Annotated in this window: 51 protein-coding genes, 2 tRNA genes and 1 riboswitch (2 of these 54 cut by a window edge); of the genes, 22 read left to right on the top strand and 31 right to left on the bottom strand. The window is 63.0% G+C overall.

The annotated features are described in order from the left end of the window. From ACE3TY_RS05265 to cbiE, 3 genes are all read right to left on the bottom strand, one after another. Positions 1-1454: the 5' portion of an amidohydrolase gene (locus ACE3TY_RS05265; protein ID WP_374651558.1), read on the bottom strand. 187 nt of this gene lie to the left of the window's left edge; the window shows 1454 of its 1641 coding nt (coding positions 1-1454); its start codon is at positions 1452-1454; its stop codon lies off the left edge, out of view. Positions 1455-1529: 75 nt separating this feature from the next. Then, complete coding sequence (gene metF, locus ACE3TY_RS05260; RefSeq protein ID WP_374651556.1) at positions 1530-2462, bottom strand: methylenetetrahydrofolate reductase [NAD(P)H]; 933 nt, start codon at positions 2460-2462, stop codon at positions 1530-1532. A gap of 136 nt (positions 2463-2598) precedes the next feature. Then, positions 2599-3810, bottom strand: coding sequence for a precorrin-6y C5,15-methyltransferase (decarboxylating) subunit CbiE (gene cbiE, locus ACE3TY_RS05255; protein WP_374651554.1), 1212 nt, complete (start codon positions 3808-3810; stop codon positions 2599-2601). A gap of 127 nt (positions 3811-3937) precedes the next feature. Further along, positions 3938-4143: riboswitch (cobalamin riboswitch) on the top strand. 90 nt (positions 4144-4233) lie between these two features. On the opposite strand from cbiE, the gene cobG reads away from it, so the two are divergent. From cobG to cobJ, 4 genes are read left to right on the top strand one after another with little or no spacing between them, the layout of a single operon-like run. Further along, entirely contained in the window at positions 4234-5568 is a 1335-nt protein-coding gene (gene cobG / locus ACE3TY_RS05250; protein ID WP_374651552.1) for a precorrin-3B synthase, read from the top strand. Next, the gene (locus tag ACE3TY_RS05245) at positions 5565-6191 is read left to right on the top strand and encodes a precorrin-8X methylmutase (protein ID WP_374651550.1); all 627 of its coding nucleotides are present in this window, start codon (positions 5565-5567) and stop codon (positions 6189-6191) included. The genes cobG and ACE3TY_RS05245 overlap by 4 nt, the downstream gene beginning before the upstream one ends. Further along, complete coding sequence (locus tag ACE3TY_RS05240) at positions 6188-6922, top strand: precorrin-2 C(20)-methyltransferase (protein ID WP_374651548.1); 735 nt, start codon at positions 6188-6190, stop codon at positions 6920-6922. The genes ACE3TY_RS05245 and ACE3TY_RS05240 overlap by 4 nt, the downstream gene beginning before the upstream one ends. Then, complete coding sequence (cobJ, locus tag ACE3TY_RS05235; protein ID WP_374651546.1) at positions 6919-8613, top strand: precorrin-3B C(17)-methyltransferase; 1695 nt, start codon at positions 6919-6921, stop codon at positions 8611-8613. Before ACE3TY_RS05240 ends, cobJ begins: the two co-directional genes overlap by 4 nt. On the opposite strand, the gene ACE3TY_RS05230 is transcribed toward cobJ, so the two are convergent. Beyond that, positions 8610-9356 (bottom strand): cobalt-precorrin-6A reductase, encoded by a 747-nt coding sequence (locus tag ACE3TY_RS05230; RefSeq protein ID WP_374651544.1) that lies wholly within the window; start codon positions 9354-9356, stop codon positions 8610-8612. The two genes, cobJ and ACE3TY_RS05230, sit on opposite strands and share 4 nt — an antisense overlap. A gap of 149 nt (positions 9357-9505) precedes the next feature. Continuing rightward, positions 9506-9856 (bottom strand): ATP-binding cassette domain-containing protein, encoded by a 351-nt coding sequence (locus ACE3TY_RS05225; RefSeq protein ID WP_374651543.1) that lies wholly within the window; start codon positions 9854-9856, stop codon positions 9506-9508. Positions 9857-9937: 81 nt separating this feature from the next. On the opposite strand from ACE3TY_RS05225, the gene ACE3TY_RS05220 reads away from it, so the two are divergent. Then, complete coding sequence (locus tag ACE3TY_RS05220; RefSeq protein WP_374651541.1) at positions 9938-10333, top strand: PRC-barrel domain-containing protein; 396 nt, start codon at positions 9938-9940, stop codon at positions 10331-10333. Positions 10334-10574: 241 nt separating this feature from the next. Then, the gene (locus ACE3TY_RS05215; protein WP_374651539.1) at positions 10575-10742 is read left to right on the top strand and encodes a hypothetical protein; all 168 of its coding nucleotides are present in this window, start codon (positions 10575-10577) and stop codon (positions 10740-10742) included. Here ACE3TY_RS05215 and ACE3TY_RS05210 read toward each other — a convergent pair. Continuing rightward, entirely contained in the window at positions 10711-12732 is a 2022-nt protein-coding gene (locus ACE3TY_RS05210) for a YgiQ family radical SAM protein (RefSeq protein ID WP_374651537.1), read from the bottom strand. The two genes, ACE3TY_RS05215 and ACE3TY_RS05210, sit on opposite strands and share 32 nt — an antisense overlap. Before the next feature lie 447 nt (positions 12733-13179). Between ACE3TY_RS05210 and ACE3TY_RS05205 the strand changes: the two genes are divergently transcribed. Next, positions 13180-14655, top strand: a complete 1476-nt coding sequence (locus ACE3TY_RS05205; RefSeq protein ID WP_374651535.1) for a PAS domain S-box protein — start codon at positions 13180-13182, stop codon at positions 14653-14655. 65 nt (positions 14656-14720) lie between these two features. Here ACE3TY_RS05205 and ACE3TY_RS05200 read toward each other — a convergent pair. Next, positions 14721-14797 (bottom strand) — tRNA-Arg (locus ACE3TY_RS05200). A gap of 437 nt (positions 14798-15234) precedes the next feature. Between ACE3TY_RS05200 and ACE3TY_RS05195 the strand changes: the two genes are divergently transcribed. From ACE3TY_RS05195 to ACE3TY_RS05185, 3 genes are all read left to right on the top strand, one after another. Then, positions 15235-16293, top strand: coding sequence for a hypothetical protein (locus ACE3TY_RS05195; protein WP_374651533.1), 1059 nt, complete (start codon positions 15235-15237; stop codon positions 16291-16293). A gap of 135 nt (positions 16294-16428) precedes the next feature. Next, positions 16429-16848, top strand: a complete 420-nt coding sequence (locus ACE3TY_RS05190; protein WP_374651531.1) for a DUF4864 domain-containing protein — start codon at positions 16429-16431, stop codon at positions 16846-16848. Next, positions 16849-17610, top strand: coding sequence for a DUF3750 domain-containing protein (locus tag ACE3TY_RS05185; RefSeq protein WP_374651529.1), 762 nt, complete (start codon positions 16849-16851; stop codon positions 17608-17610). Here ACE3TY_RS05185 and ACE3TY_RS05180 read toward each other — a convergent pair. Continuing rightward, on the bottom strand, positions 17607-17978 hold the full coding sequence (locus ACE3TY_RS05180; protein WP_374651528.1) for an MmcQ/YjbR family DNA-binding protein: 372 nt from the start codon (positions 17976-17978) through the stop codon (positions 17607-17609). The genes ACE3TY_RS05185 and ACE3TY_RS05180 overlap by 4 nt on opposite strands. Positions 17979-18006: 28 nt before the next feature. Continuing rightward, positions 18007-19920 carry a potassium transporter Kup gene (locus tag ACE3TY_RS05175; protein ID WP_374651526.1) on the bottom strand — a complete coding sequence of 638 codons (1914 nt, stop codon included), beginning with the start codon at positions 19918-19920 and terminating at the stop codon, positions 18007-18009. A 346-nt stretch (positions 19921-20266) separates the two neighbouring features. On the opposite strand from ACE3TY_RS05175, the gene gpt reads away from it, so the two are divergent. Next, positions 20267-20746: a xanthine phosphoribosyltransferase gene (gpt, locus tag ACE3TY_RS05170; protein ID WP_374651524.1), complete on the top strand. Its 480-nt coding sequence runs from the start codon at positions 20267-20269 to the stop codon at positions 20744-20746. Here gpt and panC read toward each other — a convergent pair. The 3 genes from panC to ACE3TY_RS05155 all read right to left on the bottom strand — a co-directional run bounded on the left by panC (position 20743) and on the right by ACE3TY_RS05155 (position 23082). Then, complete coding sequence (panC, locus tag ACE3TY_RS05165) at positions 20743-21591, bottom strand: pantoate--beta-alanine ligase (RefSeq protein WP_374651522.1); 849 nt, start codon at positions 21589-21591, stop codon at positions 20743-20745. The two genes, gpt and panC, sit on opposite strands and share 4 nt — an antisense overlap. Before the next feature lie 19 nt (positions 21592-21610). Next, on the bottom strand, positions 21611-22462 hold the full coding sequence (panB, locus tag ACE3TY_RS05160; protein WP_374651521.1) for a 3-methyl-2-oxobutanoate hydroxymethyltransferase: 852 nt from the start codon (positions 22460-22462) through the stop codon (positions 21611-21613). 173 nt (positions 22463-22635) lie between these two features. Then, positions 22636-23082, bottom strand: coding sequence for an ion channel (locus ACE3TY_RS05155; protein ID WP_374651519.1), 447 nt, complete (start codon positions 23080-23082; stop codon positions 22636-22638). Between the two features lie 132 nt (positions 23083-23214). On the opposite strand from ACE3TY_RS05155, the gene ACE3TY_RS05150 reads away from it, so the two are divergent. The 3 genes from ACE3TY_RS05150 to ACE3TY_RS05140 all read left to right on the top strand — a co-directional run bounded on the left by ACE3TY_RS05150 (position 23215) and on the right by ACE3TY_RS05140 (position 25414). After that, the gene (locus ACE3TY_RS05150) at positions 23215-23766 is read left to right on the top strand and encodes a hypothetical protein (protein WP_374651517.1); all 552 of its coding nucleotides are present in this window, start codon (positions 23215-23217) and stop codon (positions 23764-23766) included. An 83-nt stretch (positions 23767-23849) separates the two neighbouring features. Next, the gene (gene gluQRS, locus ACE3TY_RS05145; protein ID WP_374651515.1) at positions 23850-24680 is read left to right on the top strand and encodes a tRNA glutamyl-Q(34) synthetase GluQRS; all 831 of its coding nucleotides are present in this window, start codon (positions 23850-23852) and stop codon (positions 24678-24680) included. Between the two features lie 53 nt (positions 24681-24733). Then, positions 24734-25414: a TerC family protein gene (locus ACE3TY_RS05140; protein ID WP_374651513.1), complete on the top strand. Its 681-nt coding sequence runs from the start codon at positions 24734-24736 to the stop codon at positions 25412-25414. Here ACE3TY_RS05140 and ACE3TY_RS05135 read toward each other — a convergent pair. The 9 genes from ACE3TY_RS05135 to ACE3TY_RS05095 all read right to left on the bottom strand — a co-directional run bounded on the left by ACE3TY_RS05135 (position 25411) and on the right by ACE3TY_RS05095 (position 34319). Next, entirely contained in the window at positions 25411-26262 is an 852-nt protein-coding gene (locus tag ACE3TY_RS05135; RefSeq protein ID WP_374651511.1) for a DUF4743 domain-containing protein, read from the bottom strand. The two genes, ACE3TY_RS05140 and ACE3TY_RS05135, sit on opposite strands and share 4 nt — an antisense overlap. Continuing rightward, positions 26259-27134, bottom strand: coding sequence for a DUF4743 domain-containing protein (locus ACE3TY_RS05130; protein ID WP_374651509.1), 876 nt, complete (start codon positions 27132-27134; stop codon positions 26259-26261). Before ACE3TY_RS05130 ends, ACE3TY_RS05135 begins: the two co-directional genes overlap by 4 nt. A 7-nt stretch (positions 27135-27141) precedes the next feature. Beyond that, entirely contained in the window at positions 27142-28299 is a 1158-nt protein-coding gene (gene argE, locus ACE3TY_RS05125; protein ID WP_374651507.1) for an acetylornithine deacetylase, read from the bottom strand. A gap of 20 nt (positions 28300-28319) precedes the next feature. Further along, on the bottom strand, positions 28320-28952 hold the full coding sequence (gene folE, locus ACE3TY_RS05120; RefSeq protein ID WP_374651505.1) for a GTP cyclohydrolase I FolE: 633 nt from the start codon (positions 28950-28952) through the stop codon (positions 28320-28322). Between the two features lie 38 nt (positions 28953-28990). Beyond that, positions 28991-29383: a Co2+/Mg2+ efflux protein ApaG gene (apaG, locus tag ACE3TY_RS05115; protein WP_374651503.1), complete on the bottom strand. Its 393-nt coding sequence runs from the start codon at positions 29381-29383 to the stop codon at positions 28991-28993. A gap of 210 nt (positions 29384-29593) precedes the next feature. Beyond that, positions 29594-30430, bottom strand: coding sequence for an OmpA family protein (locus ACE3TY_RS05110; RefSeq protein ID WP_374651501.1), 837 nt, complete (start codon positions 30428-30430; stop codon positions 29594-29596). A 308-nt stretch (positions 30431-30738) separates the two neighbouring features. Beyond that, the gene (locus tag ACE3TY_RS05105; protein ID WP_374651499.1) at positions 30739-31371 is read right to left on the bottom strand and encodes an ATP-binding cassette domain-containing protein; all 633 of its coding nucleotides are present in this window, start codon (positions 31369-31371) and stop codon (positions 30739-30741) included. Continuing rightward, positions 31368-33077, bottom strand: a complete 1710-nt coding sequence (locus ACE3TY_RS05100; protein WP_374651497.1) for an ABC transporter permease — start codon at positions 33075-33077, stop codon at positions 31368-31370. The genes ACE3TY_RS05105 and ACE3TY_RS05100 overlap by 4 nt, the downstream gene beginning before the upstream one ends. A 6-nt stretch (positions 33078-33083) precedes the next feature. Beyond that, positions 33084-34319 carry an ABC transporter substrate-binding protein gene (locus tag ACE3TY_RS05095; RefSeq protein WP_374651496.1) on the bottom strand — a complete coding sequence of 412 codons (1236 nt, stop codon included), beginning with the start codon at positions 34317-34319 and terminating at the stop codon, positions 33084-33086. Positions 34320-34473: 154 nt separating this feature from the next. Between ACE3TY_RS05095 and ACE3TY_RS05090 the strand changes: the two genes are divergently transcribed. Beyond that, a tRNA-Gly gene (locus tag ACE3TY_RS05090) sits at positions 34474-34547 on the top strand. 44 nt (positions 34548-34591) lie between these two features. Here the strand turns inward: ACE3TY_RS05090 and ACE3TY_RS05085 are convergent. The 3 genes from ACE3TY_RS05085 to ACE3TY_RS05075 form a co-directional block, all read right to left on the bottom strand. Further along, positions 34592-35680, bottom strand: coding sequence for an ABC transporter ATP-binding protein (locus ACE3TY_RS05085; protein ID WP_374651494.1), 1089 nt, complete (start codon positions 35678-35680; stop codon positions 34592-34594). After that, positions 35668-37320, bottom strand: a complete 1653-nt coding sequence (locus tag ACE3TY_RS05080; RefSeq protein ID WP_374651492.1) for an ABC transporter permease — start codon at positions 37318-37320, stop codon at positions 35668-35670. Before ACE3TY_RS05080 ends, ACE3TY_RS05085 begins: the two co-directional genes overlap by 13 nt. Positions 37321-37393: 73 nt before the next feature. After that, the gene (locus ACE3TY_RS05075; RefSeq protein ID WP_374651490.1) at positions 37394-38632 is read right to left on the bottom strand and encodes an ABC transporter substrate-binding protein; all 1239 of its coding nucleotides are present in this window, start codon (positions 38630-38632) and stop codon (positions 37394-37396) included. On the opposite strand from ACE3TY_RS05075, the gene ACE3TY_RS05070 reads away from it, so the two are divergent. The 5 genes from ACE3TY_RS05070 (at position 38603) to ACE3TY_RS05050 (ending at position 42647) form a co-directional block, all read left to right on the top strand. Further along, positions 38603-39451 (top strand): MurR/RpiR family transcriptional regulator, encoded by an 849-nt coding sequence (locus ACE3TY_RS05070; protein WP_374651488.1) that lies wholly within the window; start codon positions 38603-38605, stop codon positions 39449-39451. The two genes, ACE3TY_RS05075 and ACE3TY_RS05070, sit on opposite strands and share 30 nt — an antisense overlap. Positions 39452-39455: 4 nt before the next feature. Beyond that, positions 39456-40568: an MBL fold metallo-hydrolase gene (locus tag ACE3TY_RS05065; RefSeq protein ID WP_374651486.1), complete on the top strand. Its 1113-nt coding sequence runs from the start codon at positions 39456-39458 to the stop codon at positions 40566-40568. Then, the gene (locus ACE3TY_RS05060; protein WP_374651483.1) at positions 40565-41119 is read left to right on the top strand and encodes a histidine phosphatase family protein; all 555 of its coding nucleotides are present in this window, start codon (positions 40565-40567) and stop codon (positions 41117-41119) included. Before ACE3TY_RS05065 ends, ACE3TY_RS05060 begins: the two co-directional genes overlap by 4 nt. 106 nt (positions 41120-41225) lie before the next feature. Next, the gene (locus ACE3TY_RS05055) at positions 41226-42131 is read left to right on the top strand and encodes a homocysteine S-methyltransferase family protein (protein ID WP_374651481.1); all 906 of its coding nucleotides are present in this window, start codon (positions 41226-41228) and stop codon (positions 42129-42131) included. Positions 42132-42326: 195 nt separating this feature from the next. Beyond that, positions 42327-42647 carry a hypothetical protein gene (locus ACE3TY_RS05050; protein ID WP_374651479.1) on the top strand — a complete coding sequence of 107 codons (321 nt, stop codon included), beginning with the start codon at positions 42327-42329 and terminating at the stop codon, positions 42645-42647. Positions 42648-42674: 27 nt separating this feature from the next. Here ACE3TY_RS05050 and ACE3TY_RS05045 read toward each other — a convergent pair whose 3' ends face one another. The 3 genes from ACE3TY_RS05045 to ACE3TY_RS05035 all read right to left on the bottom strand — a co-directional run bounded on the left by ACE3TY_RS05045 (position 42675) and on the right by ACE3TY_RS05035 (position 46889). Next, positions 42675-44267 (bottom strand): amidohydrolase, encoded by a 1593-nt coding sequence (locus ACE3TY_RS05045; RefSeq protein WP_374651477.1) that lies wholly within the window; start codon positions 44265-44267, stop codon positions 42675-42677. A gap of 61 nt (positions 44268-44328) precedes the next feature. Beyond that, positions 44329-45090, bottom strand: coding sequence for a hypothetical protein (locus ACE3TY_RS05040; protein WP_374651475.1), 762 nt, complete (start codon positions 45088-45090; stop codon positions 44329-44331). Further along, positions 45087-46889 carry a M3 family oligoendopeptidase gene (locus tag ACE3TY_RS05035; RefSeq protein ID WP_374651473.1) on the bottom strand — a complete coding sequence of 601 codons (1803 nt, stop codon included), beginning with the start codon at positions 46887-46889 and terminating at the stop codon, positions 45087-45089. Before ACE3TY_RS05035 ends, ACE3TY_RS05040 begins: the two co-directional genes overlap by 4 nt. A 102-nt stretch (positions 46890-46991) precedes the next feature. On the opposite strand from ACE3TY_RS05035, the gene ACE3TY_RS05030 reads away from it, so the two are divergent. Further along, positions 46992-48782, top strand: coding sequence for a long-chain fatty acid--CoA ligase (locus ACE3TY_RS05030; protein WP_374651472.1), 1791 nt, complete (start codon positions 46992-46994; stop codon positions 48780-48782). Between the two features lie 99 nt (positions 48783-48881). Here the strand turns inward: ACE3TY_RS05030 and ACE3TY_RS05025 are convergent, their stop codons facing one another. Continuing rightward, a complete protein-coding gene (locus tag ACE3TY_RS05025; protein WP_374651470.1) occupies positions 48882-50339 on the bottom strand; it encodes a phenylacetate--CoA ligase family protein in 1458 nt (485 codons plus the stop codon). Positions 50340-50352: 13 nt separating this feature from the next. Beyond that, positions 50353-51042, bottom strand: a complete 690-nt coding sequence (locus ACE3TY_RS05020; RefSeq protein WP_374651468.1) for a DUF1345 domain-containing protein — start codon at positions 51040-51042, stop codon at positions 50353-50355. Positions 51043-51253: 211 nt separating this feature from the next. Here ACE3TY_RS05020 and ACE3TY_RS05015 point away from each other — a divergent pair, with 211 nt between their 5' ends. Next, on the top strand, positions 51254-54742 hold the full coding sequence (locus ACE3TY_RS05015) for an indolepyruvate ferredoxin oxidoreductase family protein (RefSeq protein ID WP_374651466.1): 3489 nt from the start codon (positions 51254-51256) through the stop codon (positions 54740-54742). A 3-nt stretch (positions 54743-54745) separates the two neighbouring features. On the opposite strand, the gene ACE3TY_RS05010 is transcribed toward ACE3TY_RS05015, so the two are convergent. Together ACE3TY_RS05010 and ACE3TY_RS05005 are read right to left on the bottom strand one after the other, a co-directional pair. Beyond that, positions 54746-55882 carry a DUF1501 domain-containing protein gene (locus ACE3TY_RS05010; protein ID WP_374651464.1) on the bottom strand — a complete coding sequence of 379 codons (1137 nt, stop codon included), beginning with the start codon at positions 55880-55882 and terminating at the stop codon, positions 54746-54748. Positions 55883-55933: 51 nt separating this feature from the next. After that, positions 55934-55998 carry the final stretch of a DUF1800 family protein gene (locus ACE3TY_RS05005; RefSeq protein ID WP_374651462.1) on the bottom strand. It continues 1288 nt past the right edge of the window, so the window shows 65 of its 1353 coding nt (coding positions 1289-1353); its start codon lies beyond the right edge, outside the window; its stop codon occupies positions 55934-55936.

Below are 55998 nucleotides of genomic sequence, written 5' to 3'. Positions count from 1 at the left end.
GTCGTATAGCCGCGCACGACCTGTTCCACCTTCATGCGTTCCTGCGCTTCAAAGACCGGAAAATCCTTCGACACATGGGCCGGCTGGCGCGTCACCGCCGTCTGCATGATCGGGAACGGGTTCAAGGTCGAAACGCCCCAATCGCTGCTGACGGCGTAAAGCGCGCCGCTATCGACGATCGTCCGCCAGGGATACATCCAGCGGCCGCGCTCGGCACCGATGAAGGGCAGCGCCACGTCGCTCACCGAGGGCTCGCAGCGCGCCCAGAGCGGCTGCATGTTGGTGACGACGCCGAGCTGGCGCAGGCGCGGAATGTCGGCCGGATCGATGACCTGCACATGCGCCAGCTGGTGGAGGCTGGGCCAGGCACCGTTCGCCACGCGTGCGGCTTCGATGCGGTCGAGCGCCACGCGCGTGGCGCGGTCGCCGATGACATGCATATGAAGCTGGAAGCGCGCCGCATCGAAGGCTATGAACAGCTCGCGCAGATGATCCTCGTCGAACATGATCGGTGCATTGCCGCCGATGGCGTCCGAATAATCCTCGATCATCGCCGCCGTGCGGTTTTCGAGGACGCCATCGAGGAAGAATTTGGCCGAATGCACGGCGATGTTTTCTGAACGGTAGTCGCGACGCAGCGCTTCCAGCCGGCCCAGCGCATCCTTCACGGATTCTTCCGGATAGACCTTGGCCGTGGCACGCAGACGCACGCTGAGTTCGCCCGCTTCCTCGAGCCCGCGATAGACCTTCATGTGCCGCTCGGCCACCATGGCATCGAGCACGCCGGTGATGCCGTGCCTGTTGCAGAGCTCCTGGCCGTAGCGCACGCCCTTGGTGTAGGCGTCGAGTTCCTTCTTGGGCATGCGCGCGCGGGCCCAGTCGATGGCGTCTTCGTAGATGAGGCCGGTCGGCACGCCCTTTTCGTCGCGCACGAAGGAACCGCCATGGGGATCGGCCACGCTGGCATCGAGGCCGGTGAGTTCGCAGGCCTTGCTGTTCATCGCCGCATTGTGGCCGTCGGAGGCGTAGATATAGACCGGCCGGTCCGGCACGGCGGCATCGAGCGCATGGCGGTCGAGATTGTGCGCGCCGAAAATGCCGGAATACCAGCCAGTGCCGCGCACCCAGAGATCGTTGGTGGTCTTGGCATAGTCGCGGATGATCTGCTGCAGCTCCTGGATGGTACGCGCACGTTCCAGGTTGACACTGCTGGAGAAGCCGGTGCCGCTGTCCTGCAGATGGATATGCGTGTCCTGGAAGCCGGGCAGGACCAGCTTGCCGCCGGCATGGATTTTCTTCGTGCGGCCGTTGGCGAGGGCTGCAATCTCGTCATTGCCGCCGATTGCGACGATACGACCGTCGCGCACCGCCAGCGCCTCGGCGCGCGGCTGCAGGGCGTCCATCGTGCGGATATCGCCATGGGTGAGAATGAGGTCCGGCGCCGTCGCTGTCATCGCATCCCTGCCTGTTATACATGCGCATAAGAGGCAGGGATGAAATCAGGTTGAGCGCTCAAAGGCAATCCCGCTTCAGCGGTATCCCGCCAGGGGCGAAACGAGGCCGAGTTCGGCGCAGATATCGCGCACCATCTCGCCCTGGTTCAACGTGTAGAAATGGAAATGCCGCACACCGGCGCGCAACAGGGCCCGGCATTGGCCGAGTGCGATTTCCTGGGCGAATTGCAGGCGGCCATCGGCATCGTCGGCCAGCGCTTCGAAGCGCGATCCGATATGCGCGGGGATATGCGCGCCGCAGGCTTGCGCCATCGTCACCGTCCGGGCGAAATTGCGGATGGGCAGGATGCCCGGCACGATCGGCACATTGATGCCGGCACGCGTGGCGCGCTCGAGAAAACGCTTGTAGCAATCGACATCGAAGAAGAATTGCGTGATGGCGCGCGTGGCTCCGGCATCGACCTTGCGCTTCAGATGATCGAGATCGGCCTGGGCGCTCAAAGCCTGCGGATGCACTTCCGGGTAGGCAGCCACGCTGATGTCGAAAGGATGCAGGCGCGCAAGTCCCGCCACGAGGGAGTCGGCATAGGCATAGCCATCGGGATGCGGCCGATAGCCGGCGGCGATGCCTTCCCTGGGATCGCCGCGCAAGGCGACGAGACGATGGATGCCAGCCCGCCAGTAGGCATCGGCGATGGCATCGGTCTCGGCACGCGCACCGCCGACGCATGTAAGATGCGCCGCAGCCGGCACCTGGCAGCGCGCCTGAATTTCCGTCACCAGCTCGCGCGTCTGGTCGCGGGTCGAACCGCCGGCGCCATAGGTGACGGAAACGAAGCGCGGGGCCAGGGTCGCGAGATCGGCGGCGGCATCCCAGAAGGCGGGCAGAAGCTCCGCTTGACGGGGCGGGAAGAACTCGAAGCTCACCGCCAGATCGGACGCGCGGCCGGGACGGTCCGTCAGGTCGGTCCGGCGGGCGGGGTATTTAGGTCCCTGGCTCTCGATCATGTTCATCCTTGCGCCCTCATGGCTTGAGCTCGGGTGAGATCATTTGCCACAGAGGATAACAGAAACGAGATATAAGTATATCTTTATATTATTTGAACAAGCGTATCATTTCAGATTGTTCTTTTCGATCTTTCAATTAGTTAGGCTTCCTGACGGCAAGAATTGTCACCGGCAATGCGGCACGCCAGGCATCGAAGCCACCCAGCGGCCTGGCCTGCGACACGGAAATCCGGGTGAGTTCGCCGCCGATCTTCTCCTGCCAGGCGATGAGCAGAACTTCACTCTGGACGGTCACCGCGTTGGCGACCAGCCGGCCGCCGGGCTTCAGCGCCGCCCAGCAGGTTTCCAGCAGGCCGGGCTCGGTGACGCCGCCGCCGATGAAGATTGCATCCGGCTGCGCAAGCCCCGCGAGCGCCTGTGGCGCCGCGCCGGCCACCAGGTCGAGGCCGGGAACGCCCAGCGTATCGGCATTGGCGCGGATGAGCTGCCGGCGGCCATCATTCTCTTCGATGGCGATGGCGCGGCAGGTCGGATGCGCGCGCATCCATTCGATGCCTATCGATCCGCAGCCGGCGCCGACATCCCACAGCAATTCGCGCGGGAGCGGGGCGAGGCGCGCCAAGGTTACCGCGCGCACATCGCGCTTGGTGAGCTGGCCGTCATTCCGGAAAGCCTCGTCGGGCAGGCCGGCAAGAGTCGAGAGTGGCCTGGCGTCGGGCCCGGCGATGAGCTCGATAGCGAGGAGGTTGAGCGCCGCCGTTTCGCCGGCGCGCCAGCTTTCGGCGCTGCCGTCGATGCGATTTTCCCTGGAGCCGCCCAGATGCTCGAAAACCGCGATGCGGCTGGGACCGAAGCCACGCGCGCTCAGCAGCCGCGCGACGTTGGCGGCGGAGAAGCCGTCCTCGCTGAGAATGAGCAGGCGCGCCCGGTCGAAGAGCGCGCGGTTGATCAGCTCCAGCGGGCGGCCGTGGATGGTCAGTATCTCCACCTCCTGCAGCGCCCAGCCCATGCGGGCGGCGGCGAGCGAGACGGAGGATGGTGCGGGGATGACGCGCATTTCGTCCGGCCCGAGATGGCGGCTGAGGCTTGCCCCCATGCCGTAGAACATCGGGTCGCCGCTGGCGAGGATGCAGACGGGCTGGCCGCGCTGGCTGAGCACCTGCTCGAAGGCTTCCGAAAAGGGGCTTGGCCAGGCGCGCCGCTCGGCCCCGATCGCCGCGGGCATCAGGGCCAGATGGCGGGCGCCGCCGAAGACGATCCGGGCCTGGCCGAGGGCCGCCCGCGCCGGGGCGCCCAGCCCCTCGATCCCGTCTTCGCCGATGCCGATCACGGTGAGCCAGGCTGGCATATCAATCTATCCCGTTGGAATAAGGGCGTGTTCGCTGCCTCCATTAAGCCAAGCCGGCGCCTGCGGCAAGCTTGAGCGCGGCGGAAAGCCGCCCAGAATCCGCTTCCAGCCGGCGGCCCGCTCCTATAGAACGGGGCCATTCACCGGTGCCCCTTTGGGGCCTAAGAGGGAACATGGGAGGTTCGGGCGCGGAGCCCAGCCAGCCATGGCTGCCCCCGCAACTGTGCGCGGCGAGCCTTTCGCAGAGAGCCACTGGACCACCGGGTCCGGGAAGGCGGCGACCGGGCGGCGACCCGCGAAGCCAGGAGACCTGCCGGGGATAGGGGTTGCGGTTGGATGCATCGGTCGGGGCGTATCGATGCTGTGGCTTATGACCGGCAAGGTCGGGCCCATTCGCCGCAACGGTTTCGTGCCGGTGCCATCTTGATTGTCAGCGACCGCCGCTTTGCCTGTCCGGGCCTCTATCGCATCGTGCCCTCGCTCGATGGCGGCATCTGCCGCATCAAGCTGCCGCGCGGCCGGCTGAACGCCGCGCAGGCACGAGCGCTGGCCGGTCTTGCAGACCGCTTCGGCCATCCGGAAATCGAAGCCACCAACCGCGCCAACGTGCAGATCCGCGGTGTCCGCGCCGGCAGCGAGGATGCCGTGATCGAGGGACTGACCGCAGCGGGCCTCGCCCCCGGGAGCAGCAGCGCCGACGATGTTCGTAATGTGATGGTCAGCCCGCTTTGTGGCCTCGATCCGGACGCACCGCTTGATGTCGGCGATCTTGCCGACCGGGTGCTGACGCGGCTGGAGAACGAGCCGCGCTATCATGCGCTGTCGCCGAAATTCTCGGTCCAGATCGACGGCGGCGAAACCGTCGCCATGGCGGCTCATCCCAACGACATCTGGTTTTCCGCCATCGATGGTGAGACCTTCGCCTTCGGCTTTGCCGGCGTGCCGGGCGAGAAGCCGGCCGGTGCCGTCGCAGCGGGAGATGCGGAGCGCGCTTTGTTTGCACTGCTCGACCTGTTCGTGGCCGAGATCGGCAAGACCAATGCCAAGGGCGAGAAGGTCACGCGCATGCGGCACCTGCTGGTTGGCCGGCGTGCGGAAGCAATGGCAGCCGCCTTGCCCTGCCCGGTCCGCGCGGCTTCCGACTGGCGGCGCGAGGAACCGATGGCGCTGGGTCATATCGGTGCAAGACGGCAGGTGGATGGGCGTTTCGCCCTGGGGGCCGTGCCACCGCTGGGACGCATTCCCACGCGCATGCTGCTGGACCTTGCCGAACTCGCAACGGATGTCGCCGGCGGCGAGATCCGCATGACGCCCTGGCAGAGCGTATTGCTGCCCAACATCGACGAGGATGCGCTGGCCAATACAGCGGCGCGGCTGGAAGAATTGGGTTTCATCACGCGGCCCGACCGGACGCTGGCCGCAACCGTCACCTGCGCCGGCGGCGCGGGGTGCAGATCGGGCCTGACCGACACCAAGGCCGACGCCTTGGCGCTGGCCGCGGAGATCGACGGCTGGGGCACGCCCATATTCGGCATCCACGTGACCGGCTGCAGCAAATCCTGCGCCGCCCCCCGCCCTGCCCCCTTCACCCTGCTGGGCCTGAAACCGGGCCGCTACGACCTCTTTGCGGCCGCTGAGTCGACGGGGGGCGACGGGCCCATGGCGGGATTTGGCGAGCGGGTGGGCAGGGACCTCACTATCGAACAGGCAGCCAGGCTGCTGATGCCCAGGCTGCCGATGCAAAGAGAGAAGGCATGATCAATTACGAGCGCGATGGGCAGGAAATCTATCGCCAATCCTTTTCCATCATCCGCGCCGAGGCGGACCTTACCGGCATTCCGGCCGATCTTGAAAAGCTCGCCGTGCGGGTAGCGCATGCCTCCGGCATGGTCGATATCATTGCGGACCTGCGCTTTTCCGCCGGTGCCGGTGCCGCCGGCCGCAAGGCGCTGGCGGACGGGGCGCCGATCCTGGCCGATTGCCGGATGGTGGCGGACGGTGTGACGCGATCGCGCCTGCCGGCCGATAACGAGGTGATTTGTACCCTCTACGATCCGCGCGTCCCGGAACTGGCTCAATCGATGGGCAATACGCGCTCGGCGGCGGCGCTGGAATTGTGGCGCGAGAAGATGGGCGGCGCGGTGGTGGCGATCGGCAATGCGCCGACCGTCCTGTTCCGTCTCCTCGAAATGATCGACGAAGGCGCCCCGAAGCCCGCCCTGATCCTGGGCTTTCCCGTGGGCTTCGTAGGTGCGGCGGAATCGAAGGACATGCTCGCCGACAACAATCGCGGCGTGCCCTTCGTCATCGTGCGTGGCCGTCGCGGCGGCAGCGCCATGGCAGCAGCAGCCGTCAACGCGCTGGCCACGGAGAAGGAATGATGTCGAAACGGGGACGTCTTTTCGGCCTGGGCGTGGGGCCCGGCGATCCGGAACTGATGACGGTGAAGGCCGTGCGCCTGCTGGGCCAATCGCCGGTCGTCGCCTATCTGGCGGCCAAGGGCAAGAGGGGCAATGCGCTCACCATCGTCGAGGCCTATCTGAAACCGGAGCAGCAGACCTTGCCGCTGATCTATCCGGTGACGACGGAAAAGCTGCCGGACCATCTCGATTACGAGACGCTGGTGAGCGACTTCTACGACCAATCGGCCGCGGAAGTAGCGACACATCTCGATGCGGGCCGCGACGTGGCAGTGATCTGCGAAGGAGATCCCTTCTTCTACGGCTCGTTCATGTACATCCACGACCGGCTGGCCCAGCGCTATGAGACGCAGGTGGTGCCCGGTGTATGTTCAGTGCTGGGTGCCGCGTCGGTACTGGGCGCGCCGCTGGTCTATCGCAACCAGAGTCTCGGCATCCTCTCTGGCGTGCTGCCGGAAGACGAATTGAAACGGCGCCTTGTCGACATGGATGCCGCGGCGATCATGAAGCTCGGCACCAATTTCGCGAAGGTGCGCAGGGTGGTGACGGAACTGGGCCTTGCCGACCGCGCCCTTTATGTCGAGCGCGCCACGATGGGGAACCAGAAGATCGTGCCGCTGCTCGAAGTCGATCCGAAGAGCGCTCCTTATTTCTCAATCGTGCTCGTTCCCGGCAAGAAATGGCAATCGTGAGCGACGCTGCCGCCATCGTCATCCTGGGTGAAGGATCGCTGGTCACCGCGCGGCGTATCCAGGCCGCGTTGCCGGGTTCGGAAATCCATGGCCTGGCCGCGCGCGTGAACGGGGCCGATATCGCCTTCGACGCGTTCGGCGAGACGCTGCGCGGCCTTTACGAGGCCGATCGGCCGATCGTGGCGCTGTGCGCGGCGGGGATCGTCATCCGGTCGCTGGCCCCCTTGCTGCAGAACAAGCGCGCCGAGCCGCCGGTCCTCGCGGTCGCCGAGGATGGCAGCGCGGTCGTGCCGCTGCTTGGGGGATTGAGCGGCGTCAACCTGCTGGCGCGCCAGATCGGCGCGGCGCTCGGCACGACGCCCGCGATCACCACGACGGGCGAAATTCGCTTCGGCACCTGCCTCATCAATCCGCCGGCGGGCTATCTGCTGCGCAACCCGGCTGACGGAAAGACCTTCATCTCGAACCTGCTGGCCGGCGCCAAGATGCGGGTCGAGGGCGAGGCACCCTGGTTCGCGGCGGCGAAACTGCCGATCGATCCAGCCGGCAGCCTCGTCGCGCGCGTCACGCATCAGGATGTGATGCCGGGTGCCGATGAACTGCTGTTCCATCCACGCAATATCGTCATCGGCCTCGGCCGGGGCGAACCGGGTCTGGCTGACAGAATTCTGGCGGCGCTGGCGCAGGCGCAGCTGTCGATCCATTCGCTGGCCTTGCTGCTGGCCCGCGCGCGCGATCTTGCCGATCCGCATATCGCGCGCGCCGCTGCCGCGTTCAATGTGCCGCTGCGCTTCGCCGCCGCCGACACGGCTGAACAATTGGCCCTGGCTGCCGTGCCGGAACCGATCCTGTCGCTGACCATCGAACAGCTGGCCATTGCCGTGGCGCCCGCCCCCGAGGATGTGCAGGAAGTCGGGCGCAGGCGCGGACGCCTGGCCGTCGTGGGTCTGGGGCCTGGCGATCCCGCCATGATGGTGCCCGCCGCGCGGCGCGAGATCGACCAGGCTGAGGATATACTGGGTTACGAGACCTATGTGAAAATGGCGGGGCCGTTGCGGCCGGAGCAAGCGGTTCACGCGACCGACAATCGCGAGGAATTGCAGCGTGCGCGTCATGCCTTCGAACTGGCGGCGACCGGCCGGTCGGTCGTCGTCGTTTCCTCGGGCGATCCCGGCGTGTTCGCCATGGCTGCCGCCGTGATGGAGGCGCTCGACGATACCGACAAGCCGGAATGGCATGGCGTCGACTTGGCCGTGCTGCCGGGTGTGTCGGCGGCAATGGCCGCTGCGTCACGCATCGGTGCGCCGCTGGGGCATGATTTCTGCATCATCTCGCTCTCCGACAATCTGAAACCCTGGCCGGTCATCCTCGATCGGCTGGCGCATGCGGCGTCGGGCGATTTCGCAATGGCCTTCTACAACCCGATTTCAAAGGCGCGGCCCTGGCAGCTGGGCGAGGCGCTGGATCTGCTGCGGCGATACCGCGAACTGGAAACGCCAGTCGTGCTGGGACGCGATATCGGGCGGCCGGCGGAGCGCGTCACCAGCGTGACGTTGGGCGAACTGACGCCGGAAATGGTGGACATGCGTACCGTCGTCATCGTCGGTTCGTCGATGACACGGCGGATCAAGCGGCCGGACGGCAACGACTGGGTCTATACGCCGCGCTGGTACGGCACGAAACCGGGCTAAAGCGCCCTCACCCAATCGAGCGCCGCGGCAAGGCTGGAGACGGCCGGCACATCGGGGCGCGGGGGCCGGCGCTGCATGATGACGGTGATATCCAGTTCGCGGGCAGCCTGCAGCTTCGCGTCGGTCGCATCGCCGCCGCTGTTCTTGCAGACCAGATGATCGATGCGGCGTGTCTGCAGCAAGGCGCGCTCGTCGTCGAGCTTGAACGGCCCGCGTGCCAGCACGAGTTCGGCATCGGCGAAGCGAAGACTGGCATCCGGCGCCTCGACCGAGCGGATCACGACGTGAATCCCGTCGAGCGCCGCAAAGGGTGCCAGTTCCTGCCGGCCAAGCGCCAGGAAGACACGGCGCGCGGATCTGCGCAGGATATCCACCGCCTGGCCCCAATCGTCCACCGCGATCCATCGGTCGCCGCCTTGCGGTGACCAGGCCGGCCGTTCGAGGCGCAGAAGCGGAATACCGGCTTCCGCCGCCGCTTCCGCCGCGTTCCAGCCCATGCGGCGGGCGAACGGATGTGTTGCGTCGATAAGGGCGGCAACCTTGTTCTGGCGAAGATAGGCGGCGAGCCCGGCCGCCCCGCCGAAACCGCCGATTCGAACTTCGCCCGGCGGCAGCTTCGGGTTGGCAACGCGGCCGGCCAGCGATGAGACGATATGGATGTCGGGAATAGCCTGCAGCGCTTCGGCCAGCGCCATGCCTTCGCCGGTACCGCCGAGGACAAGGATCGTCTTTGCTTTCGTCATCCGCTGCTTGTCTTCCTCCGCGCCGGCGGAGCATGGCAATTTTCAAGGGCGGAGGAAAGCGGATTGTATTGTACCGCGTCCCATGGTTTCACGTGAAACAGTGGCGCCTGGCAGCGTTCCGACCCGGCACGCCTCGGCGCCTTTTCCGTCTATTGCGCGGCGGCGGCCCTGGCCGCCGATACTTGCCGCGATACCAATCTGGCATAGAGCCCGCCGCGCGCCATGAGTTCCGCATGATCGCCGCATTCGACCAGACGGCCGGCATCGAGCACAAGAATGAGATCGGCATTGCGGATTGTCGAGAGGCGATGCGCGATGACGATGGTGGTGCGTGCCGCCTGCAGCAGATCGAGTACGCGGCGCACGGCCGGCTCGTTGGCGGCGTCGACATGCAAGGTCGCTTCGTCGAGGATGAGGACCGGTGCATCCTTGAGGAGGGCTCGGGCGATGTCGGCGCGCTGGCGCTGGCCGGGACGTTGCGGCGGCGCGGCTGAGGGCATTTTCTCCGCTTTTCGCCGCCTGGAACAAAGCTCGGCCATCTTCTGTTAGGGCTGCATCCAACCCAGCTGAGGAGGCGACCGATGCAATCCGCGATGGAAGACCGCCGGGAGACCCAGGAGACATTGAAGAAGGACGAGACCGGCAGCCTGATCTCGGCCGACAAGGTACAGGGCACCGATATCTATAACCGCCGCGGCGACAATCTGGGCGAAGTCGAAAGCGTCATGATCGACAAGCGCAGCGGCAAGGTCGCCTATGCCGTCGTCACCTTCGGCGGCTTTCTCGGCATCGGTTCGGAGCGGCGCGCGCTGCCCTGGAACGTGCTTAGCTACAACACCGATCTTGGCGGCTATGTGGTCGATGCCGAGGACGATGTGCTGCGCCGGACACCTGTCTATGCCGACAACAACAATATCGACCCGGAATGGGGCAAGCGTCTGCACGGCCATTTCGGCGTGCCGCCCTATTGGCAGTAAGGGTTCTGGCAATGGCCCGCCCGCTGGATCGCGCCAGTGGGTGGGAAGACGGCCAATTTAGATGATGTTGGATCACATAACTTCGGATCGGGCCACTATCGACGAGGCAGGAGGATGGCGGTCATGGCTCAGACGATCGGTTTTTACCTGGCGAGTGCGGCAGCATCGGCTTATGCGCTGTTTCTGGTCGGGACGCACTGGCCGGCATAGTGCGGCCTGCGGATGTTAGGCATCGCGCATCATGATCTACCGCGTTCAGATTAACGACCCCGACGATGCGAAGAGCGAGCGCTGGTTTGCTCGCCAGTTGAAGAGCCAGTATTCGCGCGTGATCGAGGAACCGCTTCCACCGGAGTGGCGCGAGCTGCTGCAGAAGCTCATCGACGCCTTAGAACGCCCTTCGTCGTGAAGGTCTGCGTGCCATGCTTGCGGCCCTGGCGCCGCCCCTCGCCACCGGCAAGGCCGGTGCCGGCCGGCTGCCAGTTTGGCACCAGCTGGTGCTTGCCGGGACCGATGAGATCGGCGCGGCCCATATTCTTCAGGGCCTCGCGCAGCAGCGGCCAGTTTTCCGCATCGTGATAGCGCAGGAACGCCTTGTGCAGGCGGCGCTGCTTCAACCCCTTGACCGTTTCAACCGGCTCCGATCCGCCATGGCGGATCGGCCGCAATGGGTTGAAGCCGGAATGATACATGGCGGTCGAGAGCGCCATCGGCGACGGCAGGAAGGTCTGCACTTGATCAGCGCGGTATTTATTGCGTTTCAGCCATAGGGCAAGATTCATCATGTCCTCATCCGTCGTACCCGGATGAGCCGCGATGAAATAGGGAATGAGGAAGTATTCCTTCTTCGCCTCCTTGGCGGCCTTGTCGAACAGTTCCTTGAACTTGTCGTAGGCGCCGATACCGGGCTTCATCATCTTGGAAAGCGGGCCGGCTTCGGTATGTTCCGGGGCGATCTTCAGATAGCCGCCGACATGGTGTGCCACCAGTTCCTTGATATAGGCCGGACTCTTCACGGCAAGGTCGTAGCGCACGCCGGACGCCACCATCACCTTCTTGATGCCGGGAATGTCGCGCGACTTCTTATAGAGTTGAATCAGCGCTTCATGGCTGGTGTTTAGATTGGGACAGATATCCGGGAAGACGCAGGAAGGTTTGCGGCACAATTCCTCGGTATGCTTGTCCTTGCAGGCCATGCGGTACATGTTGGCCGTAGGTCCGCCGATGTCGGAGATGATGCCGGTAAAGCCCTTGGTCTTGTCGCGGATCCTTTCGATTTCCTTGAGGATAGAGCCTTCCGAGCGGTTCTGGATGATACGGCCTTCATGTTCGGTGATCGAGCAGAAGGAGCAACCGCCGAAACAGCCGCGCATGATGGTGACCGAAAAGCGGATCATGTCCCAGGCAGCGATCTTCGCATCCCCATATGAAGGGTGCGGCGCGCGCGCATAGGGCAGTTCGAAGACCGCATCCATTTCCGGTGTCGTCAGCGGAACGGGCGGCGGACTGACCCAGAGCTCGCGATTGCCATGGCGTTGCACCAGCGCGCGGGCATTGCCCGGATTGCTTTCCCGGTGCAGCACACGCGAGGCGCGGGCATAGGCTTCCGGATCCTTCTCGACCTGCTCGAAGGACGGCAGGCGCACCACCGTGTCGCCCTCAAGGCGCCGGGCACCTTCGGCGGCGTCGTCGAGGTCGTTGGCGGGGGCTTCGACCCAGCCGTCGGGGACGCGATCCTTCATGATGGCGACGCCGCGGAGATCGGCCAGGTCCGCGGGCTTGTCGCCCTTGGCGATGCGATGGGTCACCTCGACGACGGCGCGCTCGGCGTTGCCGTAAAGCAGAATGTCGCCCTTGGCGTCGACCAGGACCGAGCGGCGCACCTTGTCCGACCAGTAATCGTAATGCGCGATGCGCCTGAGCGAGCTTTCGATGCCGCCGAGCACAATCGGCACGTCCTTGTAAGCTTCGCGACAACGATGCGAATAGACGATGACGGCGCGATCCGGGCGCTTGCCCCCCTCGTCGCCAGGCGTATAGCTGTCGTTATGTCGGAGACGGCGGTCGGCCGTGTAGCGGTTGACCATCGAATCCATATTGCCGCCGGTAATGCCGAAATAAAGATTGGGCCGACCCAGCGCCTTGAACGGCTCGGCGCTCTGCCAGTCCGGTTGCGAGAGAATGCCGACGCGGAATCCTTGCGCCTCCAGCAGACGGCCGATCACGGCCATGCCGAAGCTCGGATGATCGATATAGGCGTCGCCCGTCACCAGGATGACGTCGCAGGAATCCCAGCCAAGCTCGTCCATCTCGGCACGCGACATCGGCAGGAAGGGCGCCGTGCCGAAGCGGTGCGCCCAATACTTCCGATGCGAAAAAAGCTGCTTCGCGGGTTCCATGCACAATCCATATAGCGACACATTTCGGCGCGCGCGGGCCGGAGACCGCTTGCCCCAACGCGCCACGCCAAGTCGCCTCAATTTACCGGAATTCTGCCAGCAGGGCGCCGCTCTATCGGGCCGGCCACCCGTCTTTTGCTCTCTAGCCGGCGCTCTCTATCACCTAACATACTGAAAGGTCAATATTTTGATAGTATCCCAGGTACGGTGGCCGAAAATTCCACGAAAGGGCAGCGCCCACATACGCACGGAACCAGCATTAAGTTTGAAGTTATTCCTCTTCTCGCGCGAAAAGGATGGGACACTTAGGTTTCATTATTAGCAATATTCGCTCAGCCTCATATTTCCTAACATCCCTCAACTTCGGCGGACGGGGCTGATTTCCGCCGCACGATATATATCCGCTCAAGAATTCAACAGCGGGGCGAGGGGATTGTGGACGGGGGATTGGAAGACGTTCTGGCCTTCATGCCGGAGGCCGTGATCGCCATCGATGCCGGCCAATTCATCATCTATTTCAATGCGAGTGCCGAGCGGGCTTTCGGCTATACGTCATCGGACGTCCTCGGACAGCGACTGGACATCCTCATTCCCCGCCCGTTCCGCGGGCAGCATCGCGAACTGGTCGACAATTTCAAGCAATCGGATTCCCGGGCGCTGTTGATGCACCAGCGCCGACAGATACTGGCACAGCGCGCGGACGGTTCCAGCTTCCCCGCCGAAGCGACCATCGTGCGTGGGCTGTGGCAAGGGCAGAGCGCCACCTTCGTCATCATGCGCGACGTGACCGAGCAGAAACTGCGCGAAGAGGCGCTGGCTGCGTCGGAGATGAAGTACCGCGCCATCCTGGAAGGATCGCCGGAACCCATCCTCATCGCCGATCCAGGGACGGGGTGCCTGACGGAAGTGAATGCCGCCGCCGCGTCCCTCTTCGGCTGCAGCGTGGCGGATCTCATTGGCAAGCATCAGGCGGACCTCCATCCCGAAGAGATGCGGGACCGGTTCCGCCAGACCTTCCGCGAACATATCGAACTGGGCCGCGTGGTCGTGCCTGACGGCGTCATCGAGCGAGCCAATGGCGAACATGCCATGGTCGAGATATCGGCCTCGCCAGTGACCTATAACGGGACGCAGCGCCTGGTCGGTTTCTTCCGCGACACGACCGAACGGACGCGCCAGCAGCGGGAGTTGCAGATGGCGCTGACGGCAGCACAGAGCGCCATCGAGGCCAAGCGCATGTTCCTGGCCAATATGAGTCACGAACTGCGCACACCGCTCAACGGCATCATCGGCTTTGCCGAGTTGATCATTCATCAGATCCACGGACCGCATTCGCACCCGAGCTATACCGAGTACGGCCACGTGATCAAGCAGAGCGGGCACCATCTGCTCGAGATCGTCAACGATGTGCTGGACCTCTCGCGTATGGAATCCAGCCACTACCGGCTGGAACGCGAGCCCGTCGACCTTGCCCGCCTTGTCGAGGAAGTGAGAACCATGCTCTCGACGCTGGTCGCGGAGATGAATCTGATCGTGACGACGGGTATCGCGCCGGGCACGACGCTGACGGCCGACCGGAGGGCGGTCAAGCAGATGCTCATCAATCTGTTTTCCAACGCGATCAAGTTTTCACACAGGTTCGGCAGTATCCATATCGGTACCGAGGCGAGCCGCGACGGCGGCCTCATTCTCAGCGTGACCGATACCGGGATCGGCATCGCGCCGGAGCGGCTGCCGACGATCGCCGAGCCCTTCGCCAGCAGCAATGTCTACGCCAAGGAAAAAGGCGGCGCCGGCATCGGCCTCTCGATCACCAAACGCCTGATCAATCTGCACGACGGCGATCTGGAAGTGCGCAGCGAACCGGGCAGGGGCTCAACCTTCTCGCTGGTCTTCCCGACGGCGGAACGCAACGCGGCGTGAGGAGGAAACCCTGCGGCCCGATTGCAAAGGTCAGCGAGTGTTACCGTCTAACCCATTGAGAGAAATGGCGCACCCGGAAGGACTCGAACCTCCAACCTTCTGATTCGTAGTCAGATGCTCTATCCAATTGAGCTACGGGTGCGTCGGTTCGCGGTGGGTGAGGGCAAATCGCGTTGCCATCAGCCGAGTTGGATGCTTCGGCCCCCGAACGGTGGCGGAAACTAGCCAAAGCCGGTGGGCATTGCAAGTTCTTTGGCACGCTTTCCTTAATGTTTTCCGGTGCGGGCCTATATCTTTGTTTTAGCTGGGAAAAGACAACTATCCTCCAGCTCGGCGCGCGCCACGCGGCGGATCGGAGGCGTGCAAATTCCAATGTCGTTCCGCAGTTTCCCACGGGATTTTCTGTGGCCTTCGCGCCACCCTGTGACCCTCTTGGCACGCTTCGTCCCCCAAGACCCGACTTGGGCTGTTGATTCTTGTCCTGAAAGCTGCGAAGAACTGTTTTTGGGTAATGGGTTGAGCAAGGCAAGGGGGTATGGGACTTTGCTTTTGTTCGCTGTCTTTCGGGGTTCGGCAAGCATGAAGAAACATGTCTGGCTCGCGGCCGTGGCCGCCGCACCGCTTATCTTGGGCGGCTGCGAATTCTTCAACAATGCCCTGGCGCCGTCGGTTTCCGGCGCGCCGATCGGGGCAAGCGTCTCGAACGGTACGCAAGTGCCGCCGGGCCAGCCGACCGGCACGCTGGTGGGCACCCGGGTCATCGAGATTCGCAGCGATCTCAACCGCCTGCAGCAGGCCGTGCAACAGCAGACGCTGAAACATCAGGAACTGCGCGGCAGTGCCGAGCGCAACGCCGCCGGCTACCAGACCACGGTCGGTGCCATCAACGGCAAGCTGCAGATGGGCACCACCCCGGGCAATCCGATGGTGACCACCGCGTGGCAGCAGGCGCAGAATCAGCTGGACCAGATCGGTTCCGATCTCGACCAGATGAACCGTCTGTCGAACGACGTCGCCAATAATGCCGCCTTCTCGAGCTACCTGCTCGACTCGATCCGCGCCGCCTATACGGTGTCGGGCGCGGTCGACGAGGATCACCGGCAGCTCCGCGTCCTTGAGGACCAGACGAATCAGACCACCGTGTCGATCGACCGCCTGCTGAATCAACTGGCCGAGGATACCTCGCGCCAGACCAACTTCCTGGCCACCGAGCGTTCGAACCTGACCACGCTGGCCGCCAGCGTGAACACCGGTCAGGTCTATGGCACGACGCTCGCCAGCCGCTCCTACGCTCCGCCGGCCCAGCCTGCCCTGCCGCCAATGGCCGGCATGAGCACTGGCCGCCCGCTGGTCGTCATCCGCTTCGACCGGGCCAATGTGAATTACGAACAGGCGCTCTACCAGGCCACGTCCAAGGCCCTGGAACTGCGCCCGAACGCCGCCTTCGACGTGGTCGGCGTCGCCCCGGCCATGGGCCAGCCGGCCCAGGTGGCGCTCAACAGCGATATCGCCCGCACGAACGCCAACAAGGTGTCGCGCTCGCTGCTCAACATGGGCCTGCCGCCCGACCGGGTCGGCATCGCCCAGGTGACCGATCCCAACGCGCAGGTTAACGAAGTCCACGTTTACGTGCGCTGAGAAGCAGTTAGTCCTCTACACACAACCCCGAACCGGAAGCCGGCGCTCAGAAATGGGCGCCGGTTTTCTTTTGGAGTCGATCCGAATGGCGTTTTGCGGCGTAATAAGAGGCCATATCGATACGGGGAGGTCTGCATGCGCCTCGTCACCCTCGCCCTCGGTCTGCTGTTCCTGACGCTGGCCCCCGCTCGGGCGGAGCCCAGTCCAACAGATCGGACCAGCTTCCAGCAAATTATCGCCGCCCAGATGTCGGCCTTCCGGGTCGATGATGGAGTCGCCGCCTTTGGCTTCGCCTCGCCCGGCCTCCAGGCCAAGTTCGGCTCGGCAGCGACGTTCATGGAGATGGTGAAGGAGGGCTATGCCCCAGTCTACCGGCCGCGCGCAGTCGAGTTTCGCGCCGTGGTCGACCATAACGGCCAGCCCGAACAGCAGGTTTTTGTCATTGGTCCCGATGGCAGGGGCTATATCGCGCATTATATGATGGAGCGGCAGCCCGATGGTTCCTGGCGCATCAGCGGCTGCTATCTCGAACCGGCCCAGGACGAGAGCGTGTGAATGCGCGTGCTGTTCTGGTTTCTGGCGGTCGTGATTTTCGTCCCCCTGGCACTCAGCATCGCCCGTGGGATGGCCTATGACGGGTCGTGGCGCGATGCGCCACGCCATTCATCGGGCCTTGCTCCCGATCCGCTGAAAACGCCCGAAGCGATCGTACAGATCTATTCCGCCCGCGCCTTCAACTGGCGCGGATATGTGGCAACCCACCCCTGGATCATCGTCAAGCGCCGCGGTGCCGCCCGCTTCACACGCTACGAGGTCGTGGGATGGGGCGGCGGGCAGGCGCTGAAAGTCAATTACGCGCTGCCGGACGGCATGTGGTTCGGCGCGGAACCCAGCATCATGGCGGAGTATCGCGGCGCTGGCGTCGAGCGCATGATCGACCGGGTCGAAGCGGCGATCCGGACCTATCCGTTCAAGGATCAATATCGCAGCTGGCCCGGGCCCAACAGCAATACCTTCCTGGCGCATGTCGCGCGCGAAGTGCCGGAGCTGCGCCTCGATATCCCGGCCAATGCCATTGGCAAGGATTATCGCGCCTGGGACGAGCCGGTCGCCTTGGCACCGAGCGGGACCGGCGTGCAGCTGTCGCTGCTGGGGCTTGCCGGCGTGACCCTTGGGATAGAAGAAGGCGTCGAGTTCAATGTGCTGGGGCTCAATCTCGGCATCGACATTCTGCGCCCGGCCCTGCGCGTTCCCGGCCTGGGGCGGATCGGCTTCCCGGAAGATGTGGCACGCCAGCCGGAGACGGTGGTCGATTAGGCGCGCCTGGGGAGTTCCAGGCCGAGTTCGGCGCGCTTTGCCTTGGTCAGCTTCGCGGCGACCAGGCGGTAGGCCGTCTCGATATAGGCTTTGAGATCCTTGTCGCCGAGCGCCTTGGGCGTCTCGACCTGCACCCATTTGGCGCGCGCAAGATAGGGGGCCGGGATGATGCCCTTCTGCTGGCGCAGCAGGTCGTAGGACATGTCGCTGCATTTGAAGCTGAACTTAGGCCCTTCGCCTGGCCCCCAGTTCGAGCAGACGGCAAAGATCTTGCCGCCGACCTTCCAGACCGAGGCACCGCCCCACTGGACGACCTGGGTGGTTTTGGGAAGCGCGCCACAGGCCTTGTCGAATTCCTTGCGCGTCATGCCACCGGCTCCTGCTGGATTGCGGTTCCTAAATCTCGGTCCGGGCACCGAGTTCGATGATGCGGCCGACCGGGATGCGGAAATAGTCCGAAGCCGAGATTTCCGTATCCGACAACAGGATGAACAACCAGCGGCGCCAGCCGGACATGGCGGACTTTGCACGCGGCACAATGCGTTCGCGGCCGATGAAATAGGAGACGCTCTCCGGATCCATATCGAGCCCGTGCTTGGCGGCCATGCGCATCGCAGCCGGCAGATCCGGCTCGTCGGCAAAACCATAATGCACGATGATGCGCCAGAAGCCGCGGCCCAGCTCGCGCACCTGGATACGCTCGGAATCGGGCACGAAGGGGCGCGCTTCGGTGATGAGGGTCGTCATCACGATGCGTTCGTGCAGGATGCGGTTGTGCCGCATGTTGTGCAGCAGCGCGAAGGGCACGCGGTCGATCTGCGCCGTGAGGAACAGGGCAGTGCCGGGCACGCGGCTCAGATGCCGTTCCGAAAGGGCACCGAGGAACTCGTCTTCGGTCAACGAGCCGGCACCGTGCCGCTTGGCCAACAGGCCGCGACCGTCCATCCAGGTTGACAGGATGAAGATGATGATTGCGCCGATAAGGAGCGGGAACCAGCCGCCGTCGAGCACCTTGAGCATGCTGGCACTCAGCAACGACGCTTCGACCAGCAGGATGAAGCCGCAGATGAGAATGGTGCGCAGCGGGCTCCATTTCCATAGCGCACGGAAGACGAAGAAGGCGATGATCGTGTCGATGATCATGGTGCCGGTGACGGCGATGCCATAGGCATTGGCAAGGCCGCTCGAAGATTGGAAGCCGACCACCAGCAGGAGAACGCAGATCATCAGCAGCCAGTTGATCTGCGGCACATAGATTTGGCCCTGATGGCGCGCCGAAGTATGGGTGATCAGCAGGCGCGGACAGACGCCCATGCGCATTGCCTGCCAGGAAAGAGAAAAGGCGCCTGAAATGACCGCCTGGGAAGCGATGATCGTCGCCAGCGTCGCGAGGCCGATCAGCGGATACAGGAACCAATCGGGCGCCATGAGATAGAACGGATTGATCACCGCATCGGGGTGCACCAGAACCAGCGCCCCCTGCCCGAAATAATTCAGCATCAGGCACGGCAGAACGAAGAAGAACCAGGACGCCTGGATCGGCTTGCGGCCGAAATGGCCGAGATCCGCATAGAGCGCTTCGGCGCCGGTCACCGCCAGAAGGACCGCGCCCATCACGGGGAAGGCGATGCCGATATTGTGGAACAGGAACGAGAGCGCGTAATGCGGCGACAAGGCCAGGAGAATATCCGGGTGCTGGACGATCTGAGTGATGCCAAGGACACCGAGTGTCGTGAACCAGATCATTACGATGGGGCCGAACAATGCCCCCACGGCGCCTGTGCCGCGGCTTTGCACGGCAAAGAGACCGATCACGATGACAATGGTTATGGGCACCACCCATCTGGCCATCTCGGGTTCCGCGACCTCGATGCCCTCGACGGCGGAAAGAATGGAGATGGCCGGCGTAATCATACCGTCGCCATAGAAAAGCGCCGCGCCGACAATCCCCAAGGCCAGGAATTTTTCACGCCGCCCGGATTTCGTCGCCGATTGGATGGCGAGGCCGATGAGGGCCAGAAGACCACCCTGCCCTTGGTTGTCGGCTCGCAGAATCAGCAGGGCATACTTGAAGCTGACGACAATCATCACCATCCAGAAGATCAGCGATAGAATGCCGAACACATGGGCGGGATTCGCCGTGGCCTCGCCGGCTCCGTGGAAAGCCTCGCGGAAAGTGTAAATCGGGCTGGTGCCGATATCGCCGAAGACAACGCCGAGCGCGCCGATGGCCAGCGGGGCCAAAGCGCCATGCGGTGTATGGTCGGTGCTCGGAGCCGTCGCCGGACCCTGGCTATCTGGTGTCTGCACTGTTGTGGTCACTTGGTGTTGGTGGCATCTTGCGCCCGACCGTCGGCTCTCCGGCCGTTGCCATCGGCACTCCATTCTCGTGGAAGCCGACGCGGACTCAAGATGAGACTCCATCCCTTGCTGTTCTGGGCCTCTCCCGCCCCTCGAAAGCGGCGCATCCTGTCACCGGCTCGCCACGCGCGCAATAGGGTTTTTGCACCGCAATAATACCTCTTGACTTGCGCGACGACTCGTCTGTAGGTGCCGGCCGCAATCCGCAATTGCCGCTGCCGGCGCCTTCGGCTAATGGTCAGAACCAATGCCAAGCACCTGCGTTCCGGCCAGTCTCAGCCCAGGGGAAATTCCTATGTCAGACCCGCAAAAGACCTTTCCGGTATCCTGGGAAGAGTTGCATCGCAATGCCAAGGCGCTGGCCTGGCGCCTCATTGAAAAAGGCCCATTCAACGGCATCGTTGCCGTGACCCGCGGCGGCCTGGTGCCGGCGGCGATCATCGCGCGCGAACTGGATGTGCGGCTGATCGATACGGTCTGCATGCAAAGCTATTCCGACGATCACGCCCAGGGTCAGATCAAGGTTCTGAAGGATTCGCCGGGGAACGGCGAAGGCTGGCTCATCATCGACGACCTGGTGGACACGGGCCGCACCGCCCGCGTCGTGCGCGACATGCTGCCCAAGGCGCATTTTGCGACCATCTATGCGAAACCCTCGGGCCGGCCGCTGGTCGACACGTTCGTCACCGAGGTCTCGCAGGACACCTGGATATTCTTCCCATGGGACATCGAGCCGCAATTCGTGCAGCCGATCGTCAAGCTGAAGCGTCCTTAAGCCACCGGCCAGTTGTCGATGAGCCGCGTACGGCCGAGAAAGGCCGCGGCGAAGAGCCGGCTGCCCGGTTGCGCCCGGGGAATCGGCTGCAAACGCGCCTCGTCGCACAGGGCGACATAGTCGACACGGGTGAAGCCGCCTGCCAGCAAGCGCTGCTCCGCCTCGGCCAGGACCGGCGCCGCATCGCCACCGGCGGCAAGCAACGCGGCACTCTCGCGCAGGATTTGCGGCAGCAATGCCGCCGCCTTGCGATCCTGCGCCGAGAGATAGCGGTTGCGCGAGGACATGGCCAGGCCATCCGCTTCGCGCACGGTCGGCACGCCGGCGATCGCAACCGGTATATCGAGATCCAGTGCGAGGCGCTTGATCACCTGCAACTGCTGGAAGTCCTTTTCGCCGAAATAGGCGCGATCCGGAAGCGACTGCAGCAGCAGTTTCGAAACGATGGTGGCGACGCCGCCGAAATGGCCGGGCCGGCTGGCACCGCAGAGATGCTCGGTGAGGCCGCTCACCGCGACAGCGGTCGCAAAGCCCTGCGGATACATTTCCGCGACGTCCGGGGCAAAGAGCAGATCGCAGCCGGCTTGCGCCAGTTTTGCTGCATCGCCGGCCTCGTCGCGCGGATAGGCGCTGAGGTCCTCGGTGGGGCCGAACTGCGTTGGATTGACGAAGATCGTCGCGATAACATGGGCATTCTCGGCCTTGGCGCAGCGGATCAGCGAGAGATGTCCCTCGTGGAGCGCCCCCATGGTTGGCACCAGGCCGACGCTGCTGCCCGACTTGCGCCAGGCGGCAACATGGGCGCGCAGATCGGCGACGCGGCGAACGATGATCATGCCTGTCATGCGGGAAGATTCGGGCGCTTCAGCCGTGCTTCTTGACGGCGCCGAAGATATTTTCGGGGCCAGGGAACGAACGCGCGCGGACTTCGCTGGCGTAGCGTTCCGCCGCTTCCTCGATTTCGTGGCCCAACTCCGCATAGCGCTTAACGAAGCGCGGCTTGAAGGAACTGAAAAGCCCCAGAATATCCTCGGCCACCAGCACCTGCCCGTCGCAGACGGAGGATGCGCCGATGCCGACGATGGGAACCGGCACGCGGGCCGTCACGGCCTGGGCGATCTGTTCCATGACACCTTCGAGCACGATCGAGAAGGCGCCGGCTTCAGCGATGGCGATGGCGTCGGCCATGACGCCGGCCGCCTCCTGATCGCCGCGGCCGCGCGCTCGATAGCCACCCAGCGTATTCACCGACTGCGGCATCAAGCCGACATGGCCCATGACCGGAATGCCGCGCTTCACCAGGAACGAAACGGTGTCGGCAAGATCGCGCCCGCCTTCGAGCTTGACGGCCTGGCAGCCGGTTTCCTTCATGATGCGCGCTGCGGAGCGGAAGGCCTGCTGCGGACTTTCCTGATAGGAGCCGAACGGCATGTCGACGACGACCAGCGCCTTCTTGGAACCACGGCAGACAGCGGCCCCGTGTTGGATCATCATGTCGAGCGTCACCGGCAAGGTGCTGTCGAAACCGTAGAGCACCATGCCGAGTGAATCGCCGACCATCAGCAGGTCGACATGTGAATCCAGGCGCTGGGCCATCGGCGTCGTATAGGCGGTGAGACAGACGAGCGGTTCCTGGCCCTTTCGCGCGGCGAATTCCGGAACCGAGAACCGCTTCACGACGGCACCTTCGCTAGCTCCACCGGCATGGACGCTCATTTCCGCCTCCCTATTGGCTGGCTACGAACAGGAAATTCTCCCCGTCTCCGGCTCGCACCCCTATGTCTTATGCGCGACATTCTGTCCGATCCTGCTGCACCGCACAACCGCTATCCGGGCATAGGAAGAACGCCGGCAAGGTATGGAATGCGCTGCCAAGTATGGCAGCCTTGCTAGTGCCGCGGGCGACTGCCCCAGTATTGCGCCATGATGAAATAGGTGAAGGATGCACTCCAGGCGATGAGAACGAGCCCAGTTAACGCCTCGATACCCGCCAGCAGGCGCATGTCCGGGCTGAGCATCTCCGCATCGCCAAACCCTAGAGAAGTATATGATTCAGCAGAGAAATTCAGGTAATCCAAGAAAGTGCGCCGATAATTGTCTGAAAAACCCATGTTGAGGCCAGACCAGCTCAGCAGCCAGTAAGCCACCGCAAAGCCCCATATTTCGATCGTGTGGGCGGCCATGCAGGCGATGACCCCGACCGTGACATGGGCCCGCCGCGAAACCAGCTGGATGCGCGGGAGCAGGAATGCCGCCGCGATGTGCAGGGCTTCGTAATGAATGCCGATCGCCATGAGCACCAAAGCGGAACCGATAATGAGGGTAATGAAGAACATATGACCAGCTTCCGCTTCCCGATGAGAACGGTTAAACCCTATTATCTGACCGTCACATGTTAGCAAAGCGTTGCAAGCGCTCAGCCAACGGCAAATCAGCCCCAACCTCAGACTATTTGCCTAAGAGCTTAGATGTATAAAGACAACAGCCTCATTCCTTCCGAAGCGATCCGCCTCGCCGCCCTTGGTCTGCTATGGCAGGGCGAGCGGAGCTATGCAGACCTGGCGCGGGAAATCCGCCATTTCGTGGGCCGGATCGTCGGACCGTCGCTGGAACTGCTGGGGCCGTCGCTGGAACTATTCAAGATCGAGGGCCTCATCGAGGCGATCGACCCCAAGCAGCCGGCTGATTCGCAGATCATGCGCCTGACGCCTGAGGGCCGGGCAGAATTGCGGCGCTTGATGACAACGCGCCTCCGCGGTCCAATGGGCGAGGTCAACAAGCTTATCATCGCCTTCAAGATGCATTTCTTCGCCGCCCTCGCGCCGGACGACCAGCGCCAGCAGCTCGATCTGATGATCGAGGCCTGCGACAAGGAACTCGTTCGGCTGGGGGATTTACGCGCCTACCCCCCCGTCTCGGCCGGGGATGGCCATTTACCATCCTGGCTGGACCTGGAAATCGCCGAAATCGGCGCTCGCAGGGCCTGGTTCGAGGGTTTGAAGGGCCAAATTCGCGATTGATGGCGCAAATCTTGGAAATTCGACGGCCGGACGGCACTCCAGCGGTTGTAGATCGCATGTTCCCGCCCCACTTAGGCTCCTAGATGCAGCCAGTGACCCGCTTTGCACCGAGCCCGACCGGATATCTCCATCTCGGCCATGCATATTCGGCCCTGGATGCTTGGTCGCGGGCGAGATCGGCGGGGGGAAGATTTCTTTTGCGCATTGAAGATATCGATCGGACGCGGTGCCGGCCGGAATATGAAGCGGCGGTCCTGGAGGACCTCTCCTGGCTCGGCCTCGACTGGGACGGGAAGGTTCGTCGCCAATCCGATCATTTCGACGATTACCGCGAAGCTCTTGCACACCTGCAGGCTATGGATGTGATCTATCCCTGTTTTTGCAGCCGCAAGGATATCGCGGCCGCGCAGTCCGCACCGCACGGGCCGGACGGGCCGGTCTATCCAGGTGCCTGCCGAGATTTGCCCAAAGAGATCGCTGCCAAAAAGCAGGCCAGCGGCATTCCATTTGCGTTGAGGCTCGACGTCGCCAAGGCGCGAGCGTTGTGCGGACCGCTTTATTTTGACGAAGAAAGCCTTGGGACAATCGCCGCCGTACCGGAGCAACTTGGCGATATCGTCCTGGCGCGGCGCGAAACGCCTTGCAGCTATCATCTCTGCGTGACGATCGACGATGCCTTGCAAGGCGTGACGCTGGTAACCCGCGCCGAGGATCTGCTGCCGGCCACTCATATCCACCGGCTGCTCCAGGCCCTGCTGGGCCTCCCGGCACCCAACTATGCCCATCATAAGCTCCTCAAGGATGCGCACGGGCAGCGCCTGGCCAAGCGGGCCGGCGCGCCTAGCCTGCGCTCCTTGCGCCAATCCGGCGTCTCCCCGGCGGAAACCAGGATCATGGCAGGGTTTCCCGGCTAGCCGCCGGACCCCACATCGCTTATAGAAAACCACCACAAAGAAGCAGTTTGAACATGGATTTGACCTTTCTCGGCCCCGAACTCGCCGCCTTCGCCCAGGTAATCCTCATCGACCTCGTGCTGGCGGGCGACAATGCCATTGTCGTGGGCCTGGCGGCGGCCGGCTTGCCGGCCGGCCAACGCAACAGGGTCATTCTGGTCGGTATTGCCGCAGCCACAGTTCTTCGCATTCTCTTTGCGCTGGGCACCACCTACCTGCTGGCCATCATCGGCCTCACCTTTGCCGGCGGCATCCTGCTGTTGTGGGTGTGCTGGAAGTTCTGGCGCGAGTTGGAGCATCAGCGGCGCGAGAACAAGCTGGAGAAGATACGCCAAGGCCAGCCCCTCAGCGCCGAAGAGGCCCGTGAGCTGGAGGAAGGCGAATCCGCCTTGCCGGGAGCCGCACCCGCCAAGACCATGATGCAGGCGACGATCCAGATCATCCTGGCCGACGTTTCCATGTCGCTCGACAATGTTTTGGCCGTGGCGGGTGCCGCCCACGAGCATCCGAAGGTTCTCGTTTTCGGCCTCATCCTGTCGGTTGCCTTGATGGGTATCGCCGCTTCCTTCATCGCCAAGCTGCTGAAGCGCTTCCACTGGATCGCCTATGTCGGCCTTGCCGTCATTTTCTACGTGGCCGGCGACATGATCTGGCGCGGCTGGGCCGAGCTTGAACCGCTGATCAACGGCGCTTAAGGACGCCTGGAAAGGGCCAGCGCCAGCGCGCTGTAGTCCGGCCGCTCCGGCGAGAGGTAGCCGTGGCGGATCAGGAAATCGATGATGACGAGACCGACATTGAACTTGAAATCGCTGGTCTCGGCCAGCAGGCGTTCGATTTCGCCCAGCGGGAGCAGACGGAAATCGGCGATCTCGCCATCATGGTTGCGCGGCGTGAAATCCGCCGGCAATTCGAGGTCGTAGACGAAAAGCGTGTCATCGCGCAGGCACCCGTCCAGTTCCATGCGATAGCTGAGCGCGCCGCACGGTCGGGCCCGGCGCGCGAGCTCCTTGGGGATCGACGCCTCTTCGGCTGCTTCCTTGATGAGATTGTCGAAGGGCTTCACGCCGGACGGCAAGCCGCCAGCCACCAGATGATCGAGCTTGCCCGGCTCGATCGGACGATTGGCGGCGCGCCGCCCGACCCAAAGCCAGATTTCCCCGTCGCGCCGGACAAAACCGTTGAGATGCACGCCATACGCCTTGACGCCGAACAGCGGCACGCCGGCGCGCTCCAGATCGAAAAGGGGTTCGGCGCCATAATGCGCTGCGACCGTGAACAGTTCGTCGCGCCAGCCGCGAACGAACCCTTCCTGACGCAATTCGCGCATAACTGAATCGATCGCTGCCGAGCGATAATCGAAAGTGTCGAGATGTTCGGCGATGCTCACAGCGTCCGCGGCAACGCGGAAGACGCTGGGGAAGCGTTTCAGCTCGCCAGCCAGATCCGGGCGCATGAAGCCGATACGATCGGCGCCGACCTTGAAGGGCAGGTAGCGCGTCAAGTCATGCCGGTGGCAGATGGCGATGCGATCGAGCAGACTCATGCAGGCACCGAAGCGGCAAACGGGATCGGCCGGCGCAGTCCGGCGATGAGCGGCAGATAATCGCGTTCTTCCGGTCCGATGAAGCCGTGCCGGATCAGAAAGTCGATCAGGACCAGCGCTATGTCATACATGAATTCATCAGCCGATCGCAGACGATGCATCACTTCCGACACCGGCATCAACTCGAACCCGGCCACTTCGCCATCCTGGTTCTGCGGACGGAATCTTTCGGGCAGTTCGAGGTCGAAGTTGAATTGCTGGCCCACGCGCAACCCCTCACCCGCTTCGATCAGCAGCGTGATGATGCCGGCCGGCTGAGCAAGTTCGGCAATTTCAGGTGGAATACCGGCTTCCTCTTGGCACTCCTTCAGGAGGTTCTCGACCGGCGAAAGCCCCAGCGGCTGACCGCCACCGACGATGAGATCGAGCATGTTGGGATCGACGGATTTGGTCGGAGCGCGGCGCGCCACCCATATCTTCATCTCCCAGCCACGACCGACAAATCCGTTGAGATTGACACCATAGGCAAGAACGCCAAAGAGCGGCGCCGCGGCACGCTCCATCACCAGCAAGGGCGTCTCGCCGAAATTTTGCGTCACGGGATAGAGTTCGTCGCGCCAGCCTGGCACGCGTCCCTGTCCGCGCAGGGCGTGAAGCACCTTGGCCATTGCGGCGCTCCGCGCCTCCGGCGTCGCCAGTCCAGCATGCATGTGCAGATCGCCGGCGGAGAGTTCGAATATGTCCGGCCGGCCGGAAAGTTCCGACGCCAGTTCCGGCTTCACCCAACCAACATGACTTCCCGCCACGACAAAGCGGCGATAGCGCCCCAAATCGGGCGCCGGATAGCGGCTATATTGGCGAAGCAGGCTCATGCTGCGATCAATTCGCCCGCGCCCAGTCGATCAGGCGCCGCAGGAATGCGTCGCACGCCGCGAGCTGCTCCTTGTCGATGAACTCGTCCGGCTGATGCGCCTGGGCGATATGGCCAGGACCGCAGACGATCGCAGACATGCCGGCCTGCTGAAACTGCCCGGCCTCGGTGGCGTAGGGCAGACTCACCGTGTCGTTGGCACCGGTCAGATGCTTCAGCAAGGCCTCGGCGGCACCTTCATGTTCCTCGACAAGAGGTGGCGATGACACACGCGGCGTAGTGACGATGTCGGCCACCGGCTGAAGGGTGCGCAACTCCTTAAGGCGCTTCTCGGTGAAAGCTAACAGAGGTTTCAGGATCTGATCCGGATGGCCACCGGGAATAGCGCGGAAATCCCACAGGAAGCGGCATTCGCGAGCGATGATATTGACCGCCGTGCCACCATCGATATGACCGATGTTGAACGAGCAATGCGGCGGATCGAAGCTGCGGTCGAACGGCCCATCTGCCTGGATACCGCGATAGATGCGCGCCATCTCGCTCATCACTTCGGCGGCAAGGCCAATGGCGTTGAGGCCGCGTTCGGGCTGGCTGGAATGGCCATCCTTGCCGGTGATCCGAGTCTCGAAGGAATAGACCCCTTTATGGCGCACGCCGAGCTTCATCCCCGTCGGCTCGCCGATGATGGCAATGCGCGGCTTGGGCAGGTTCTCGCCGATCGCTTTCAGAAGATGCGGCGCGCCAAGGCATCCCAGTTCCTCGTCATAGGAAAAAGCGAAATGGAGCGGTGTCTTCAGCGGCTTGGCCACCATGTCCGGCACAAGAGCGAGGCATAGGGCGATGAAGCCCTTCATGTCGCTGGTGCCGCGGCCGATGAAACGCTCATTCGTTTCGACCAGCTTGAAGGGATCGCTGGACCAGGGCTGGCCTTCGACCGGCACGACATCGGTATGGCCGGACAGCGCAATCCCGCCATCGTGTTTCGGCCCGATCGTCGCCCACAGATTTGCCTTCGGCTGGCCGTCCGGCGCCGGCACAACATCGACGACGACACCATATTGCCTCAGATAGTCGCCGATCCAATGGATCAGCGAGAGATTGGAGCGGGACGAAACGGTATCGAAAGCAATGAGGCGATCGAGGATGCCGACGAAATTGGCGTTCATGACGAAGCAATCATCCGCACTTATGAACTGGAGCCGACCGTGGCTGGCGGCAGGCCGATGAAGGCGAGAAATTCGCGCCGCGTCGAGGGATCATTGCGGAAGGCGCCCAGCATGCGGCTGGTGACCATCGAGGTGCCGGCCTTGTGCACACCGCGGGTCGTCATGCATTGATGGCTGGCGTCGATCACGACGGCAACGCCGCGCGGCTGCAGTTCCTCGTTCAGGGTATTGGCGATCTGCGCGGTGAGCTTCTCTTGAATCTGCAGGCGCTTGGCATAGCAGTCGAGCAACCTTGCCAGTTTCGAGATACCGACGACCCGCTTTTTAGGCAGATAGGCGATATGCGCCCTGCCGATGATCGGTGCCATGTGGTGCTCGCAATGGCTCTCGAAGCGGATGTCCTTGAGGACGATCATCTCGTCATAGCCATCCGTCTCGGAAAAAGTCCGCGCCAGAATCTCGGTCGGATTCTCGCTATAGCCGCTGAAGAACTCGCGATAGGACTTCACGACCCGGCGCGGCGTGTCGAGCAGTCCTTCGCGCATGGGATCGTCGCCGGCCCAGCGGATGAGCGTGCGTACCGCTTCTTCGGCCTCCGTCTGTGTCGGTTTGCCGGTCGCAACCTTGGTCGATTTCGATGAGGCCTTGGGCACGGCCGGATCCTTTCAAACAATCTCGTGAGCGTTGGCGGTCAGTTCAGCCGCTTCGGCTGGAAGGGGCTGTCGAGAGAAAAGGCGGGTATGCCGATATCGAACATCTCGCCGGTTTCGCTCTCCATCTCATACGTACCGACCATGATGCCGGACGGCGTCTTCAGCGGCGTTCCGCTGGTATATTCATATGCCTCGCCCGGATGCAGGACAGGCTGTTCGCCGACGACGCCGGCGCCGCGAACTTCCTGCACCCGGCCCAGCGAGTCGGTAATGCGCCAATAGCGGTTCCGCAACTGCACGGTGAGTTCGCCGTGGTTTTCGATGCGAACATGGTATTTCCAGACGAAATGCGCCTCGTCGGGGGAGGATTGGTCGTCGAGATAAGTCGGCTCGACACTGACCAGGATACTGCGGGTCGTTTGTTGATACATGAAACTCGCCTTGCTGGCGTCGGCGTTGAACGAGCCGCAGTTTAGATCGGAAGCCGGGCCAAATCCAACAGCTGCAAGACCCTGATCGAACAGGGCTTATCCGCATGACGCGGGCCCGCCAAAGATGGTCGCCCAGGACCAAAAGGGCAAAAGAAAACGGCGCCGGGTTGCCCCGGCGCCGTTCCGCAAAAGAGCGGTCTTCAGTCGCGATTACTGAACGATGATCTCGGCGCGGCGGTTGGCCTGCTCCTTGACACCGTCAGCGGTCGGGACCGCGTTCTCGGCTTCGCCCTTCCAGGCGGTGGTGATGGCTTCGGCCGGGACGCCCGCCGCGATCAGCGCTTCACGCACCGAGTCAGCGCGGCGTTCCGACAGCTTCTCGTTGTAGGCATCCGAACCCGAACGGTCGGTGTGGCCGGTGACCGAGATCGCCGTCGACTTGTTGGCCGCGAAGTCCGCAACCACCTGGTTGACCACGGCCTGCGCCGCGTCGTTGATGTTCGACTTGTCGAAGTCGAACAGCACCAGATAGACGTTCGGAGCCGGAGCCGGGGCTTCAACAGCCGGCGGAGCCGCTTCGAGTTCAGCCAAAGCCGCGAGGAGTTCGTCCTTGCAGGCGCTGATATGATCGTACTGGAAGTTCTCTTCCTGCTGCTCAAGCCAGCAATCGAAGCGCGCCTGAGCGCGGGCAGCGAGTTCCGCCTTGTTGTCGCGAGCGCCGCCATCAAGGGCAGCCAGCAAGCGGCCACGGATGTCGGTAATCTCGCCGAGCGAATCGGCCGGCAGGTCGCGATTGGCCGGATCTTCGGGCTGGACCACTTCGCCGCCGGCGGCAGCGAGACCGCGGCGGGCGTAGTAACCGGCGTCACGCCAATCGAACATTTCGTCGGCCTCGAACACGGCCAGATCGCGATATTCGGTGGTCAGCGCCTGGGTGAACGGCGTACCGCCGCTCGCTTCGGTCGTGCGGATACGGTCGAGATCGGTCGAGCAGGCTGCCAGAAATCCAACTGCCCCCAAAACCGCCAGAAGTCGCAATGCTTTCATTTTTGTCTCCTCGCTTTTGTTCAGCGCCGTCCCCAGGTTCCGATGCGTCGCCCTCAGACGCTTCGCAACATCCCCGACTTCGGCTTATGCCTTAAGACTCGGCTGAGTTCGAATACCGGTTAAACTTGTTGATATCCCCCGGCGAAGCCAGCCCGAGTGCTGACATCTCCGGCACTATAGGTAAACGTCCCAGCGATGTCAAAAGCCCGAACATCATATTTGGTTCCGCTGGAAGCTCAATTTTTGTTGATTCTGGAGGCATTTCTTAAGCGCGGAGCCGGGCAGGAACTGCCGCCCCCTGCCCCTCTTTAAAGGGCGATTTCGCCACCTGCCGCGGCAGCAGAATCGGCCGGATCGTGACTGACCAGAAGCACGGGAAGGTTGCGGACGGCCGCCCGGTCGAAAATCAGGGCCCGGAACCGCCCCCGCAATGCAACATCGAGCTTGGCGAAAGGCTCGTCGAGCAGCAGGGCGTGCGGCTCGGCCAGGAGGGTCCGCATGAGCGCCACCCGCGCGCGCTCGCCACCAGAAAGGCTGAGCGGATCCCTGCCGCCCAGCCCCGGAAGCTCGGCTTCCGCCAGGCCGGCTTCGATTCGCCTGGCTCTATCCGCCGCGTCCAAGCCAGAAGGCAGGGCAAATGCGAGATTCTCGGCCACAGAAAGATGCGGAAACAGGAGGTCGTCCTGGAACAGTATTCCTAGACGGCGCGACTGGATGGGCAGCGCGCCAATATCGACCCCGTCCAGCAGAACCCGACCGCGACCTTCGATCGGCGGCGGCAGGGCACCGATCATCCAGTTGAGCAGGCTGGATTTGCCGATACCCGACGGCCCCATCAGCACGACCGGACGTCCGGCGTCGATGTCGCAATCGACCGGGCCCAGCAAACGCGCTCCGTCCTTGAAGAGCTCGACGCCCCGAAGGCTCAGCCGCCGCATCATGACACCCACCGTCGGCGCGGCCGAGCGGTCCAAAGGGCCAGAGCGAAACATAGCCCCGCGGCTGCCGCCTGGATCGTCCCGTAGACACCGACGACCCGGCGGTCGCCGCCGCCGCTCAGCGCCACGGCCTCGCTGGCCAAAGTGACAATGCGCCCCTCCCCACCTTGTACAGTTGGCAAATAGAGCGAGAGAGAGGTCGCGCAACCGATCGCAGCGGCCCAGGCGATCTGTCCCCGCAGCAACGGCAGCTTGATCCGCCAAAAGACCGTCCAAGGGGACTTGCCAAGAGAGAGCGCAATCCGTTCGTAGCGCGGATCGAAAGCGCGCCACGGCTCCTTCAGTGTCAGGAAGACATAGGGAAATACGAACAGCAGATGCATCCACAGAACAGCGAGCCATGTGCCGTTAAAGCCGATGAGCAACAGCAGGATTTGCAGGCCGAACAGAAAGCTCACCTCGGGCACCAGCAGGGGCAGGAAAAGCCATCTCTCGGCCGACCGCACGACCTTGGCGCGCAGGACGCGCTCATGCTGCAGACAGGCGAGCGTCAAGGCAAGCGCAAGCACGGTCGCCGTCGCCGCAAGCTCCAGGCTGTTGACGAGAGGATTCCATAGTCCGGCAAGACTGCGCTGCCAGATGTCGAGGCTGAGGAATGCGGGCAACAGCGCCGGATATCGCCAGGCCTCGGCCACGGACCAGAGCAGCAAAGCGAGCAGCGCCAGGGCGGTCAGGGTGATGCTGGCGAGGCCGACAATACGCGCGAACCAGCGGATCACGTTCCGCCCGACGCCGCCCCAGTCCCTTAGTCCCGCAGTCAGCCATCGCCGGCCCATGCGACGGCACAGCCATTCTCCCAGCCACCAAAGCATAATGGCGATCGTGACCATGCCCACCTGCAGCAATGCGGCCGAGGCGGCAACGAAGCGCCGCCCGAGATCCGGATCGTTTATCCAGGCAAGGATGAGGACGGGCAGCGTCGGCGGTGTCGTCGGGCCCAGGATCAGTGCCATGTCGACCACGGACAAACCGTAGGCAAGAACCGCAAGGATGGGAAAGCGGACCAGCGGATAGAGCTGGGGCAGGACGAGCTTCGCCCAGGCCATGCCTTCGCCATAACCGAGCGTTCGGGCCGTGGCCAGAAAGCGGGCCGCGTCGATCTGGCGCAGCGCCGTCGCCATGGCGACGAACAGAAAGGGCGTCTCTTTGATGAAGAGGGCCAGCGCAAGCGCGAGGCCATATTCACGCGACACCAACTCGGCATTGGGCGGCAGCGGCAGCAAGCCGGTCAGCGCGGCGATGGCGCGCACGAACCAGCCGGAGGGCGCCAGGACGAATGCAAGGCCGAGCGCCATGGCAAGATGCGGCACGGCCAACACGGCTACCGCGATGCGTTGCGGCCAGGATTGCGGATCGTCCCCGGTGGAACCGAGGCTTGCCACCAGGGCGAACGCGGCGGCCGTCGCGGCAAGTGTCGCCAGCCATCCAGTCAACGCCGTTGCCACCAACGCCCGCGGGACTCGGCCGTCTCCGAGGAGCGATGCAAATCCGCCCCACGATATCGCGTTGCCACCCAGGGCCGGCAGATAACCGAGGCCAAGTGCGGCAACGAAGAAAAGCCCGACGCCGATCGAACCGACGAGGAGGACCAGCGCCGTCAGCGGCGCGGCCTTGCCCAGATCGATCAAAGCGAAGCGCCGCACGCCCACGCCGTCTCATCCACCATAGAGCTGCAGCCAGCGCGCCTCGATCGCCACCATCCAGCTGGGATGCGGCTCCGGCAGGACCGGTCCCAGTTCCTGCGGCGAGAGTGTCGCAATCCCCCGCGGCAACGCATCGAAGGCGGCGCGCATATCCGGGGGCAGCAGATTCATTTCCAGCACCGTCGGATCGCCCCAGACATCCGGATCTTCCTTGCGCAACTGCGCTTCCGGCGAAAGCAGGAAATTGGCGACCGCCAGCGCTCCCGCCTTCGCATTCGCATTGAACGGGATTGCGACGAAATGCGTATTGCCGATGCTGCCGCCGGTCATGACGAAGCTGCGGATACTGTCCGGCAACAGCCCCTGCGCGATGGCCGACGACGCATCGCCCGGATTAAAGGCCATGGAAACATCGATCTCTCCGTCATTGAGCAGTTGGCGCTGCGCGGTGCTGGAGACCGGATAGCTCTTTCCTTCCCGCCACAGATGCGGGGTAAGCGCGGCCAGATAGTCCCAAAGCGGTGCCGTGACCGCATCGAAGCGCGCTTCGTCAAGAGGCAGGTCGAAGGGCTTGCGATCCGCACTGAGCGACAGCAGGAATTGCTTCAAGACTGTGGAACCGACAAAATCCGGTGGCGCCGGGAACGTGAAGCGGCCGGGGTTCGCTTCTACAAATTCGAGCAGGGCCGCCGGCGAACGCGGTGGTTCCTGAACGCGGGCAGTATCGTGAAAGAAAACGAGCTGCGCCATGCCCCAGGGCGATTCATAGCCGTCGGTCGGTACGGTAAAATCCGAGAGAATGCTGGGCTTGGCTACCGGATCGACGAAGTTCGCATGTGGGAGAAGATGCAGGATGGGTCCGAACAACAAATCCTGCTTCTTCATCGCGGCGAAATTCTCACCGTTGATCCAGATAAGGTCGACGCCTCCGCCATCCATCTGGCCGGCGATCTTTCCGGCCAGCACCCGCGTCACAGCTTCGGCGGTATCGGTCAGCTTCACATGCTGCAGGGCGATGCCGAATCTGGCCGCCACCTCGTGGCCGACCCAGGTGATATAATTATTGATCCGCCGATCGCCGCCCCAGGCATTGAAAAAGACCGTCTGGCCGCGGGCAGCGGCCAAGGCAGCCGCGAAGCTTTCAGGCGCCACATCGCTCCGCGCCGACCGGTACGGCCACGCGCTCGAAGCGGCTGTCAGCAGGATCATGCCATCCCGAATCAGCCTGCGCCGCGTCCAATCCGCCATTTTCCGCCGTCTCCCTGTCCGTTCCGGCATTTCTTCCCTGCCATACTATACGGAGCGGCCGGCCATTTGTTGCAGCATTCGGCATTCAGCACTCTGCGCCCGCCTTGAACCCGGCGACGCAATCCCCTATAAATCGCTCCTGCAAACGCCGCCTGCGGGTGTAGCTCAATGGTAGAGCAGAAGCTTCCCAAGCTTACGACGGGGGTTCGATTCCCCTCACCCGCTCCAATATGTCGCCCTTTCATGGATATCCTGGCGCATAAACGGCCGATCTAGCCTATGACCCAGCCGCCGGTGATAGCGGTCCGTACTGCTTGGCCTTCGCCCAGCGGCAGGTCGGCCGGGGCGATGCCGTGCAGTTGCGCCTGCGGCACCTCATCGAGGATCAGCTCGACCTCCTGGCGCATGCCGGAATACCGGACACTTTGCACATGCGCGGAAACGATCGCGCCCGAATGGCCGACGGATGTTGCGTCCGTCGGCAAAATGACGATTTCCTCGGGCCGGAAGCAGGCTTGTGCCTGACCGGTACGACGGCCCGGACGGCAGCGCAAAGTCAAAGCCGTGCTGCCCAGGATCGCCTGGCATCCAGGCGCGGAACCGCCGCCGACCTGCTGCACGTTGACGTCAGCGACACTGCCTCGGCCGATGAATCTCGCCACATCGGCATCAGCCGGACACCGATAGATCTCGCGGGGGGACGCGATCTGTCGCATTTCGCCACCCATCATCACCGCTACCCGGTCCGCCAAGGCCAGCGCCTCGGCTTGATCGTGCGTGACATAGACCATGGTGGCGCCGATGCGCCGATGGAACGACCGAAATTCCCGCTGCATCGCCTCGCGCAGATGAGCGTCGAGATTGGCGAGCGGTTCATCGAGCAGAACGACCTCCGGATCCATCGCCAGACAGCGGGCCAGCGCCACGCGCTGCCGCTGGCCACCCGAAAGTGCAGCCGGCAACCGGTCGCCCATGGCGCTCAGCCCGACAGTGGCGAGCGCATCCTTCACCTTAACCTCGATCTCGGCGCGCCTGAGGCGGCGGATACGCAGGCCGAAAGCCACATTGTCGCTGACGCTCATATGCGGCCAGAGAGCATAGGATTGAAACACCATGCCCAGGCGCCGCTCTTCAGTCGGAACATGCAGATCGATCGCCGACATGCGCTTGCCGCCGATCTCGATTCGTCCGCCATCGAGACGTTCGAACCCGGCCAACAGGCGCAGCAAGGTGGTTTTGCCACAACCGGAAGGCCCCAACAGGGCAATGAATTCGCCCGCGGCTGCGGCAAAATCCGCTTCCCTGACGGCGATGTTGCTGCCGAACCGCTTGAGGGCTTGGGATACTTTCACGTCTGCCATGGCAGAACACCTCTGGGCATGCGATGCGCGAGCAGGCTGGCCGCACCCGCCGCCAGCAGCGTGACCAGAACGGCCATCACCGAGGCGGCGGATGCAGCCGTCGCATTGCCTTCGTCGTAGAGATTGAAAATCATGACACCGATCGTCTCGTGGCCGGCGCTCCACAACAACGCGGATACGGTGAGCTCGTTATATGCGCTCATCACCACCAGCAGCGCGCCGGCCGCCGCCGCGGGTGCTGCCAAGGGCAGGATCACCGAGACCAGCCGACGAACGCCACCGGCTCCGACAATCCGCGCCGCCTCCTCCAAAGCGGGATCGAGCTGCATCATGCCGGCGATTGCCGGCTTGAGCCCCAGCGCAAGGAATCGCGCAAGATAGGCGAGCAACAAGATGGCGGCTGTTCCGTAGAGACTGATCTTGAGCAGCGGCAGCGGTGGCAGGAAGGCGAGGATGAAAGCGATCGAAACGACGGTGCCGGGGATTGCGAAGGGTGCATCTGCCGCCAGGTTCAGGATGGTCGCCACGCGCGAGCGCCTGAGCGCCACCAGGAACGCGAACGGAAGGGCGACGACCAGCGTCACCCCAGCGGCGCCAAGGGCGAGCCAGGCGCTATTGAGAAACCCGCGCCGCGCTGCCGCATTCCTGAGTACCGTCACATAATGCTCCAGCGTGACCGTGTCCGGACCGAGCGGCAACCCCAGCGCCTGGACGAGAGACGTGCCGAGCAGGGCCAGCAAGGGCATGACCGAGATGACCAGCAAAATGCCGACGATCGCGATTTCAAGGATTGAACGCCAGCGGCCCAGGGAAAATGGCGTGATGGCCGTACCGTCGCCCGCCACGACAACCTGCCGTCGCCGGTCCGCCACCAACTGGACGGACAGCCCCACGCCGACGATGACAACCAGAATGATCGACAGAACGGCAACCTCGCCCAAGGCCGATGGGCCGAAACCCGAGAGGCGCTGATAGATGAGCGCGGTCAGCATCGTATAGCGGCCTGGAATACCAAGAATGGCGGGGATGCCGAAATTCCCCACCGCCGCGACGAAGGCAAGCGCAGCACCCGCAAGGAGCGAAGGACGGAGAAGCGGCAGTACGATACTGCGGACGATACGAAAGCGCCCCGCTCCCGCGACCTGTGCTGCCTCCACGAGATCGCGCGGCAAACCGCGAAGGCCCGCCTTCACCGCCAGAAAGACCATGGTGGAATGCTCGATGCCCAGCAGCAGGACAATGCCTTCGCGCGAATAGAGCCAGTTGCGCGACCCCGGCGCGGGGGCGAGACCAAGTGGCCCCAATATCGTACTGGCCGGCCCGGTCAGTTCAAGCCAGGCCAACGCCGCGATCTGGGCCGGCACCAGCATCGGCAACAGCATGAGGAAGACCAGCCAGTGTTTGCCGCGTATGTCGGTGAGGCCGATGACGAGGGCTAGGCCGCCACCTACCGCGAGCGAAACCAGCATCGAACCGAAGCTCGCTTCCAACGTATGGCCCGTGGCGCGCAGGACTTGCGCATCGCTCAAGATGCGCCAGATCTGGCTCGCATCGGAAAAGGCTGCTGTTGCCTCGGCAGAGAGCCGCAAGAGCGGCAGCAAACACAGGACAACCACATAAAGCCCCAGAACGGCGAGCATGACTTGCTCGCCGTTCGGAGCATGGCGCCGCAGCATGGCACCATTTGGCGCCGCGTCCTCGGCTTGGAACTGACTACTGACCATAAAGTTCGGAGAATCTGCGCTTGGTTTCTTCAGCCGTCTCGATGAGCCTGTCCGAGGGAGCCTCCATAATCTTCAGCGACGCGGCATCCGGATAGCCAGTCGGTGGCTGCACTCCCTTGAGGATCGGGAAGTATTTCTGACCGACCGACTGCTCGGCCGCCTCGGGCGACAATTGGAAATCCACGAAAGCCTTGGCGGCAGCAGGATTCTTCGCCGTCTTCAGGATCGCCACCGGTTGATTGATGACGGTCACGCCCTCGCTCGGGAACGCAAATTCGACTGGAGAACCCTTGTCTTTCTGACCGTAGGCCATGTATTCGATGATCACGCCATAGGCCTTCTCGCCGCGTGCCACGGCATCGCGGACCGCGCCGTTGCCTTTGACCGCAATGGCGCCGTTCTTCGCCAAAGCGTCGAAATAATCCCACCCGAACTCCGGCTGCAGTGCCATCGTCCCCACGTGAATGACTGCAGCGCCCGAGTAAAGCGGGCTCGGCATGATGACCTGATTCTTCGCCTCGGGTTTCAGAAGATCCTTCCAGCTGACCGGTTCCGGCACACCGCTCGCGGTGTTGTAGATGATGCCGGTCGTAATCAGTTTCGTACCGAAGAAGGTCTTTTCCGGATCGTATTGCCCTTCCGGCAACTGCGACACATCGGCTTGCTCGTAGGGCTGAAGCAATCCCTGCGTTTTCAATTCGGTCATCGCGACGCTGTCGGCGATAAGCAGCACGTCGGGTTGCGGGTCTCCCGCAGCGACTTCGGCCTGAAGCTTGTTCAGAACTTCAGTCGTGCCGGAACGGAACATCTCGACTTCGATCTCCGGATGCAGCTTATTGAACAGCTTAAGCACTTCGTCCATTTGCTCGCTGGGCTGCGATGTGTAGAGGACGAGCTTTTCGTCGGCCTTGGCATTCGCTATGCCCAAACCCATTGCCGCCGTCATGGCGGCGATCATCAATCGATTGCGCATGAATCTCATTTCATTCCTCCGCTCTTCGACCGGGACGCATAATCTGCGTGCCGCCTTTGATAGCGCGCGGACTGTAACTGCGGCCTGAAGCGCTCTGCAAGATGGGTTGCCAAATTTCATCTTTCTGCAATATTTTTTCCCGATAATATTGAGGTCTAGATAATTGCCGGATGCGCGGAGCGCTGCTCGATATCGCTGCGCATCCAGCTCGTCTCGGGTGCGAACATGCTCTTGATGGAACTCGTCGGCCGTCATGACGGCCATCTCACGCAGACCGATCGGCGTTTGCTGGATTTGCTGCTCGCCGATCCCAAGAGCGCGGCCATGTCGTCCGCGACCGAGATTGCGCAAATGGCGGGAACGCACCCCTCCTCGCTGGTACGCCTTGCCAAGAAGCTCGGTTTCGCCGGCTTTCCCGATCTGCGAAGCCGGCTGCGCGACGAGATCGTGCTGCAAGATCAGACCGCCGCGCGATTGCGGCGGCGGTTGCGGGACCTTCCGCCGGAAGCTGTCCTCGAATCCGTCATCGAGCGCGAGCAGGCCAACCTCGCCAACCTGTTGCAGCATATCGAGGAGAAACAGATTCGCCGTGCCGGGCGAATGCTGAGCAAGGCGCGCCGCGTGCTTCTGTTCGGCGAAGGTGCGGCGCGGGTCATGCGCGACCTGATGGTCGATCGCCTGCGGCGGGTCGGCATCTTGGCCGAGGCCGTGGCAGTGGAGCCGCGCGAAGCGGCTGCCAGCTTGACAGCTCTTGCTGCCAGCGATCTCGTCGTAGCCTTTGCGCTGGCGCGCGTGCCCCGCCTGCTGCCGTCTATCCTAGCCGAAGCAGGCAGACGCGATACGCCCAGCATCGTCCTTTCGCACCACACCGCCCCCCACCTGCGGCCGGCGCCGACCTTGCTGATTGCGGCGCCGAACGGGCCAAGCGGCCAGTCCCAGTCCCTGGTCGTGCCGGTGGCGATCTGCCATGCCATTCTCCTTACAATCTCGACGGTTGATGGCGGCCGTTCGATCGCCATGGCCGAGCGCTATGGCGCCTTGCGCGCGACGATGAGCGAATTGGCGCAAAGATAGCGCGATGAGTGAAATAGAGAACAGCTCCCTCAAGGCCATCTCGGGCCTTGGTTCGAAGGCGCCCGCCTGCTTCCAGGTCAAGCTGGCCAGTCATAAGCTGCTGTTGGATTTCGGCGCTGCTGCCGGCCCCGATCCAGCGATGCCGGACCCGGAGCGGATCGACACACCGGTCGATGCGATACTTCTCAGCCACCAGCATCCCGATCATATCGGGGGATTGCTTCTGTGGGATCGACTCGGCCGCCCACCGGTCCATGCAACGCCGCTTGTCGCCCAGGCCGTCAAGGCACGCTTCGGTATCTCCTGCATGCAGTTCGCAGCGCGCGATGTCCTGACATTCGGGCAAGCGACCGTAACCACGGGCGCAAACGGCCATGCACCGGGCGGCGTATGGCTGCATTTGCGCCATGCCGATGTCACATTGCTCTATATGGGCGATCACAGTTCGGAATCATTGCTTTTCCCATTCGATCGCCCACCCGCGGCGGAGACGGTCATTCTCGATGCGTCCTATGGCATCGACGAGGTCACTCAGGATGTACGGCGCCGCGATATTTTGCGCCTCCTGCAAGATGGCGACTTTCTGTTGCCGGCACCAGCCGCCGGCCGGGCGCTGGAACTCCTCCTCTCGATTGTCGAGGCCGGACTGCCCGCGCCGGCGATCTGCGAAACGACGCGGCAATCGGCCGTGGCACTCATCGCGGATGGCAGCGCTGTTTTGCACGACCGTGCGGCAAGTCGACTCGCACGCGCCTTGGCATCCGCGCTGCCGCTAGGCACTTCCGGCGCCCGAACCATGATCGTTGCTGACCCAAACCTTGAAGACGTCAAGTCGCAGGCGCTGGCCGGCCTCTGGCTGGACGCCGGGCGGAAAATTCTCCTCACCGGCCATGTCGCCGCGGGCACGCCAGCGCGTGCACTTCACGATCGCGGCTTGGCACAATGGGCGCGCTGGAACGTCCACCCTACACTTTCGCAGAATGTCGCCCTGGCGAGACAGGTCGGCGCCAGACGCGTTCTGCCGGCCTTCGGCAACCTGAAGCATGCTCCAAAGTGGCGGGAAGCCTTTACGGCACATGAACTGATTTTGTCGGACCGGGAGATCTTTCTGTCATGACCGGCGCATTGCCATGCCGCTTCATCTTTCTGCGCCATGGCCAGACAGATTGGAATGCGACCGGCCGCGTCATGGGGCAGAAGGATATACCGCTCAATGACACCGGGCGCGCGCAAGCGGAAGCGGCTTCGGAGCGTCTGCTGACCCTTCCGGTAACGTCGATATGGTGCAGTCCCCTCATTCGCTGCCGCGCGACGGCGGCGCCGTTACTGGCACGTCGGCCGGATCTCCCGGACATCGTTCTGGACGATCTGCAGGAAAGGAATTGGGGCGTGTTCGAGGGGCACAACGAAGATCGACGCCCACCGCGGCGCGAAACACCGCCCGGCGGCGAATCGATGGCCGCGTTCACCGCACGCATCATGGCAGCACTCTCGACCATCAATGATTGTGCGCTGCCGCTCGTAATCTCTCATTCAGGCGTCTTGCGGGTGATTCTCGGTCATCTCGGACTCGAACGCGACCGTGTTGCGGTTCCTAACGCAACACCGCTCATGGTCGTGCCCGGTGCCCGGCCGCAAGCCAGAATCCAACACCTCGCGACGGAATGACCGCCCCCGCGCAACGCCTGGGTGTTGCCGATCGGCGAGCGGTCGGCTATTTCTCCGTCGAGAGCCCCTGAGGGGCGGAATGCGGCAAGGAAACGAGGATTCCCCAATGAGCGAGGCCAGCCATATCACCCTGCTGGATGGCGGCATGGGCCGCGAACTGAAGCGCATGGGGGCACCGTTCGAACAGCCGGAATGGTCTGCTCTGGCCTTGTTCGACGGACCGGATTTCGTGCGTCGGGCGCATGCCGCCTTCATCGATGCGGGCGCCGAAATCGTTACCACCAACTCATATGCCGTGGTGCCGTTCCATATCGGCGCCGACCGCTTCGCCGCGCGCGGGCAGGAACTGGCTGACCTTGCTGGGCGCCTTGCGCGCCAGGCCGTGACAGAATCGGGCAAGAAAGTACTCGTCGCCGGCTCCCTGCCACCCCTCTTCGGCTCATACCGGCCCGATCTCTTTAATCCCGCCGAGGCTCAGGCATTGCTGAAGCCGCTCATCGCGGGTTTGAAGCCCCATGTCGATCTGTGGCTGGCGGAAACGCAATCGGCACTGGCTGAAGCTCGGGAAGTGGCTGCAGCGCTCAAGGGCGATACCAGGCCGCTATGGCTTTCCTTCACGCTGCATGACGAGCGTCCCGACCCGGCCAACCCGAAACTGCGTTCCGGCGAAATTGTCGTCGAGGCGACACGTCTGGCCCACGAGCTGGGCGTTAGCACCTTGTTGTTCAATTGCAGCCAACCAGAAGTGATGGGCAGTGCCATAGATGCCGCACGCGCCGAGTTGAAGCGTCTCGGCGCCAAGATCAAGGTCGGCTGCTATGCCAATGCCTTCCCCCCGCAGAATGAAGATGCCGAGGCCAATGGCACGTTGAGCGACATTCGTGCCGACCTCGATCCCAAGGGCTACCTTGCCTTCGCTCAGGACTGGCAGCGGCGCGGCGCGGACATCATCGGCGGCTGCTGTGGCATCGGCCCGGAACATATCGCAGCGCTGAAGAAGACGCTCCGCTAGCACTCATTAGCGGTTTCCGGCCGCCTGCCGGGCCGCCTTATTGCGGCCATATTCTGGTCGCCGCGGATCATTCGCAGTAATAGTCGATATCTGACGAATGAATTGGGCCAAGCCCGTTCAGTCTCCCATATGCCAGCAACGACATTTCGCGTGCATTGGTTTCCACGGCCGCCACCTGTCGGCCAGGAGGCACAGATGACAATAGAAGACAATTATTTGGAACGCTCACAATCCCATATCGGTATCGTCGATATGGTCATTCTGGCCGCAGTGGCCGGCTTCGGCTATCTTGTCAGCAGTCAAATCGGGGAACCGGCGCTAGCAAGCCCGGTTCATGCTGCCGACAAGAATATGCAACAGATTTGCACCGTCGAGGAACTGAGGCAAATCCGTTCCGGCCCTGAAACCTGCTACGTCCCCATCAATGCGGACAAGCATGAATTCTCGCTGGAGCCGGTCACGATGGATGGCGGCAATGCCCTGCGCAATGCCGGTCGCCAGAACTCGAGCCGCTGACGACTTCCGTCTGGAGCCGGTCGGCCGTCATTCATCGTCGCGGTAGGGAATGGTCCATTCCTCACCGCGGGCGGTGGTCACGTATTCGGGCCAGCGGTACTGATGCGGCACCTTGAAGTCCTTCGGCAGCAAGGGCGCCATCCACTTGCTGCCGCCGACACCGCCACCTGTGCGCTCCTCGAACTCGACCTTCGCCGCCTCCAGAACATCCACCCGGGTAAAGAGATCCAGCAAAGTGGCGCCGATCGTCTTGCCTGCGGACTGAATCATCGGATCGATGGTGGCGGGAATCCCACCCAGCGCATTGGCGACCCAATCCGGATAGGTGTAGCCCTGTGGCGCCGAGAGCATCGGCCGCGCCACGATGAGGCGCACCGTCGGACAATGCCATGTGTAGTCGGGATAATCGTCTGAAGTGAGATATCTCTGCCATTCCGGCATCTGCTTGCGCATCAGCCGCTCGCATTCCTGCGGCGAGGTGAGCCTTTCGGTCGCCGGCAAGAAGGGTTTCTCCATCGGTGCCAATCCCAGATTGCGCTGTATTTCCTGAGCGACGCTGATCGCCGTCTCGTCCCATCGCGGCGCGCCGACCAGGATCAGATTGTCATAAGTCGCCTGCGCCATCGCATGATTGGCAAGACCAGGACGGCTCTTCGCCACCCAGGTCTTCTTCCACTTGCAGAAAGTCGCCTTGGCGGCGGCTTCGGCATTGTTATCCATGACATTGCTGATGATTTCCGCCTGCTCGATCGAATCCGTGCGCAGCATATAGTCGATCTGCGATATCTGCGGCGTGAGGTTGTCGGCTGTCGCCTGTCCGGCAGTGAGGATCGCCTCGTTAAAGCTCCACAGACCCGTGAACGGCAGCATGGATCGGCGCAGGCTCTCATTGAGCGTGTAGAAGTGGATTAGCGCATCATTGGCGCCGGGTGCCCGGGCGGCAAGGTGGTTCTGCGGGATCGGACTGTACTTATCCGACGCAATCCAATCCTGCGGCGCATCGCAGGTGAAGGTATAGATATAATTGTAGCCGACACCGCAATGCGTATCCCAGATCGTGGTGTTGACCATGGGCAGCATATAGGCGGGATGAAAACTCACCGCCGCATCGAGGTCATCATAGTAGCCCTTGGCGGCATGAATGGGCTTCGAGGCGCGCACTTTCTCGGCCGGCTCGCCGAAGATTTTGAGCGTGCCGGCGATGCCAAACCTCTCCATCGCCGCCTTGACCGCCAGCGCGCCGCCAAGAGCGCTCATACCGAGCGCCGAATGCGGGTCGGTATGGCCTGGGGCATATTTGGAGAGACCTTTGCGCGGTTCCTGGCGCGTGGTGGCTGCTTGGCAGTTGCCCGGCACGGCGTCGTACTCGACATAGGTGGCGACCGTCGGCCCGGCGCCGTTCCGCCACATCGCCATGAAGGCCGTCGGCATGCCTCCGGACCCAGCTTCGACCTCGAAGCCTTCGGCGCGCAGCTTCTCGACATACCAGGCAGAGGATTTGTATTCGCGGAAGGCAGGTTCGGCGAAATGCCAGATGACCTGATGCCAGTCCGACAATTCCTTGGCGTGATTGTCCATCCAATCGAGGACGAATTTCTTCTGATTGTCGATGCCGCCCATCAAGTATCCCCTGTCCGATTCTGAAATCGGCCCGGATGCTAGCGCAGCGGCGGGACGCGATCTATGCCGATCTCTTCTTGGGTTCTTTGGCGTAAAGGTAGGTTGCCAGCAGCACCCAGCGCCGCGCGCGATCTTCCTTGCCAGGCTTTGCCTGCAGCGGCGTGGTGTAATGCCAAAACGGCAAGCGATAGATGGTGAGAAAGCCGAGCCCGTTCACCGGCACCATCTCGGTGAAGTGTCCGCCCTTGGCATAGACCAGGAATTGATGATCGACCGCCTGCGACGCCAAGGAAAGATGGAGGTCGAGATAGCCGCCCGCCGCTCGCGCGTTTTCCGGGTGATGGTCGTTGTGCGGTCCGGCATAGTCGCCGGGGCCATAGCAAAGAACCTGCTGCCCGCTCTTGCGGTCGAGCCTGCGTCCGGCGAGCTGTTCGGCAAAGGCCGCCATGCTCTCCGACTTCAGCAGATCCACAATTCCGAGCTCCTGCGCGCGGACCGAGGCGACATCGCGCTTGCGCTCCAGATAGGCTGTACTTGCGCGCACAGTCTTGGGCAGCCATTCCTCGTAGTCATGCTCCATTTCCCAGATCGTTTCCGGCGGAATCGGGTCGCTCATGGGTGTGAGCAGCGGACGTAAACATTCCTCGAGCACAAGGCGCAGAGCTTCCGCTTTGCCTTTCGCCACCATGCCGTCGAGAGCGAGGAAACGGCGCCTGGGATCTGCCAGGGCACCGCAAATGTCCGAGCAGCCGCTTAAGATTCGACGGCCGGCCGGAGTGAGCAGATCCTCGAATTCGCGCGGGACGGAAGCCCGCTTGCTCACATTGCCTCCAATTCGTCGATGAAGCCGGAAACGACACCGAGACCTTTCGACCAGAAGGCCGGATCCGCGGCATCGAGGCCGAAGGGAGCAAGCAGCTCCTTATGCCGCTTGCTGCCACCTGCTTTCAGCATGTCGAGATACTTCCCGGCAAAGCCGGCACCGGCATCGCGGTAAACCGCATAGAGCGAGTTCACCAGGCAATCGCCAAAGGCATAAGCGTAGACGTAGAACGGCACATGGATGAAGTGCGGAATATAGGACCAGTAGATTCCATAGGCGCTGTCCTTATCCAGCTTCACGCCGTCGCCCAGGGCTTCCCGCTGGGTCTCCAGCCAGATATCGGCGATACGTTCCGGCATCAACTCGCCCGCGCGGCGTTCGTCATGCAGCACGGTTTCGAAATTGTGCATGGCGATCTGGCGCACGACGGTGTTGAGCATGTCCTCGACCTTGCCCGCCAACAGAATGCGGCGCTTGGCCGGTTCCTTTTCACGCGCGAGCAACGATTGGAAGGTCAGCATCTCGCCGAAGACCGAAGCCGTCTCCGCAAGTGTGAGCGGTGTGTCGGCCAGCAGCGCGCCTTGCGGACCCGCCAGCACCTGGTGCACACCGTGCCCCAATTCATGCGCCAGGGTCATGACATCCCGCGTACGGCCATGATAGTTCAGCAGCAGATAAGGATGCGCCGACGGTACGGTCGGATGCGCGAATGCCCCCGGATCCTTGCCGGGGCGCGAGGGAGCGTCGATCCAGTTCTTCTCGAAAAACTGCCGGCCGACATTCGCCAGTTCCGGCGAGAATTCATGATAGGCATCCAGCACGCTCTTGGTCGCCTCCGCCCACGGAATGAGGCGGTCATCATCGCGCGGCAAAGGCGCGTTGCGGTCCCAGAAGTCGAGTGCTTCGACGCCCATCCATTTGGCTTTGAGTTTGTAATAGCGGTGGCTGAGCTTGGGATAACTCTGCTTAACCGCCTTCACCAGCGCATCTACCACCTCATCTTCCACCTGGTTGGCGAGATTGCGCGACGATACAGGGCGTTTGAACTGGCGCCACTTATCCTCAATCTCCTTATCCTTGGCCAAGGTGTTGGTGACCAGGGCGAAAATGCGCTGGTTGTCCTTCAAACCTTTGGACAAAGCCATCGCTGCCGATTTTCGCTTGCCACCGTCGCGGTCGGTCAGAAGGTTGAGAACCTCATTGCTGGTAAGCTTCTGCCCGTCGACCTCGAAACGCAGATCCGCCATCGTCTCATCGAACATGCGGTTCCAGGCTTGGCGTCCGGAGATGGACTTCTCGTGCAGCAGCCGCTCGACTTCGTCGGAGAGCTGATGCGGGCGGAATGCGCGCACGGCTTCGAGCCATGGCTGATAGCGCTGCAGCGGCAGATGTGTCAGTTGCTTGTCCAGCGTCGCATCGTCGATCTTGTTGAGCTCCAACGTGAAGAACAGGGTTTCCACGGAAATGAGGTTCAGGCGTTCCGAAATATTCTGCTGGAAGCGCGCCAGTTCCGGATCGGCCATGTTGCCGGCATAGGCAAGCTGGGCATAGGAACCCACGCGACCGGCCAAATCCTGCATTTTCTCGTAATCCTGCAGCGCCACCAGCATGTCCGCACCCGAGAGGCCGGAAAGTTTCCCCTCATATTTGCGTTTGAACTCGCCCGACTGGGATCCCAGCGATCTGAGATCGCGCTCGATCGCGGGATCGGCCGTCGAGGCATAAAGATCAGCCAGATTCCAGTTAGGCAACGTGCCCAGATCATGTTTTTCAACAGGCTTCGCAGGTGCAGCAGTCATAATTGTCACGCTCATGCTCTTGATTGCGTCATGGTCACCTTATATGGGGATTCCGAGCGGCGCGCCAAGCGCCCACTATCCGCCGGGGGAGCGGCCAAGCACATGGATTACGACCGTATTGCCAGCCTGCCGCGCCTGTTCTTCGACCAGGCGGCTGGACTGGGCGACAAACCGCTGACCTATCGCCGTTCCGAAGGGCAGTGGCGGCCGGGCAGTTGGGGCGTGACCGCCGCCTTTGTCAGAGCGCTTGCCGGCTTTCTCATCGCCCGGGGTGTCGAACCCGGAGACAGGGTCGCCCTGGTAGCCGAAAATCGCCCGGAATGGCTCATCGCGGACCTCGCCATCATGACCGCGGGTGCGGTCACCGTACCCGCCTTCTCCACCAACACCACGGAAGATCATCGGCATATCCTCACCCACAGTGGGGCGAAGGGGGTCATCTACTCCGGTGGGACGATCGCATCGCGGCTATTGCCGGCGGCATTCCAGGCACCCGAACTGAAATTCACCATCGCCATGGACGCCCAGGACAAGGCAGCGCAAATGCCGTTTCAGCAATGGGATTGGATGGAGGCGATGGCTGCGCAATCGCAGACGGCCGAGATTGAACGACGCTTGGGCATGCAAAAGAGGAGCGACACCTGCTGCATCATCTACACCTCCGGCACCGGCGGCACACCCAAGGGCGTGATGCTGAGCCACGGCTCCATCCTCTGCAATATCAAGGGTGCCTACAAGCTGCTGCTTGACGTGGGGCTCGGCAATGACCGCTTCCTCTCCTTCCTGCCGCTCTCGCATTCATATGAGCATACGGCCGGTCAGTTCCTGCCGATTTCGATCGGCGCGGAAATCTGGTATGCCGAAAGCATCGAGCGCCTGGTCGACAACATGGCCGAGGTCCGTCCCACCATCATGACCGCCGTGCCACGGCTCTACGAAGCTGTCCACGCCAAGATTCTGCGCGGTCTCTCCAAAGCGCCGAAGGTGCGGCAAGAGCTATTCTGGCTTGCCTATCGTCTGGGCCGGAAAGCCTACGAACAGCCCGGCTCCCTCAGCATCGCGGAAACCTGGCTCGACAAGCTCTGTAACGTGCTGGTACGCAAGAAGGTGCAGCAGCGTTTCGGCGGGCATTTGAAGGCTTTCGTCTCCGGCGGCGCCGCACTCAACTATGAGATCGGCGTATTCTTCCTGGCCCTGGGCGTGCGCCTGCTGCAGGGTTACGGCCAGACCGAGGCCTCGCCGGTCATCAGCGCCAACATGCCCAGCAAGATCAAGATCGACACGGTCGGCCCCATCTTCGACGGCCTCACGGCACGCATCGCCGAGGATGGCGAAATACTGGTGAAGGGTGAGGCCGTCATGAGCGGATATTGGCGCGACCCGGAATCGAGCGCCAAGGCCGTGGTCGATGGTTGGCTGCATACCGGAGATATCGGGGAGTTCGACGCAGACGGCTATCTCAAGATCACCGACCGCAAGAAGGATATCATCGTCCTCTCCGGCGGCGACAATGTCTCCCCGGCCCGGGTCGAAGGATTTCTTGTCCTGCAGCCGGAAATTGCCCAGGCTATGGTGCATGGCGACAAGCACCCGCATCTGGTGGCTCTGGTGGTGCCGGACGAGGAATTCGCGCGCGAATGGGCGGCGAAGAATGGCAGTGACGGTGGTCTTGCCATGCTTGCCGATAACGCCATCTTTCACAAGGTGCTGGGTTCCGTCATAGACCGCGTGAATGCCAGCCTATCGCCGCTGGAAAAAATCCGCCGCTACACCCTGCTGCCGGAAGGCTTCACCATCGACAACGGCATGCTCACACCCAGCATGAAGATCAAACGCCACAAAATCCGCGACAAGTGGGGCGCGGCGATCGCGAGGATGTATGAGAGAAGCTAACGTGCGGCATATTCCCCTGAATATGCCGCTGCGATGCAGTACGAGTTGGATTGGCGGCTTCATCTGACCGGTGCCATCGTACATTCTGGCGCCCTCGTCCTACCGACTGTATCGATGCTTGACCCCGACCGGAAAGTAATTCGGATCGCCTTGCGGATAAAGCGCCACGATCGGGCGCTGCAGGTCGGCCGGCACATAGTTCGCAAACTCGCTGTTGAATTCGCGCAAGCTACCGAGCACGATCTGCGCGACTGTCTCCGCAATTGCGTCCGAGGCCGCGACGCCTTGCGCCAGTTCCACGGCCAGCGCGAAAGCTGGCCTGTCACTCAATCCTTCCGTCACTTGCATCACGAACTTGCCGGTGACGAAACCGCGCACACTAGGCTGTTCGAGGGCAAGGCTCACCGTCTCCGGAAATATGTTGGCACCAAAATAAGAAATGGTGAAATTGGCGCGGCCGAACACCCAGACGAAGGGCTGGCGGCGATACTGCGGGATCAGGCTGGCATCGAAGCCGGCTGCGCCAAGCCGCGTCATCATGTCGGCATGGGCGAGGATGCCGCCGCGGTCGGCGATGTGATAGCGAACCAAGGGCACGCCATTGTCGCCGCTGAAGGCCAGCGTGCCGTCCACCGTTTCGAAATACCGGCTGGTCGGATCGTATTGGCACAAGGTCGGCAGGCGCGTGTCACCGAAAATCTCCAGTGCCAGATCGGGCCTCTTGCTCAAGAATCGGCGGATGGCAACGGAGAGCGGCGTCTCCTGCGCCAGCACGCCGGCATCCGCCGTGCCATAGAGGGAGGCGGAAAAGTGGATCAAGTCCTCGACCCCCGCCCGTTCCGCCATCAGTTCGCGCCAGGTTTCGCTGAAGACTTCGCCCGCCAGCACCAGGCGTGGGTGATAGCGGCCCCAATCGAGTCCGCGCACGCGTCCGGCATCGATCACTTCCTTGAGGAACGGCGGATAGCCCAGCAGAACAATCTGCTCGAAATCCGGCCCCAGCCTTTCGACAATGCGCAGGATCTCGTCCGGCTTGTTCCCGGGAGTAGCGATCATCAATCGGTAGCCCTTTTCCGCGACAGCGCGCAGGCAGAAGGTGGTGAACATGCCGCCCACCCAAGTGCCCATGGCAAAGCAGACAATGGCCAGAGTCCGTTTTTCATGCGCCCGGAACATGTCGCGGAAGACCTGTTCGAAGCGTACCGCGATCGGGTATTCATCGGCCGCCGCGCGTGGCCAGAAGGTGGGCTCCCCGGTCGAGCCAGAAGAGACCGCGTAGAAATCGCACCGACCACGGTCGCCGCCGAATACCATCTCTTCGTGGGTGAAGCGGCGAACATAGTTGGCCTTGTCGAGCAATGGAAGAAGGGCGAAATCGGCAGCGCGATGAATTCCGGCAGGATCAACCCGCTCCTCCTGCAATAGCTGCCGATAGGCCGGCACCTCGGATGCGACCCGCTGCAGCAATCGCTTGGCCTGCGCAAAGCCGTCGCCGCTTTCGCCGGGAGCCAGCAGATCGTCCAGCGAATTGGTCAGGAAATGGTCGCGCGCTTTCATGAACGGAAATTCCTCAGATCAGATTGGCGGCGATACTGACGGCCAAGGCCACGATCACCGTATTGAGGAAGAAGCTGATGATGCCATGGGCCGTCACCAGATGGCGCATCTCGCGCCGGTCGATGGTGACATCGGAGACCTGACAGGTCATTGCCACCACGGCAGCGAAGTATAGAAAGTCCCAGTAGTCAGGCGCGCCTCTCCCCGGAAAATTGAGACCGCCCAACGCCTTCCTCTCTTGGCTGGCCTTTTCAACATAGAATTCGTGGGCGTAATGGATCGAAAACAGCATGTGCACCATGAACCATGACAGCATGATGGTGGCGATTCCGGCACCGGAATGGAGCAGCGCCGCCATGTCGCTCCGGCCCGTCGCTTCGCCCAGCACGCGTGCCGCGGCAAAAAGAGAAAAGCCAACCGCCGCCAGCGTCAGCAGCACAATCTCGCCAAGGCTGATGTCGAGTTCGCGGGCGCGTTGGGCAATGTGCGCGGGCGTGGAGCGGAACATCATGACGCAGGAAAGCGCCAGATAGACGGCGCTGCCGACATCCCAGGCCAGAGCCAGCGACAGGGCGGCGCCGGCATTGAGGAGGCTGAACAGGGGATAGGCGACGAGGCCGGCGGTCAATCCGGCCAGCAAACGAAGGCGCCCCTTCACATGCGAGCGGAAGCCGGCGCGGCGCGATCTCATCCTTTGGGCCATGGGAGTTTCGCTCTCCGTTTCGTCTTCGCCGCGCCGCAGCAACAATAGTCGTGCGCCTTGCCCGGCGGCTGGCGCAATTTCAGGCTAGCATGATGCAGGGCGGCGACAAAATCGGTCTTACTGCGGAAGACCGGCCCAAGTCACTGGACAAGAACGCTGAATCGGATGATCGTCGGCGTAAGTTGGACCGCCAGTTCGGGAGCCGCCGCCCTTGACCAAGCTTGCCGCCGTCTCGCTCGACGACAAATATGAAATCGATACCGGCCGCGTGTACCTCACGGGCCTGCAGGCCCTGGTCCGGCTCCCGATGATGCAGCGTCGGCGCGACGAGCGGGCCAAGCTCAACACCGCCTGCTATGTCACCGGCTATCGCGGCTCGCCCTTGGGCGGCGTCGACCTCGCCCTGACGCATGCCCAGTCCTTCCTCGACCGGCACCACATCCACTTCCAGCCGGGCGTGAATGAAGACCTTGCCGCGACCGCGATCTGGGGCAGCCAGCAGACCGACCTGTTCGGCGACAGCAAATATGACGGCGTCTTTGCCATGTGGTACGCCAAGGGCCCCGGCGTGGACCGCAGCGGCGATGTCCTGCGCCACGGCAACCTCGCGGGCTCGGCCAGGCATGGTGGCGTGCTGCTCCTGGCTGGCGACGATCACACCTGCAAATCCTCGACGACCGCGCATCAAAGCGAATATGCGTTCATGGATGCGGGGATTCCCGTCCTCAACCCTTCCGGCGTGCAGGAAATCCTCGATTACGGCCTCCATGGCTGGGCCATGTCGCGTTATTCCGGCTGCTGGGTGGCGATGAAAGTGGTGGCGGATACCGCCGAAAGCTCAGGTTCCGTCTCGCTCGATCCGGACCGCTTCGCCGTCACCATCCCGACCGATTTCGAGATGCCCGAAGGGGGGCTCAACATACGCCTCCCCGCCTCGCCCTTCGCCACGGCCCAGGCGCTGGAACAGGAGATGCGGCTCCACAAGCACAAGCTCTATGCCGCCCTCGCTTATGCTCGTGCCAACAACCTCAACCGGGCGATCATCGATGGGCCCAAGCGCCGCTTCGGCATCGTTACTTGCGGAAAATCCTATCTCGACGTGCGCCAGGCGCTGGACGATCTCGGTATCGACGAGGATTACGCGCGCGAAATCGGCCTCTCTCTCTACAAGGTCGGCATGACCTGGCCGTTGGAGCGCGACGGCATCCGCCATTTCGCCGAAGGGCTCGAGGAAATCCTGGTGGTCGAGGAGAAGCGCGCCCTCATCGAAAACCAACTTAAGGAACAGCTCTACAACTGGAACGAAAATGTCCGCCCGCGCGTCATCGGCAAGTTCGACGAAAGCGGCGAATGGATCTTGCCTTCCGCCGACGAACTGACGCCGGCACGCATTGCCCGCGTCATCGCGAAACGGATCGAGCGCTACCTGACCAGCCCGCGCATCGTCGAGCGGCTGAAGTTCCTCGATGCCAAGGACGCCGCGCTGAAGGGATTCAACCCACCCATCAGGCGCATCGCCTATTTCTGCGCCGGCTGCCCGCATAACAGCTCGACCAAGGTGCCGGAGGGCAGCATGGCCCTGGCCGGCATCGGCTGCCATTTCATGTCGCAGTGGATGGACCGCAACACGACGACCTTCACCCAGATGGGCGGCGAAGGGGCTACCTGGATCGGCCGCGCGCCGTTTTCCAAGACCGAGCATGTCTTTCAGAACATGGGCGACGGCACATATTACCATTCCGGCCTGCTCGCCATCCGCGCGGCGATCGCGGCCAAGGTCAACATCACCTTCAAGATCCTGTTCAACGATGCCGTCGCCATGACCGGCGGCCAGCCGATGGACGGACCGCTCACGGTCGCCATGGTGGCGAACCAGGTGGCGGCCGAAGGCGTCGGCCACATCGCCGTTCTGAGCGATGAGCCGGGGAAATACGGTCCGAACAATCAGTTTCCGACAGGAACGAGCATAGATCATCGCGACCGCCTGGATGCCGTGCAGCGGACCTTGCGCAAGATGCCGGGGGTCACCGTCCTGATCTTCGACCAGACCTGCGCTGCCGAAAAGCGCCGCCGCCGCAAGCGCAAGCTGATGGTCGATCCGCCCAAGCGCGCCTTCATCAACGAACGTGTCTGCGAGGGATGCGGCGATTGCGGCAGGGTCTCGAACTGCGTCGCCATCGCGCCGGCCGAAACCGCCTTCGGCCGCAAGCGGCAGATCGACCAGTCGAGCTGCAACAAGGATTTTTCCTGCGTCGAGGGATTCTGCCCCAGTTTCGTGACGGTCCATGGCGGATCCCTGCGCAAGCCGCACCCGAAGAAGCTGGACGCGGCGGAGTTTCCCGAACCGGCGCAGCCCAGGCTCGATCGCCCCTACAATATCGTCGTCACCGGCGTCGGCGGTACCGGCATCGTCACCATCGGCGCCCTCCTCGGCATGGCGGCTCATCTCGAAGGCAAAGGCTGTTCGGTCATGGACATGGCGGGACTTGCGCAGAAAGGTGGCGCCGTGTTCAGCCATGTGCGCCTGTCGGCCAGACCGGAGGATATTTTTGCCACCCGGATCGCCGCCGGCAATGCCGACCTGCTGCTGGGTTGCGACATCGTCGTCTCCGCTTCCTTCGATGCATTGGCCAAGCTCGATGTCGGACGCAGCAAGGCGCTCGTCAACACCCACGAAATCGCCACTGGCGACTTCACGCGCGATCCGGATTGGGACTTCCCGGCCGGCGATCTCAAACGGATTCTCGCCAAGGCGGTCGGCGCCGACGCCATCGAATTCATCGACGCCACCCGCATCGCCACGGCGCTGCTGGGCGATTCCATCGCCACCAATCTATTCATGCTGGGCTACGCCTATCAGCGCGGCCTCGTTCCAGTGAGCGCCATTGCCATCGAACGGGCGATCGAGCTCAATGCCGTCGCGGTCGACGCCAACCGCCAGGCTTTCGCCTGGGGCCGCCAGGCGGCGCTCGATCTCGGCGTGGCGGAACGCGCCATCGCGCCCTCGCATGAGGAGGCGCCGCTGCCGGACAGCCTGTCCGACATCGTGGCCCATCGCCGTCGGCACCTGAGCGAGTACCAGAACGCCGCGCTGGCCGACCGCTATCGGGCGCTTGTCGACCGCGTCCTCCTGGCCGAGCAGAAGGTCGTGGCGAGCGGCGATGCACTCGCCAAGGCGGTCGCCTTGAACTATGCCAAGCTGCTTGCCTATAAGGACGAATATGAAGTGGCCCGGCTCTACACCGATGGCCGTTTCGTCCAGGACATTCGCGACCGCTTCGACGGCGACTTCAAGCTGCATTTTCATCTGGCGCCGCCGTTGATGACCAGGCGCGACCCCGTGACCGGTCATCTCGGGAAACAGGAATTCGGCCCCGGCACGATGTGGGTCTTTCGTCTGCTGGCGCGGTTCAAAGGCCTGCGCGGCACGGCGTTCGACATATTCGGCCGCAGCGAGGAACGCCGGGCCGAACGCCAGATGATCGCCGACTATGAAGAACTCATGGATGCCCTGATCGGCAAGCTCACAGCCGCCAACCATGCCACGGCCGTGGCACTCGCCTCATTGCCAGAGCAGGTCCGCGGTTTCGGCCATGTGAAGGAGGCGGCAATCGCCCGGGCGGCTTCGCAGCGTGCGGCCTTGCTGGCCAAGTTCGAGGCGCCGCCAGCCGCCGCGACGCATCACCAGGCAGCCGAATAGCGGCTAGGCACGCATAAGCCCCTTCATTGGCGTAAGATCTGCATCGGGGAAGACCGTACCGAGCTGCGCTTGCGTCAAGCCCAGATGCGGAATCAGCACGCCGGCAATGACGTCACGCAGATCGCTCGCCGGCGCAAGATCGCGTCCCTGATAGAGCTGTGCCTCGGCAAGACCCGGCCAGTCGCCGCAGACACGTCCCCCGGCCACTGCGCCACCCAGCAGGAAAGTCGCGGAAGCGGTGCCATGATCGGTACCGCCGGAACCGTTCGGCACGGCCGTCCGGCCGAATTCGGTCAGTGTAAGCACGGCCGTCCTTCGCCAATGAAGCCCCAGCGCTTCCCGCAAGGCGGCAACCGCCATGTCGAGCTGGCTGAGGGCGAGTGCCATCCGCCCCTTTGCCAGGCCCTGGCCGCTATGCGTGTCCCAGCCGGGTACATCCATTACCGCAATACGTGGCCCATCGGCTTGCGACAGCATCCGACCGGCGACATCCGCCAGTACGGTAATCTGCCGCCCGTTTCCGCCTGCCCTGTCGTGAATCCCGCCGCCAGCTATCATTGCCCGCATTGCCAATGCTGCATCGAGCGTGCGGGAAAGATCGGGAACCGGCGCATACATTGCCGCGACCCGCTCCAGGAAATCGTCGCTGGCTGCCGGCAGGGTATCCGGCGCCCAGGCCGCAACACCCACGGGCCCACGCAGCAGCATGGGAATCTCCGCGCCAAGTGCCAATCCCAGCCGCCGCTCGTTCCCGCCCGGCAGCAGCTGCAGAACCCGGTTGAGCCAACCGTCCGCCGTTCCGTGCGGCATCGGCGATCCATTCTCCAGCAGGTCCTGCCCATCGAAATGCGAGCGCTCGCGGTAGGGCGTCGCCACGGCATGTACGATCGTTGCCTCGCCCGCGTCGTAGAGCTGTTTGATGCCGGTCAATGATGGGTGCAAAGCGAATCTGCCATCCAGCGGCAGCGTACCGCCAGCCTCGTCCGGTTGCGGCAGGGCAAGCGCTCCGCGCAGGCGGCGATAGTCGCGATCCGCCACTGGCGGTACTGCATGCAGCCCATCCATGGCGCCGCGCAGCATGATGACCACCAGCCTCTCTTCCATGTCGGCACGGGCGAAGGCAAGCCGCAAAGGAGACATCGACAGCCCTGCGGCAGGGAGTGCGATCATTTGGCGGCGTGACAGCATGGCTTATCTCCGCAGGAATTCGGGCGCCAGCATGGCGAGCGCCAGCCCCTCGGGTCGGTTCGCGGCAT

This window comes from Dongia sp. (assembly GCF_041918875.1).
Lineage (GTDB): Bacteria > Pseudomonadota > Alphaproteobacteria > Dongiales > Dongiaceae > Dongia.
Note: the sequence above shows the minus strand (reverse complement) of the source record. Positions and strands in the feature narration are given on the sequence as shown.

Excerpts from the sequence above, each read along its gene's own strand:
- ACE3TY_RS05070 (WP_374651488.1), top strand. The coding sequence starts at position 38,603 with ATGCTCTTGATGGAACTCGTCGGCCGTCATGACGGCCATCTCACGCAG.
- ACE3TY_RS05245 (WP_374651550.1), top strand. The coding sequence starts at position 5,565 with ATGATCAATTACGAGCGCGATGGGCAGGAAATCTATCGCCAATCCTTT.
- ACE3TY_RS05010 (WP_374651464.1), bottom strand. The coding sequence starts at position 55,882 with ATGTCTCCTTTGCGGCTTGCCTTCGCCCGTGCCGACATGGAAGAGAGG.
- ACE3TY_RS05215 (WP_374651539.1), top strand. The coding sequence starts at position 10,575 with ATGATCTACCGCGTTCAGATTAACGACCCCGACGATGCGAAGAGCGAG.
- ACE3TY_RS05155 (WP_374651519.1), bottom strand. The coding sequence starts at position 23,082 with ATGTTCTTCATTACCCTCATTATCGGTTCCGCTTTGGTGCTCATGGCG.
- metF (WP_374651556.1), bottom strand. The coding sequence starts at position 2,462 with ATGATCGAGAGCCAGGGACCTAAATACCCCGCCCGCCGGACCGACCTG.
- ACE3TY_RS05095 (WP_374651496.1), bottom strand. The coding sequence starts at position 34,319 with ATGGCGGATTGGACGCGGCGCAGGCTGATTCGGGATGGCATGATCCTG.
- ACE3TY_RS05210 (WP_374651537.1), bottom strand. The coding sequence starts at position 12,732 with ATGGAACCCGCGAAGCAGCTTTTTTCGCATCGGAAGTATTGGGCGCAC.
- ACE3TY_RS05110 (WP_374651501.1), bottom strand. The coding sequence starts at position 30,430 with ATGAAAGCATTGCGACTTCTGGCGGTTTTGGGGGCAGTTGGATTTCTG.
- argE (WP_374651507.1), bottom strand. The coding sequence starts at position 28,299 with ATGAACGCCAATTTCGTCGGCATCCTCGATCGCCTCATTGCTTTCGAT.
- ACE3TY_RS05105 (WP_374651499.1), bottom strand. The coding sequence starts at position 31,371 with ATGATGCGGCGGCTGAGCCTTCGGGGCGTCGAGCTCTTCAAGGACGGA.
- ACE3TY_RS05075 (WP_374651490.1), bottom strand. The coding sequence starts at position 38,632 with ATGACGGCCGACGAGTTCCATCAAGAGCATGTTCGCACCCGAGACGAG.
- ACE3TY_RS05030 (WP_374651472.1), top strand. The coding sequence starts at position 46,992 with ATGGATTACGACCGTATTGCCAGCCTGCCGCGCCTGTTCTTCGACCAG.
- ACE3TY_RS05195 (WP_374651533.1), top strand. The coding sequence starts at position 15,235 with ATGAAGAAACATGTCTGGCTCGCGGCCGTGGCCGCCGCACCGCTTATC.
- gluQRS (WP_374651515.1), top strand. The coding sequence starts at position 23,850 with ATGCAGCCAGTGACCCGCTTTGCACCGAGCCCGACCGGATATCTCCAT.
- ACE3TY_RS05180 (WP_374651528.1), bottom strand. The coding sequence starts at position 17,978 with ATGACGCGCAAGGAATTCGACAAGGCCTGTGGCGCGCTTCCCAAAACC.
- panC (WP_374651522.1), bottom strand. The coding sequence starts at position 21,591 with ATGACAGGCATGATCATCGTTCGCCGCGTCGCCGATCTGCGCGCCCAT.
- ACE3TY_RS05055 (WP_374651481.1), top strand. The coding sequence starts at position 41,226 with ATGAGCGAGGCCAGCCATATCACCCTGCTGGATGGCGGCATGGGCCGC.
- ACE3TY_RS05135 (WP_374651511.1), bottom strand. The coding sequence starts at position 26,262 with ATGAGTCTGCTCGATCGCATCGCCATCTGCCACCGGCATGACTTGACG.
- ACE3TY_RS05020 (WP_374651468.1), bottom strand. The coding sequence starts at position 51,042 with ATGGCCCAAAGGATGAGATCGCGCCGCGCCGGCTTCCGCTCGCATGTG.
- ACE3TY_RS05240 (WP_374651548.1), top strand. The coding sequence starts at position 6,188 with ATGATGTCGAAACGGGGACGTCTTTTCGGCCTGGGCGTGGGGCCCGGC.
- ACE3TY_RS05230 (WP_374651544.1), bottom strand. The coding sequence starts at position 9,356 with ATGACGAAAGCAAAGACGATCCTTGTCCTCGGCGGTACCGGCGAAGGC.
- ACE3TY_RS05050 (WP_374651479.1), top strand. The coding sequence starts at position 42,327 with ATGACAATAGAAGACAATTATTTGGAACGCTCACAATCCCATATCGGT.
- ACE3TY_RS05060 (WP_374651483.1), top strand. The coding sequence starts at position 40,565 with ATGACCGGCGCATTGCCATGCCGCTTCATCTTTCTGCGCCATGGCCAG.
- ACE3TY_RS05220 (WP_374651541.1), top strand. The coding sequence starts at position 9,938 with ATGCAATCCGCGATGGAAGACCGCCGGGAGACCCAGGAGACATTGAAG.
- ACE3TY_RS05085 (WP_374651494.1), bottom strand. The coding sequence starts at position 35,680 with ATGGCAGACGTGAAAGTATCCCAAGCCCTCAAGCGGTTCGGCAGCAAC.
- cbiE (WP_374651554.1), bottom strand. The coding sequence starts at position 3,810 with ATGCCAGCCTGGCTCACCGTGATCGGCATCGGCGAAGACGGGATCGAG.
- gpt (WP_374651524.1), top strand. The coding sequence starts at position 20,267 with ATGTCAGACCCGCAAAAGACCTTTCCGGTATCCTGGGAAGAGTTGCAT.
- ACE3TY_RS05065 (WP_374651486.1), top strand. The coding sequence starts at position 39,456 with ATGAGTGAAATAGAGAACAGCTCCCTCAAGGCCATCTCGGGCCTTGGT.
- panB (WP_374651521.1), bottom strand. The coding sequence starts at position 22,462 with ATGAGCGTCCATGCCGGTGGAGCTAGCGAAGGTGCCGTCGTGAAGCGG.
- ACE3TY_RS05140 (WP_374651513.1), top strand. The coding sequence starts at position 24,734 with ATGGATTTGACCTTTCTCGGCCCCGAACTCGCCGCCTTCGCCCAGGTA.
- apaG (WP_374651503.1), bottom strand. The coding sequence starts at position 29,383 with ATGTATCAACAAACGACCCGCAGTATCCTGGTCAGTGTCGAGCCGACT.
- ACE3TY_RS05025 (WP_374651470.1), bottom strand. The coding sequence starts at position 50,339 with ATGAAAGCGCGCGACCATTTCCTGACCAATTCGCTGGACGATCTGCTG.
- ACE3TY_RS05185 (WP_374651529.1), top strand. The coding sequence starts at position 16,849 with ATGCGCGTGCTGTTCTGGTTTCTGGCGGTCGTGATTTTCGTCCCCCTG.
- ACE3TY_RS05045 (WP_374651477.1), bottom strand. The coding sequence starts at position 44,267 with ATGGGCGGCATCGACAATCAGAAGAAATTCGTCCTCGATTGGATGGAC.
- ACE3TY_RS05035 (WP_374651473.1), bottom strand. The coding sequence starts at position 46,889 with ATGACTGCTGCACCTGCGAAGCCTGTTGAAAAACATGATCTGGGCACG.
- ACE3TY_RS05150 (WP_374651517.1), top strand. The coding sequence starts at position 23,215 with ATGTATAAAGACAACAGCCTCATTCCTTCCGAAGCGATCCGCCTCGCC.
- ACE3TY_RS05190 (WP_374651531.1), top strand. The coding sequence starts at position 16,429 with ATGCGCCTCGTCACCCTCGCCCTCGGTCTGCTGTTCCTGACGCTGGCC.
- ACE3TY_RS05225 (WP_374651543.1), bottom strand. The coding sequence starts at position 9,856 with ATGCCCTCAGCCGCGCCGCCGCAACGTCCCGGCCAGCGCCAGCGCGCC.
- ACE3TY_RS05130 (WP_374651509.1), bottom strand. The coding sequence starts at position 27,134 with ATGAGCCTGCTTCGCCAATATAGCCGCTATCCGGCGCCCGATTTGGGG.
- ACE3TY_RS05080 (WP_374651492.1), bottom strand. The coding sequence starts at position 37,320 with ATGCTCGCCGTTCTGGGGCTTTATGTGGTTGTCCTGTGTTTGCTGCCG.